A 57,671-nucleotide genomic window follows, 5' to 3' on the forward strand; every position below is an offset into this window, starting at 1 on the left:
TCTTCTTGTTCTTGACATAATTCTGCTAATTTAAGGTTTTTAATCCTATCTTAAATTCACACAAAAAGTTGTACGTTTTTTGGGGAGCAGCATAGAACGCCTGTTAATCTAAGAGAATAACCTTTTATTAATCATGCGATTAACCGGAAATTCAGTGTCCCGTTAAAAAAAATGTAAAATTAACCTTGAAGGTTGTTTTTTCAGCACAGTCAACTGTCCAAAGAAGAACTTGACTTAAAAAAAGTAGAAAAGCAAAGGAATTGTGCTAACTATTGTAGATAAATAATAAAAAAAACTACGTTATTTTTATTAGCTATGAAACAAGCAAGTACTTTCGATTATAAAAAAATTGAAACAAAAAAATGATGCACTATACTCAAAATTATCAATATAATAGGATAATATCTCCTACTTATATACTAATAACTATACTTATAAGAGCTAGATATTAAGCGTAGTTATATAAAAAAAAGCTCCAATTTTTTAAAATTGGAGCTTTTTTCAGTGAAAGAGATTTTAAAACTATTTCCCTTTTCTTCTTTTTCTTTCTTCTTTAATCATCGCTAATTCGCGGCTCGTTTGACCCGCTACTGAAGTATTTTCTTCTGCTCGACGAATCAAGTATGGCATCACATCTTTGACAGGGCCAAAAGGCAAATATTTAGCCACATTATAGCCGTTAGCTGCCAAATTATAGCTGATATTATCACTCATACCATACAATTGACCAAACCAAATTCGATCATCATTGGTTTTCATGCCTTTCGCCTGCATCAATTCCATCAATTTGTATGTACTTAATTCATTATGCGTTCCCGCAAAAATCGACATCAAATCTAAATGATCAACCATATAACGAACTGCGGCATCATAATTTTCATCTGTAGCTTCTTTTGAAGCGCAAATTGGTGATGGGTATCCTTTTTCTTCGGCACGAGCCATTTCTTTTTCCATGTAAGCACCACGGACTAATTTCATACCTATAAAGAATCCGTCATTTTTGGCTTGTTCATGCAATTTTTTCAAGTAATCCAATCGATCCCAACGATACATTTGCAACGTATTGAAAACAATTGCTTTTTCTTTGTTGTATTTGCGCATCATTTCAGTCACTAAATCATCTGCAGCATCTTGCATCCAACTTTCTTCACCATCAATCAAAAGAGCTACATTTTTAGAATGAGCATCTTTGCAAACCAAATCAAAACGCGCCACTACTCTATTCCATTCTGCTTGTTCTTCAAGAGTTAACACTTGTTTTTCTCCTAATTTCTCATACAATTCAAAACGACCAAAACCCGTTGGTTTAAAAACGGCAAAAGGAATAGCCAAACGTTCTTTTGCAAACTCAATTGTTTTTAGAGTCATTTCAAGCGCAGCATCAAATTGGTCTTCTTCCTCTTTTCCTTCTACAGAATAATCCAATACAGAAGAAACCCCTTTTGTATACATTTTATCCACTACAGATAGGCAATCTACTTCATTTACACCACCACAAAAGTGGTCAAAAACAGTAGCACGAATTAAGCCTTCAACAGGGAGATTGGCTTTCAAAGCAAAATTTGTAACTGCGGTTCCAATTCGAACTAAAGGCTGATTAGCAATCATTTTGAAAAGGAAATAAGCTCTATCTAATTCGGTATCACTTTTTAATGAAAAGGCAACTTGGGTATTATTGAATATTTTTTCCATTATTTGTTATAATTTTTGTACAAATATAGACAGAGTTTTGAATATTATTCCCCAAAAATTACCTTATTTTGCGGTTCCAATTAATCCATAAAGATGCAATCAATTCAAGCCAACAGTTACCCAATACATTTTAACGAAAAAGCATACGAAGCCTTAAATATTCATTTGAAAGAAAATAAGTATTCTAAAATTTTTATTATTGTTGACAGTAATACGAATGAATTTTGCATTCCAAAATTTCTCCCTTTTCTCGAAACTGAACTTACTATTGAAATCATTGAATTTGATGCCGGTGAAGTAAATAAAAATATTGAGACTTGCGTCCAAATTTGGAATGTACTCACTGAACTTGGTGCCGACAGAAAAAGCCTAATAATTAATTTGGGTGGCGGTGTTGTTACTGATTTAGGTGGTTTTGTTGCTTCAACATTCAAGCGAGGAATTGATTTTATTCACATTCCTACCACATTACTATCAATGGTTGATGCCTCTGTAGGCGGAAAAAATGGGGTCGATTTAGGAAATTTAAAAAACCAAATCGGTGTTATTAATGTGCCAAAAATGGTGCTTATCGACACTGAATATCTTGAAACGGTGCCACAAAATGAAATGCGTTCCGGTCTCGCTGAAATGCTCAAACACGGTTTAATATATGATAAGGACTATTGGGAGCAATTTTTAGATCTAAAATCCATTGATTTTGCTGATTTTGATTCCTTAATTTACCGTTCGGTCGAAATAAAGAATGAAATTGTTATCCAAGATCCAACAGAGAAAAATATTCGTAAGTCATTAAATTTTGGTCATACTTTAGGTCATGCCATTGAGAGCTATTTTTTGGAAAATGAAAATAAAACAACTTTGTTACATGGAGAAGCCATAGCCGTTGGGATGATCTTGGAAAGTTTCATCTCATTGCATAAAAAACTAATCAATAAAGAGGAATTCTCTGAGATAAAATCTGGCATAAAATCCATCTATAACGATATCATTTTTGAAGAAAAAGATATAGAGCCTATTTTAGAATTGTTGATACACGACAAAAAAAATGAGTTTGGAAACATACAGTTTGCTTTGATTGATGGTATCGGAAAAATAAAAATCAATCAATCGGTTGAAAATGAATTAATTCTTAAGGCGTTTCTGGATTATAAATCTTAATTATTTTTTATAAAAAGGATTGCATTGCGTATATAATATTTTTTACATTTGCCCCAATGAAAAAAAGTCAAAACAAACAAAATTATAGTTCTAATAAAACCCAAAAAAAGATGTCTTTTCTAAAGATATTAAAACGGTTTTATTCTATCAAAGGCAACTTTAGTTTTGATGTTTTCCAATATTTAAAAGCAGACCACGAAAAGCTTCAGATCGTTTATGCAAATATTCGGGTTTGAATTATCGGTTACTTTATTTTTACAATATTTTAATCTATAATTACGACATCTAATGAACACAAAATATTCTGATTTAATAAATCAAACCTACTATTTCCCTCAAGAAGAATTTACTTTAAACAAAGATAACCTGCAATTTCACAACATTGATTTGATGAAATTGGTTGAGCAATACGGCACGCCATTAAAATTCACTTATTTACCTCAAATTTCAAATAACATCAATAAAGCCAAAAGCTGGTTTCGTAAATCGATGGAAAAAAATAAATATGAGGCAAAATACTATTACTGTTATTGTACAAAGAGCTCTCATTTTGAGTATATTATGAACGAGGCTTTCAAAAATAATATTCATATTGAAACTTCCTCTGCTTTCGATATAAACATTGTTGAAAATTTATTGGCAAACGGAAAAATCAATAAAAGTACCTATGTGATTTGTAATGGTTTCAAAAGAGACCAATACATTGATAATATTGCGCGTCTTATCAATAATGGTCATAAAAACACGATTCCAATTATTGATAATTTTGAAGAGCTAGATCTACTGCAAGGACAGATAAAAAGCAAATTCAAAATTGGTATTCGTATTGCTGCCGAAGAAGAGCCAAAATTTGAATTTTACACGTCAAGATTAGGAATTGGTTACAAAAATATTGTTCCCTTCTATAAAAGAGAAATCAAAGAAAATAAAAAATTGGAACTGAAAATGTTACACTTTTTTATCAACACCGGTATAAATGACAATGCCTATTATTGGAATGAACTAGTAAAATGTATTAAAGTATACGTGGCATTAAAGAAAGAATGTCCTACTCTTGATGGATTAAATATTGGTGGCGGTTTTCCAATAAAAAACTCGCTGGCATTTGAGTATGATTATCAGTATATGATTGATGAAATTATCAATCAGATAAAAATTGCTTGTGATGAAGCTGAAGTAGATGTACCAAATATTTTTACCGAATTCGGTTCCTTTACAGTGGGAGAAAGCGGCGGTGCTATTTATCAAGTTTTATATCAGAAGCAACAAAATGATAGAGAAAAATGGAACATGATCGACTCCTCTTTTATTACCACTTTACCAGATACTTGGGCTATCAACAAACGTTTTATCATGTTAGCAGTCAATCGCTGGAATGAAACTTATGAAAGAGTACTACTAGGCGGAATGACCTGTGATAGCGATGATTATTACAACTCCGAGCAGAACATGAATGCTATTTACTTGCCAAAATACAACAAAGAGAAACCATTGTACATTGGTTTTTTTAACACCGGAGCCTATCAGGAAACTATAGGAGGATACGGAGGATTACACCATTGTTTGATTCCACAGCCCAAACATATATTAATAGATAGAGATGAAAACGGGATTTTAGCTACTGAAGTTTTCTCAGAGCAACAAACCTCAGAGGACGTTTTAAAAATATTAGGATACGACCGAAAATAAATTAACAAACATTCAGTTATTCAATTTAAAAAATCGTTAAATTTGAAATAATAATTTTAACGTAATGATTATTAGGTATTTAAATTAAAAAAAATGAGCAAAGGACCAATCAGTCAGTTTATTGAAAAGCACTACCTGCATTTCAACTCTGCATCTTTAGTTGACGCAGCTAAGGCATACGAAGAACAATTAGCCAATGGTGCAAAAATGATGGTGAGTATGGCCGGTGCTATGAGTACGGCCGAGATTGGAAAAATATTTTCTGAAATTATTCGTCAGGACAAAGTGCATATCATTTCTTGCACAGGTGCAAATCTAGAAGAAGACATCATGAATTTAGTTGCTCATTCTCATTATGAAAGAGTACCAAATTACCGTGATTTGACTCCACAAGATGAGTGGGATTTATTGGAAAGAGGTTTAAACCGCGTTACAGATACTTGTATTCCTGAGCATGAAGCATTTCGTCGTTTGCAAAAGCATATTTACAAAATCTGGAAAGATGCTGATGACAAAGGAGAAAGATATTTTCCACATGAATTCATGTACAAAATGTTACTATCCGGGGTTCTTGAGGAATATTACGAAATCGACTTAAAAGACAGTTGGATGTATGCAGCGGCCGAGAAAAATTTACCTATTATTGTACCAGGATGGGAAGATAGTACCATGGGAAATATATTCGCATCGTACGTAATAAAAGGAGATTTAAAAGCATCTACAATGAAATCAGGTATTGAATACATGGTTTTCTTATCAGATTGGTATCCAAAAAACAGTACTAATGGGGTAGGTTTTTTCCAAATTGGTGGAGGAATTGCAGGAGATTTTCCAATATGCGTGGTGCCAATGTTGTATCAAGATATGGAAATGCATGACATTCCTTTCTGGAGTTATTTCTGTCAAATTTCAGACTCAACAACCAGTTATGGTTCGTATTCTGGGGCGGTACCAAATGAAAAAATTACTTGGGGTAAGTTAGATATTAAAACTCCTAAGTTTATTATTGAGTCAGATGCTACCATTGTAGCACCTTTAATTTTCGCTTATTTATTAGACCTATAGAATTATTTTATGAAAAGAGTAATAGTTGATTACGCAAAACTTACCAATGAAATTTTAAATCTTTTGGTTGATAAATTTCCAGATGGTTATGATGATTCAAACATTATTAGTTTTAGAAACGCTAAAAATGAATTGATTGAAGCAGTTGAAGTACGAACTGAAGACACTATTTATTTAGTTAAAGTAAGTACTAAACTAGCTGATAGAATTGAAAATTATGATGAAGATGATGAAATCATGATTGATGAAGTTGTTGAGCCAATTAAAGGATTGGATTTAGACGATGATATAGAAGATGATGACGAGGACGAGGATGCTGTTGACAAACTAGATGCTGACTCAGGTGATGATGACGATGACGATGATGCGGATGAAAAAGATTTTTCAGACGAGGATGAAGACGAAGATGAGGATTAATTAATCCCATTTTTGAATATATTTATAAAAAGGAACTCCTACACGAGTTCCTTTTTTTATAACTTTAGACCTCTAAATATACGCCACAATGACTCAAGAAATTTTACACGCCAAACTAAAGGAGAACTTTGGTTTTGAAAAATTCAGACCCAATCAGGAAGAAATAATAAATTGTATTCTTTCTGGACAAGATACAGTAGCTATAATGCCAACTGGTGGAGGAAAATCAATTTGTTTTCAATTACCAGCTTTACTTTTTCCTGGAATTACAATCGTAATTTCCCCGTTAATAGCTTTGATGAAAGATCAAGTCGATGGCTTAAAAGCTAATGGAATTGAAGCCTGTTATATCAACAGCAGTCAAACCGAAGACGAACGTCAGTTTTATATCGAAAGCTTAAAATCGAATGAAATTAAATTGGTTTACATTGCTCCAGAAAGCTTATCTTTTCTGGACAATATTTTTAATAGTTTAACCATAAGTCTTATTGCTATTGATGAGGCACATTGCATTTCATCTTGGGGACATGATTTCCGACCCGCCTATACAAATCTTGGATACCTCAAAAACCGCTTCCCTTCTACTCCAATCTTAGCTTTAACTGCAACTGCTGATAAAGCTACACGTAAAGACATTAGCCAACAATTAAACTTAATAAATCCTAGAATATTTATTGCTTCTTTCGATAGAAAAAATCTAAGTTTAGAGGTTCGTCCCGCTTTGGACAGAGTAAAACAAATTATAGATTTTATTCAAGAAAAACCAACCGAATCCGGAATCGTATATTGCTTAAGCCGAAAAACAACCGAAGAATTGGCCGAAAAACTACAAAAAATTGGAATCAATGCAAAGGCCTATCATGCTGGCTTAGATAATAAAATCCGTTCCAAAACTCAAGATGAATTCATTAATGATGAATGTCAAGTCGTTTGCGCCACTATCGCTTTTGGAATGGGTATCGATAAATCAAATGTGCGTTGGGTGATTCACTATAATTTGCCTAAAAATATAGAAGGTTATTATCAGGAAATTGGTCGAGCCGGCCGAGATGGTTTACCCTCAGAAACCGTATTATTCGAAAGTTACGGCGATGTGATTCAATTGCAAAAATTTGCCTCACAAGGCTTAAATGCTGAAGTCCAACTAGCCAAACTAGAGCGTATGAAACAATATGCTGATGCTTTGAGCTGTCGCAGAAAGATATTGCTGTCCTATTTTGGCGAACTCGTTACAGAGAATTGTGGAAATTGTGATATCTGTAAAAATCCACCGCTATTTTTCGATGGAACCATCATTGCACAAAAAGCATTATCGGCAATTTTTCGTTTACAGGAAACGGAACCATTACCGGTGATAATTGACTTTTTGCGCGGATCCAAAAATGCTTATATTTATGAAAAAGAATACCAAAACCTAAAAACGTATGGTGTTGGAGTTGAACTCTCTTGGTATGATTGGAACCAATATTTAATCCAACTGATAAATCTTGGTTATTGTGAAATCGCTTTTCATAAACAAAATAAAATTCGACTTACTTCTTTAGCAAAAAAAGTATTATTTGAAGGCGAAAAAGTACAACTCACAACTATCCAAAAAATTAATATTGACAAGCAAGTTATAAAGGAAACAAAAAGTAAATCGGTTACGAATTCACTTTTTGAAACCTTACGAAAACTACGCTACGAAATTTCCAAAGAAGAATCCGTTCCAGCTTATGTAATTTTTAGTGATGCAGCTTTGCGCCAGATGGAAACCGAAAGACCGATGAGCGATCAAGAATTACTGGCAATTGACGGCGTTGGAAAAGCAAAACTAGAAAAATATGGCGATGCTTTTATCAATGCGATAATTGATTTTCAAAAATCTAAAGTTGTCAGAAAAAAGAAAGAAGCTACTACTTTCAAAGAAACATTGGAATTGTATAAAAATGGATTTTCTGTTGAAGAAATTGCTCAAAAAAGAAAATTAGGTCTTAGTACGATTATGTCTCATTTAGCTAAATTGTACGTTGATGGTGCTTATATAGATTTGGATTCTTTTATTTCAAAAGAAGAAGTTACGCAAATTGCCGAAGCGCAAATAAAACTGGAATCACCAAATGCCTTAAAACCCTATTTTGATTATTTTGAAGAAAAAATTGATTATGGAAAAATTCGGTTAGCCTTAGCAATATTAGAAAAAGAAAACGCAATAGTTTAGCAAGTATTATGATTCATTCCTTTCCTCCTTTTGTGAATTCACAAACAGAAATTTTGATTCTAGGAACTATGCCTGGCATTGCTTCATTGGAAAAACAAGAATATTATGCGCACAAAAGAAATCATTTTTGGAAAATAATGTACACGCTGTTGGATAATTTACCAATAGCTGGAGTTTTCGAAAAAAAAATACAATTACTCCAAGCGAATAAAATTGGACTTTGGGATGTTTTAGAAAATTGCGAAAGAAAAGGAAGCTTAGACATTCATATCAAAAATCAAAAAGCAAATGATTTTGAAACACTATTCTTAGAATTCCCCGGAATCACCACAATTATTTTTAATGGCAAAGAAAGTCATAAATACTTTCTGAAAAAATTTGGACAAATAAAAAGCATCACGTATTATGTGATGCCTTCTACTAGTCCTGCTAATACCATGTCTTTTGAAAACAAGCTAAAAATCTGGTCAGCCGGTTTTCAATAAACTATAAATACCTTTCTTGAAAAACTTTTTGATGGTGTTTTTGATGACCAATCATAATAAAACCAATTGCACGAACAGAAACAACTGCATTTGAAGCAGTTCCCATTCTCTTTAACTGCTCTTCGGACAAACTTTTGAAAAGAAACAAATTGGAATGTCTAACCGCTGAAAATTCAGTTAGTAAATCCTGAATACTTCTGCTGTTAGCACTCGTATTGTCAATATAATCATTTTCATCAAAACCGGGTAAAGGTGTTTGATCCTCTCTCGAAATTCGCAATGCCCGATAAGCAAAAATGCGTTCCGTATCAATTACATGCTGAATAATTTCTTTGATAGTCCATTTCCCTTCTGCATAGCGATAATCAAATTTGTCCATGGGAATGTTTTGTACAAAATGAATAAAATCGTGTAATGAAATTTCTAATTCATCCATTAATGTGACTTCTCCCAAAGCGTTTATGTAGGGAGTATAATAAGCGGCATATTCGTTTACAGGTAATTGTGTTGATTTCATTTTATGTTATTTAAGCTGAATTTCTACTAGCATTTGTGTTTCCAAAAAGAGAACGAGTCACTATTTTTTCATATACTTTTATTAAAGCTTCATCAGGTGATTTATCCTTGTTTAACTCGTTAATTCGTAACAAAGCATATTGTTGTATTGTTAACAATGGCAGTACAATACGCTCTCTTATTTGTATAGATGCTTTACCATCTGGGTAATTTTCCATAAGCTCTTTATGACCTGCAATTTTCAAAAGCAATCGTTTTGTTTCTAAAAATTCATCATAAATAATTTGCCAAAAATCTCCAAACTGCGGATCTTTTTTCATGTAAGCGGTCAAAGGAAAAAATGACTTAGCCAATGACATCATACTGTTTTCTAACAAGGTTTTGAAGAACAAAGAATGATCATATAAATCTTGAACTTTATTCCACTGATTAGTATCTTCAAAATGTTTAAGTGCCGTACCAACACCAAAAAATCCAGGTACATTTTGCTTCAACTGACTCCAAGAACCCACAAAAGGAATGGCTCTTAAATCAGCAAAATCTAGGTGTTCTGATTTACTCCTTTTCGATGGCCGACTTCCAATGTTCGTTTTGGCATAGTACTTTAGTGTACTCATTTGTTCTAAATAAGGAATGAATTTGGGATGATTCTTAAAACTTAAATATTTTTCATATCCTAAACCTGCCAATTGATCTAATATACTTTTTTCCTCTAAAGTCAATTCATTATCTCCTTTACCAAAAACTTGATTGGTCACACCAGCACTCAGTAAATTTTCCAAGTTATACCTGCAAGAATCTAATGTACCAAAGTTAGAACTAATAGTCTGCCCCTGCACTGTAACCTGAATTTCATTATTCTCAATCTTTGGTCCTAAAGAAGCATAAAACTTATGTGTTTTTCCACCCCCACGAGCTGGCGGACCACCACGACCATCAAAGAAAATAACCTTAATGCCATATTTCCTAGATATTTCTGTAAGTTCTTCTTTGGCTTTGTAAATACTCCAGTTTGCCATAAGGTAGCCTCCGTCCTTTGTACCATCAGAAAAACCAAGCATGATGGTTTGCTTATTATTTCTATTAATTAAATGTTGTGCATAAGCCGGATTAGTGTATAATTTTTCCATAATGGCATGCGCATTTTGCAAATCATCAACTGATTCAAAAAGAGGTATAATATCAACTGTAGGGTCCTCCCAATTACTCAAACGAAATAACGCAAAGGTTTCCATTACATTAAGCGCACTTTCATTATTACTAATGATATAGCGATTAGCACCAAATTCTCCGTTATTTTGTTGAATTGTTTTGATAGCTTGAACAGATTCAATAGTTAAGCGTGTCAATTCATTTTCAAAAACAGCGGGATCAAGATTCCCACTAGTATTTGACAAGACCTTAAATTTTTCTTCTTCGGTTAATTCAAAATAATTTTTCGGAAAAACAGATTCATCGGTTTTTAAATAATACGTGACGATGTCATTAAACACGGAATCATGTATTTTACTGTTTTGACGAATATCTAAAGAAGCAAAATGAAATCCAAATAAATTCACTTTTATCAAAAGCGCATCTAATTCGTCCAAATATAAGGATTGATGTTGATCAATAATGATCTGTTTTATTTTATTCAATTGTGATTTAAATTCATCTAAAGTGATAAAAATTTCCCCCTTTGAATAAAAAACAGATCTATAAAGTTTTTGTTCAAGCTGATTAACTAAAGTATCTACACCTGAGAAAGTTAATTTTCTTTTTAATCCTCTCATTTCAATATAATAACATTTCAAAATGGAAGTTCGCAAGCGCTCAGCTACATTTAAAGTAATCTCCGTTGTTACAAATGGATTCCCATCACGGTCTCCGCCAGGCCAAAAACCAAGCTTAATTAAAGGGTTCTTTATGGAGTTACCATCAAAAATATTTTTTTGAAGATAATGAACCATTTCACCAGAAGTTTCATAGAATACGTTTTCAAGGTACCAAATCAAGCTTACTGCTTCATCAAAAGGATTCGGTTTTTCATTTTTAATGAAAGGAGTTTTACCTAATTGCGCTAGCAATTGCTTGATATCTAATAAATTATTCTTACGGATTGCCTCTGTCAAATCATTGATAATCCCAAGAACTGCTCCAGGATAAAACTGTGTAGGATGAGCCGTTAAAACCGTTCTCACATTGAAATCTTCTAAGAAATCAACTAATTCCTCTTGTTTATTTTTTGCGTCAGACTTCTCTTTTATATCTCGAAGAGATCCTCTACCTTCCATATTGTTGACAATCGGAAAAGCAGCATCTTCGATAGCATCAAATAATACGATTTGGCGCTCTATATACTGAATAAAACGAAACATGATGTCAATTTTATCAGCCTCTGAGGCATCATGTAAATAACGTTGAGCAAAAAAATCAACTATTTCCTTTGGTGTTTCTTGTTTTTTGAAGCCTGTATCGCAACTATCTGTAAATAGAGGAAGTAAAGCTCCTGTATTATCTATAGAGTGAAACGGTAGCGTAATAAAAACACTATTGTAAATATTATATTTCGATAGAACGTCTTGATTGAAACGCTCAATTTTAGGTAGTGTGTACATAGTTATTCGGTTGTAGTTGGTTTAGTTAGTTCATTTTTCATAAAAAAAACCCCAAGAATTAACTTGAGGTTATATTTATTATATAGCGCATTCAAGACTAATTACATATTTTTGAAAATAGTATGCATCAAGCGCTTCTTGTCATTAATACTTTCTTCTAGAGATATCATAGTTTCAGTTCTATAAACACCATCTATATCATCAATCATAAAGATAACATCCTTTGCATGCTTCGTATCTTTAGCTCTGATTTTACAGAAGATATTGAATTTCCCTGTAGTAACAGAGGCTACTGTCACGTACGGAATTTCATTAATTCGCTCCAAAACGAATTTTGTTTGAGAAGTATTGTTTAGAAAAACACCTACATACGCAATAAATGAATATCCCAATTTATCGTAATCAAGCACTAATGAAGATCCCATTATAATACCTGCATCCTCCATTTTCTTAACTCTAACATGCACTGTACCTGCCGAAATTAATAATTTTTTTGCAATATCCGTAAATGGAACTCTTGTATTGTCTATCAACATATCTAAAATCTGGTGATCTACTTCATCTAAACGAAATTTACTCATAACTCTTAAATTAATATTATTAATTGCTTTAACAAAGTATAAAAATATACATAAAAACAACAAAATGACATATATATTATATTTTTATCATTCCGTTAACAACTTTTATGTTATTATCTAAATAAAAATCAGTTTTTTGGTTTAATTTAGGAATTGAATCAAAATCATCTTTATAAAGTGCTCCTTTAGCATCGTATTCAAAATGACCAAAATAATTCTCTAAATCGCCTATCTGAACAACGTAGGCATTAAAACAAATCTGATTTTCAATTAACTCTTCTTTGTATTGTGCTGCAAAATTGGTGATTATTTCGATACCATCATAATTTATTTTGATGTTTTTATACATAAAATCATAAAAAACGACTTTATTTTGAGGAATATTCAAATATTTGTTAATTCCGTTGCTAACTATAACGTTTTCGCTCAGTGCAGTGAAACTTAGAATCAATGCCATAAAAACGTATTTTCGAGTTATCTCTCTTTGATAGTCATTTTGAAAATGCCCTGCTTCAAACAACACCGTGGGTACTCCTAAATATTGAAAAGTATCCCCAATACAGTTGATATTAAACGAATCATCAAAACGACCAATTTGATTGGGTAAATACTGATGCAACGATTCATTTATACTAGCAATCAAATGAATAGCCTTCAATCGAGATTCATTAACTTCTCGTTCTTTATTGTATGAAGGGGCTAAAAAGGACAATGTAGCCGGTTTTCCCGTGTCGCTCACGCCAAAAATAGTACGCTGATCATGCAGGTTAAAGCAATAATCCGGTTTAAAAACCTCAAAAGTAGCTCTTAGGATCTTACTTTCTGGCTGCGTTAGCTCCTGCGAATCGCGATTTAAATCCACTTTATTGGCATTTTCTCTCGTATATAATGTAGCTCCATCAGGATTTAACATTGGAATACTGCAAAAAGTAAATGTAGTTAGTAATTGGTGCGCCAAGTCTGAACCGCTATGCAACACATTTATAAAATCAAATAAGGCTTTGGTAGTTGTACCTTCATTTCCATGCATTTGTGACCAAAGGAAAATTTTGGTTTTACCTTCTCCAATTTGATACGAATAAATCGACTTTCCTAAAACTGATTTTCCAATAATTTGCAGTTGATTATCGGTGTTTAATTTTTGCAATAACGGTTCCATCGAATCCAAAGTGATGTACCGACCGTGAAGAGATTCTTCTTTATATTGACTAAACAATAATTCTAAATTCATGCTGTTTTATTTGATTTACAAAAGTAAACATCTTTATATTTACAATTGTAAACAATCAAAAATGAAATAATATTATTAATGTAAACAGTATTCTAGTGTTAATCAGGACAAGCAATCGGTTCTAGATACACAAATGTTACCAATTATTTTAATGATACTTAAATAATACATTATCAATATTTTAATACATTATATATAATTAAAAACTTTAATAAAAAATGAGGAAATGAAATAAATTACACTTGTAATTTTGCTATTTCAAGCTGTTTTAATTACATTTGTAACTAGTTAATATTTAATTGTGATTTACAATGGTAAACATCGAGGATTTTATAAAAAGGTTAGAATTTATACTAGATTATTACAGCTTGAATGCCTCTTCTTTTGCCGATAAAATTGGGGTGCAGCGTTCGAGTTTATCCCACCTTCTTTCAGGCAGAAACAAACCCAGCTTGGATTTTATTCTTAAAATATTAGCCGTGTTTCCTGATGTTGATTTGTATTGGATTTTGAATGGAAAAGGAACCTTTCCCAAAAATTCGGAGCAGTTTGATAAAAAGGAAAATACGATTGAGCCAATGGTAAACTCTACTGCTCCAACTCCTCCTGCAACGGAGGCAATTCCAGAGAATTTATTTTCGGAAATAAATATCCCAGATCCGAGACCGTCCTTAGAAACAAAAAAAATAGAAAATCCAAACGGCAATAAAGAACCTGATTCTGGTACAATTGATAAAATCGTGATTTTTTATAAAAATGGGACCTTTAAAAGTTACATTCCTTAGTAGGTAAAATCCCAATGCAACTTTTATTTTATTCGAACAGGTAAAGGATGCTCCCGCAATTGCGCTCACACTTGGCTCAGCATCTTCAGTCGATAATATGAGGATTTGTTAATAGTAGTAGTTGTACGCTATAAGTGAGCCTTCCTTTTCGCCATTATATTAAACAATGATCTGCTCTGTAAAAACATTTCAAATTATGTAACCGTTTCTGTTGTCATGAACACAGTTCTGTAATTACTTTATTCACAAGTATCCCATAAGGTTACAAAATTAAATTGTATCGCTGTCTGTTGCAAATCAATGTTTTTAAAATAAGTAAAAATTCAATTAATTGGTTTTAACTTAAACTGATTTATTTTGACTCGTCTTTACACTGAGTAGCCCTTTTGTGGATTTTTACCTTTAACTCCTATGAAATGCTTTTTTAAAATGGCTATATCATTTTCAATTGCACCTGACGGCGACAAAGGATTCCCTAATTTAACTTCTTTTTTTCCAAAATCGAAAGCTATAGGTACAATGGGAACATTTGCTTTCAATGCGATGTAATAAAATCCCGTTTTTAGTTCGGTTACTTTTTTACGTGTTCCCTCTGGTGCAACGGCTAGTCTAAAAATTTCTTTTCGTTGGAAAATAGCCGCAATGGAATCGACTTTATTTAAACCTCCGGAGCGATCCAAAGGCTCTCCTCCCATGTACCTAAAATAAAATCCAAATGGGAAACGAAATAATTCCTTTTTACCAACCCAATTCATTTCTAATCCGGTAATTCCTCTGGTGAAAATACCCAAATAAAAATCATGTGCACTGGTGTGAGGCATTACCATCATAACACATTTTTTGATATCGGTATTAATGCTGCCCACTATTTTCCACCCCATGAGTCTGAAAAATATCCATTTATATAATCGTTTCTTCATTCTTTACTATTTAGCGTAAATTAAATAATTTAAATCTTATTTTTGGGTTAAACAGCGTACAATGATAAAAAAAATATTCAGTTATTTTATTCCCATAAAAATTTACGAGACTAAATCGGTATTGAGTAAATCTATTGAAGTCACTTGGGCCAATGGAGAATTAGTTTTAGACTCGGAAAACGCTAATTATTCTTATGGCAGTTTACAACGCATCTTGAGATTAGGATTAAAAAATATTGGATATGAAAAAATAGTCGCCATGAATCATATTCTTATTTTGGGAGTTGCTGGAGGAAGCGTAATAAAAACATTGGTGGAGGAAATTAAATATAAAGGAAAAATTACCGGAGTTGAAATAGATGCCGAGATCATAAAAATAGCCAATGCCTACTTTAAACTGGACCAAGTAAAAAACCTTGAAATTGTGATTGATGATGCTTTCGAATTTGTTTTAAAAACCCAAAATAAATATGATTTGATACTCATTGATGTTTTTCAAGATACAACAATGCCTAATTTTCTGTTTGAAGATTTTTTTATCAAGCGTACCTGCTTTCTGTTACAACGCAAAGGTTTCATTCTTTTCAATACGATGATTTTGAATGAAACGCAAAACATAAGAAACAAAAAATATGTCTCTGAATTTTACAACCCTCAGTTTCAAATTAAAACAATTCCGCGAGTTGAAATTCATAACGAGCTAATTTTAATCGAAAAATTGGAACCCTAAATAACTAGAAATAAATTATAATCCGATCTAGTAGCATTGCAGCACAATTATTTTGTACTCTTACATCGCCTATTTTAAATGCAAATTGAATGAAAAAAATTATAAAAAAATTGTTTTTAGGGAAACCATCTCAAGGTGCTCAGCCCCAATTCAATCCCCTTCAAAAACGGATTCAAAACATACAATCCATTTGGAACAACGACCATCAGGAAGACAATGGAATTGAAAAAATCGTCCGATTACTATTGGCTTCTTCGCAATTGTTTTTTCCTGGAATTTATATAAAGTATTGGGCTGGTAAAAAAGGTGTTGAATACCAAGATTTAGCCTTGGATTTTTATGTTTTGCTTAAAGTAATTTTTCCGATTTTAATTTTAATAAACCACTGGCAAAACCAACTATGGATCATTTGGATTCTTGTTTATGTTTTTTTAGAAACCGTTTTTTACATTCCAACATTAATTTTTGCCTCTGATTTATTCTCTAAACCACGATCGTACAAAAGGTCAATGCTGTTACTTTTTTTTAATTATCTAGAGATCGCCTTTGCTTATGCTGTATTTTATTCCGTCGACAATTACTTGAATAAGCCATTCTATCATTGGTTTGATGCAGTTTATTTCAGCATTGTAACTTCGTCTTCCATCGGTTATGGCGATTATTATCCAATTACGACAATCGGAAAATTTCTAGTAACTACACAAGCATTATTATTTCTGTTTTTTATTGTGCTTTTCTTGAATTTCTTTTCTACCAAAGTAAAAACCAAAGGCTATTTTGATCATGAAAACCAGAACTAAATTACACCATTTTTCTCGCTCTTTCTAAGTCTTCTGGGGTGTCAATTCCAATTCCTACATGAGTAGTTTCAACCATTTTGATGCGTTTGCCAAATTCCAAATAGCGCAATTGCTCTAGTTTTTCGGATGCTTCCAAGGATTGCATAGGTAACCTGTAGAAATCCAGTAACGCTTGTTTTCTAAACGCATAAATCCCGATGTGTTGCATGTAGCGAACACCTATATTTTTCTCCCTTGGATACGGAATTACCGAACGTGAAAAGTACAATGCAAATCCATTTTGATCCACCACTACTTTTACATTGTTGGGATTATTGATGTCATCTTCATTTGTAATTTCGCGCTTCAACGAAGCTAAATCCACTTTTTGATCCACATCATTTCTAAAAACTTCAATGACTTTTGCCAAAGGTTCCGCATCAATAAATGGTTCGTCCCCTTGAACATTAATCACAATATCAACGTCCAGATTTTCGACTGCTTCCGCAATTCGATCACTTCCTGATTCGTGTTCCTTGATACTTTTGATGGCTTTTCCTCCGTGAGAAACGATTTCGTCATAAATTAAATCCGAATCCGTTACCACAAAAACATCATCAAACAATTTAGTGTTTATCGCTGCTTCATAAGTTCTTAAAATCACGGTTTTGCCTCCCAAATCCTGCATTAATTTTGCTGGAAATCGTGTTGAGGCGTAACGTGCGGGAATGACTGCTATTATTTTCATGTTTATTTATTTTTTGTAGTAATCAATTTCGTCTCTCATTAATTGTTCAATTTCCTGCCACAATTCGGTCATTTGATTACCTCTTTCTACTTGCCCTATACTTTTCAATTCATTTGCATTTTGTTCTAAACTATTAGAATTAGACATTCTATTTAAAACAGTTTGATAATCGTTAGTAAAATCATTTACGATACGTTTATAATCATTTAATTTTGGGAGTAATTTATTACTTGCTACTAATTTTAATTTATTTAATTCCTGATTTACTATCATCATTGGCTGTAAGGATTTTTTAGTTGTCTCAAGTAAATCAGAATTAAATTTTAATAAAGCATTATTAATTCTAATTTCATCCCCAGTGAGCACCTCTTCCATAAATTCATTTCCAATTCCGTATGTCATTTGTGGATCAGTTCTCATGTTAAAGATTATTTCGTCCATTTGATTCATGAAGTTTGAATAAACATCAAATCTTTTTTCCAAAGCTTTATCAGATCTTTGATATTTTCTATTCAGTTTGAATTGTATAATTCCCCAAACCCAACCAAGCAGACCTAATCCAATTATTAAATAATCTTTTGTTTCCATATTTTTTGTTTAATCTTTCAATACCCCGAGTTTTTTGTCTTTACAAAATTATTATTTTTAGCAACTTCTTTTAAAACTTAAAATAATCGATTATATATTTTTAAGTTTATTGAAACAAGGTGGAAAACGGAATAACTTAAATGAAAATTTAGTTGTTTTCATAGTTAAAATATAAGATTTATTCTACATAATCTTCACCGATGTCATACTCAACGAACCACCCAATAATTTATCATTAAACAAACTTAATTCTTCTTGTTTTCCTTTTAGTCCCAAAGTGTAAATCAAAGGCAAATAATGTTCTGGCGTAGGAATGGCTAATTGAAAAGCCCTGCTTTGCTTTTCGAAATCAATCAACGGTTGGAAATTTCCGTCTGTTAAATACTCATTTATAGTTGCTCTGGCTTCTATCGCCCAATCATATCCATAATCGTCTTTATCAAAATCTTGAAAATCAACCATTCGTAAATTATGAATAATATTTCCGCTGCCTACAATTAAAATTCCTTTGTGGCTTAACGCACTTAATTTTTGAGCTAAATCAAAATGGTATTGGGCCGGTTTGGTATAATCAATACTCAACTGGATTACGGGAACATTAGCTTCGGGATATAAATGTTTAATCACACTCCAAGCTCCGTGATCTAAACCCCATTCTTCATCTAATTCTATGGCTGTTGGCAATAATAATTGCTGAGTTTCTATGGCTAATTCGGGACTTCCTTTGGCGGAATATTGAACATCAAATAAGGCTTTTGGAAAACCTCCAAAGTCGTGAATGGTTCTAGGCATTTCCATTGCGGTAACCTTTGTTCCATTAGTAAACCAATGCGCCGAAATACACAAAATGGCATTCGGTTGTGGTAAGGTTTTGGCTAAGTTCCGAAAACCAGTTACAAACTGATTTTCCTCAATCGCATTCATCGGACTTCCGTGTCCCAGGAATAAAACAGGCATTTTTTCGGTATTTGAAAAAGAACCTGATATTTTATGTAAGTCGTTTAGTGTGTTCATAGTTATTTTTTTACCGCAAATTCGCAAATTATATATTTTAACATTAAATAGAAAAATTTGCGAATTAGCGGTTATTTTTAAAATCATTCCACAAAATTCTCATCCTTAAACCCTATCAAATATAATTTATTTTTGGCTCTCGTCATTGCCGTATACAACCACCGGATATAATCTCTATTTATACCATCTGGCAAATAAGGCTGTTCTATAAAAACCGTATTCCATTGACCACCTTGTGACTTATGGCAGGTTATTGCATACGAAAATTTAACTTGTAAGCCATTAAAATATTCGTTGGCTTTTACTTTTTGAAACTGCTTGAATTTAGTTTCTCCTTCATAATCTTTCAATACTTCCTGATACAAGCGGTTCGATTCTTCGTATGTTAATGAAGGTGATTCGCTTTTTATGGTGTCCATTAATAATACCGTTTCAAACGGAATCTGATTGGGATAATCGATCATTCTAATTTTTACTTTGGCAAACTTAAAACCATACAATTCTTTGATGTTAAAAATTTCCAATACTTCAATAATATCACCATTGGCAATAAAACCAGCTTCATCCGAATCTTTTAACCAAAAATAATTATTCTTCACCACCATCAAGAAATCGCCTGTTGAGAGTTCGCTTTCTTTATCTAGAATTTTGGTCCGGATTTGCTCATTATATTGATTCGCTCTTTTATTCGAACGAACAATAAACGCGGTATCTTCGATGCTATAATTACTGTAAGCCGAATTAATGGCATCTTGAATATCATACCCATCCGTTAGTCGAACAATATCTTTAAATTTCTTAACATCAAATTTGAATTCATCGATAAAAGAATCTTTGAGCAATTCTCGAAGTTCTGTTGCATTGTGCAAAATTCCTGAATTCTCCTCCTGACGCATGACTTCGTCCAGTTCGATATGTTCCACTTCTTTATTATAGTTCATTCCCAAAGTACGAATGTCCAATGCAGGACTAATATCTAAATTCACCGGAGGCAACTGGGCAGTATCTCCCAATAAAATCATCTTACAATTGGTTCCTGAATACACATAAGAAATCAAATCATCCAGCAAAGAGCCATTTTCATACAACTTCGAATCGGAATTCGTGTCTGAAATCATAGAAGCTTCATCCACTATAAAAATAGTGTTCGTATGTTTATTTTGTTGCAACGTAAAAGAAACGCCACCTCCAGAGGATTTCTTAGGAAAGTATATTTTTTTGTGAATTGTAAAAGCAGGTTTGTTCGAATAATTAGCAATTACTTTTGCCGCGCGACCTGTTGGCGCGAGCAAAACATACTTTTTATTGATGTCCAGTAAACTATTGACTATGGTGGAAATCACCGTAGTTTTTCCTGTTCCAGCATATCCTTTTAAGACAAAAATGGTATTATTATCTGCTTCGGTTAAAAATATTGCTATTTTTTGAAAAAAAATATTCTGTTTATAAGTGGGTTGGAACGGGAATTTTTTTTGTAAAAGACTATAAAACGAGGAGGAATTCATCTGAGAATGGTTTAAATGCAAAGTAAGCATTTTCAAAATCAAAAATCAATTTTGATTTGAAATAGTAATTTACATGTATCTATTAATTGATCCTACTTTTTTTATTTTAAAAGCGAAATTAATATTTGCAATTGCTTTTTGCAATTGATATTGTTTTTTAAATTTGTAAGTTTGTCAACTCATTTAATTCTTTCTAATTTCTGAATCAGAGCTGAATTTTAAATCATATTATGTTAACACCAAATCCAAATATAACTGAAAAAGTCTACAAAAAACTTTCCATTCAAGTTTCCTTGACTGGTCTTTCTTTTTGTTGTTTCGATACGTTAAATAATACGGTCATTTCGTTTAACGATGTACATTTTGATCCTTTTCAAAAAGGAATAAAAATAGAAGATTTGTTTGCTACTGCTTTTCGGGACTATCCAGAATTAAAAGAGTCGTATGATGAAATTTTGGTAATTCACAGCAACAAGCTTTCTACGTTTGTGCCTGAAGCACTTTTTGACGACAACTTTCTAGGCAGTTATTTGCAATACAATACTAAAGTTTTTGAAACTGATTTTTTTGCTTTTGATGAAATTCCAAATTATCAGATGAATGCGGTGTACATTCCCTACGTAAATATCAACAATTTTTTTATTGACCAATTTGGTGCTTTCGACTACAAACACGCCAATAGTATTTTAGTTTCTAAGCTTTTATTATCCTCCAAAAACAAGGAGGACAAAAAAATGTTCGTACATATTAATAAAGGTCATTTTGAAATCATTGTGGTTCAGAACCAAAAATTTTTACTTTTCAATTCTTTCGATTACACTACGCCAGAAGATTTTATATATTACATTTTATTTACTGCTGAACAATTAAACTTAAATCCCGAAAATTTTCTACTAGAACTTATTGGGAATATAACCCCCGAAAGCGATTATTTCAAAATTGCTTACAAATACATTCGCAACGTTTCCCTTATCGATGTGGAAGATTTGCGATGGAACAATTATTTTTCTGAGGCCGAAAACAGAAATCATTTTATACTTTTCAACTCATGAGAATCATTTCAGGAAAATACAAAGGAAGACGCATTTTTCCACCAAAAGGATTACCCGTTCGTCCCACAACCGACATGTCTAAAGAAGCATTATTCAATGTTTTGAACAACCATTTCAGTTTTGAAGGCCTAAAAATATTAGATTTATTCGCAGGAACCGGAAATATCAGTTACGAGTTTGCTTCCCGCGGAAGTACGCCAATTACTTCAGTTGATGGTGATTTTGGTTGTGTAAAATTTATCAAGCAAGTCGCAGCCGAATATGATTTTAATATTGCTGCCACAAAAAGTGATGTTTTTACGTATTTAGAAAGATGCAAAACATCCTACGATATTATTTTTGCAGATCCACCTTATGCTTTGGACCAAAAAACTTTCGAAAAAATCATTCTTTTAGTTTTCGAAAAAGAATTGCTTAATGAAGAAGGAATGATGGTAATCGAGCATTCTAAATATACCAAGCTAGATTACATGATTCACTTTTCGTTCCAGAAAAGTTATGGAGGTTCTATTTTTAGTTTCTTCGAATTAGGGAATAACGAGGAGGAAGAAGCTGAGGAATCACTTGAAAACGACAGCGAAGAGGAATAATCCCATTTTATCTAATTAGGAAGTTGAAACACTTGACAATTTATCCAAAACCATTTGATATGTTGGTGTTTCAATTTCATACTTAGCGCCTTCATTCGCCACAAATTTAGTCAAAGAAGCTAATTCAATTTCTCGTCCTTTCATCAAATCCCGATGCATGGAGGAAGTAGCATCATGAGGTGTTTTTTCTAATTTTAGAATGGTTTGCATAACAATGTCAGCTGGTAAACTCAACCCTTTTACGGCAGCAATCATCGTAATTTCGTTTAATAAGGAAACATACACAGACCGACTCGATTGACTTTCTAAAATTTCGCCAATATTTTGATTCAAATACGAAGTAGCTGAAGCCAATGCCGAGATAAAAATGAATTTCTCCCAAACGGTTTCTTCGATGTTTTCCACCAAATAACTTTCCATTTTCGCATTTTCAAAAATAGATTGTAATTTATTTAATACAGTAAGGGGAGCAGTTGCTGATCCAAAAAATAGTTTTTCAAAAGGCCCCACTTTTCTGATCACTCCAGGCGATACAATCATCGATACAATGTAAACGCAGCCTTGTAAAACTTCATTCTCAGGAAATAAAGCACTAATGCGCTCTGGCGCATCAACACCATTATACAGCGGTAGAATTACTGTGTTTTTAGTAATACATTTTTTGATAGCAAGAAGGCTCTCTTCAATATCATAGGTTTTGGTGGCGCAAATAAGAAAATCAAGTTTTCCAATTATTACTGGGTCATTAGAAACTACAGTTGGAAAAACGATTGACTCCTTTTCTTCAGTAGTAATTTTGAGTCCGTTCTTCGCAATTATTTTTTGAGTTTCACCCCTTGCAATAAATACAATTTCGATCGTATCTGATTCAAAATAAGCTTTTGCTAGTAACCCGCCAAAATAGCCTCCTACTCCACCCATACCTAAAATTCCGATTCTTGTTCGCATACCTATTTTACTGTTTCAGATTTTATCAAAAGTACAAAATCTTTAACATAAACTTCTAAACTGTTGTATCGAAAGAATAAATCAAAATGGTAACTTTGCGTTTTGCAAAAAATTATGTTAGACAAAGACAATACCATTGAAGTTCAAGGCGCTCGCGTTCACAACTTAAAAAATATAGATATTTCGATTCCTCGTGAAAAACTGGTTGTGATTACTGGGCTTTCTGGTTCTGGAAAATCATCATTAGCTTTTGATACAATATATGCCGAAGGGCAACGCCGTTATGTAGAAACCTTTTCTGCTTATGCGCGTCAATTTTTGGGTGGTTTAGAACGTCCTGATGTAGATAAAATTGATGGACTTTCGCCTGTAATTGCTATTGAACAAAAAACGACTAGCAAGAGCCCACGTTCCACCGTGGGAACCATTACTGAAATTTACGATTTCCTTCGTTTGTTGTACGCTCGTGGCGCTGATGCGTACAGTTACAATACAGGCGAGAAAATGGTTTCTTATTCTGATGAGCAAATCAAAGATTTAATAATTCAAGATTTTACAGGTAAAAGAATCAATATTTTAGCACCAGTAATCCGCGCTCGAAAAGGACATTATGCTGAACTTTTTCAACAAATTGCCAAGCAAGGTTTTCTTAAAGTTCGGGTGAATGGCGACGTGCTGGATATTACTTTGGGAATGAAACTAGACCGTTATAAAACTCATGACATCGAAATCGTTGTGGACAGAATGGTGATTGAAGATACTGCTGATAATGAAAAACGATTAATAGAAAGCATCAATACTGCTATGAATCAAGGGGAGAATGTATTGATGGTTTTAGATCAAGATTCAAATGAAGTGCGCTTTTTTAGTCGGAATTTAATGTGTCCTACAACTGGAATTTCGTATCAAAATCCTGAACCTAATTTATTTTCTTTTAACTCTCCAAAAGGCGCTTGTGATCATTGCAACGGTTTAGGAACCGTAAACGAAATCAATCCAAAAAAGATTATTCCAAACCCTAAATTATCCATAAAAGCGGGCGGTTTTGCTCCTTTAGGCGAATATAAATCCTCCTGGATTTTTAAGCAATTGGAAATCATAGGCGAAAAATATGGTTTTAAATTGACGGATGCAGTAAACACCATTCCGGACGAAGCTATGGAAATGATTTTGAATGGCGGAAAAGAAAAATTCACCATCAACTCTAAAGATTTAGGCGTTGCCCGAGAATACAAAATTGATTTTGAAGGTATTTCGCATTTCATCAAAAATCAACATGACGAAAGCGGTTCGACAAGTATTAAACGTTGGGCAAAAGAATTTATGGACGAAATAAAATGTCCCGTTTGTGAAGGCTCCCGTTTGAAAAAAGAAGCACAGTTCTTTAAAATCAATGAAAAAAACATTACCGAATTGTGCGATATGGACATTTCGGATTTGACCGCTTGGTTTAATGATTTAGATAGTCATTTGTCTGATAAACAAAAGCGTATCGCTACTGAAGTAATCAAAGAGATTAAGGACAGATTGAACTTTTTGATGAATGTAGGTTTAGATTATCTGGCTTTAAGCCGAAGTTCCAAATCACTTTCGGGTGGTGAAGCACAACGCATTCGTTTGGCTACTCAAATTGGTTCACAGTTGGTTGGAGTTTTGTATATTCTGGATGAACCAAGCATTGGTTTACACCAAAGAGACAATGAAAAACTGATTCATTCGCTGGAGCAATTGCGCGATATAGGAAACTCTGTAATTGTGGTAGAACACGATAAAGACATGATTGAACGTGCCGATTATGTGATTGATATTGGTCCAAAAGCCGGAAAATATGGCGGCGAGATTATTAGTAAAGGAACGCCTGCTGAAATCTTGAAACACCATACCATTACAGCGATGTACATGAATGGCGAGATGAAAATTAAAGTTCCAAAAAAACGTAGAGAAGGAAATGGAAAATTCCTAAAACTGACTGGAGCAACAGGAAACAACTTAAAAAATGTTTCAATAGAATTGCCGTTGGGCAAAATGATTTGCGTAACGGGAGTTTCTGGAAGTGGAAAATCTACTTTGATTAATGAAACGCTATATCCGATATTAAACGCTTTCTATTTTAATGGAGTCAAAAAGCCAAAACCCTATAAAAAAATAGAAGGCTTGGAACATATCGATAAAGTAATTGATATCGACCAAAGCCCAATTGGTAGAACGCCACGGAGTAATCCAGCAACCTACACCGAAGTTTTTACCGAAATAAGAAATCTCTTTACGATGACTTCCGAAAGTATGATTCGGGGATATAAAGCGGGTCGATTTAGTTTTAATGTAAAAGGCGGCCGTTGTGAAACCTGCGAAGGTTCTGGTGTGCGAACTATTGAAATGAACTTTCTGCCAGACGTTTATGTAGAATGTGAAACCTGTCAAGGAAAACGTTTTAACAGAGAAACACTGGAAATTCGATACAAAGGAAAATCCATTTCAGATGTACTAAATATGACGGTGGACGAAGCAGTTCCGTTTTTTGAAATGATTCCAAAGATTTACCGAAAAGTAAAAACCATCCAAGATGTAGGTTTAGGTTATATTACACTTGGACAACAAAGTACGACACTTTCCGGTGGTGAAGCACAACGCATTAAACTGGCGGGAGAGTTGTCTAAAAAAGATACTGGAAATACCTTTTATATTCTGGACGAACCCACCACTGGCTTGCATTTTGAAGATATCAGAGTGTTAATGGAAGTGATTAATAAACTGGTAGATAAAGGAAATACCATATTGATTATCGAACACAATATGGATGTTATTAAACTAGCGGATTATATTATTGACATTGGTCCTGAAGGAGGAAAAGGCGGTGGCCAATTGGTTGCCAAAGGAACTCCCGAAGAAATAATAAAAAATAAAAAAAGTTATACCGCTCAGTTTTTGAAAAAGGAGTTACAATAGCTTTTTATAAAATTAGTGCACTTAATTGGATTTATACCAACATACAATTAAGTGCAAATTTTTAAAATATACACAACTATTCAGCTTTTCCTCTTTTCACAACTGCAACTACCTGCGATCTCCTTCTGCAACATGACCCATTGCTAAAAAGCACCTTAAGCAATCAATTATCTCTTTTTTTCTGGTTAAACTACTATTTAGTGCTCTTTTGAGTATCAAATAGGGACTGTTTCTATTTTCTCATAGCTAATTTCTATATTTATTTTTGTTTTGTACTGCTAAAGTCCAAGTATGCTTGCGATTGCGTGAGTGATGGAAGCGGCATCCTTTCCTTTTTTCTTTAAAAAAGGAAAGATACAGCGTACAGCACGACCCAGCCGAAGTTTACGGAGGCTGGGGCATGCCCAAAAGTAAACGCAAAGTGAGCAAATACTACATTGTAATTTATATTTTGAAATTGTATAATCTTTAAAAATTATCATAATATTAGTAGATAGGAGTTGCAAAAAAATGTAATTTGGCACTTTGAATTACTACTTTACAACACTTGTTTATAGAACTTATGGATAAAATAAAAATACTTTGGGTGGATGACGAAATCGACCTTTTGAAACCACATATATTATTTTTGGAGAAAAAAAATTACGAGGTAACTACTTGCAATAATGGACTTGATGCCATTACTATTTTTGAGGAAAACAATTTTGATATTGTGTTCTTGGACGAAAATATGCCTGGAATGAGCGGTTTAGAAACGTTATCAGAGATGAAGGAGAAAAAATCTTCGGTTCCTATGATAATGATCACTAAAAGTGAGGAAGAATATATTATGGAGGAAGCCATAGGTTCTAAAATTGCTGATTATTTGATCAAACCCGTGAACCCGAACCAAATTTTGTTGAGTTTGAAGAAAAATCTGGATCATTCCCGACTCATTTCGCAAAAAACAACTTTGGATTATCAAAAGGAATTTAGAAAAATCACCATGGAAATGGCGATGGTGAATTCGTATGAAGACTGGATCGAATTGTATAAGAAATTAATTTTTTGGGAACTGGAATTAGAGAATATCAATGATCAGAGTATGGTTCACATTTTGGAATCTCAAAAAACCGAAGCTAATTCCCAATTTGGTAAATTCATTGAGCGTAATTACGAGGATTGGTTTGCACCAAAAGCAGAAAAGCCCATTCAATCGCATACTTTATTCAAAGAATTAGTCGTTCCTGAACTCAAGAAAAAAGACAAACCAATTTTATTTGTAGTAATTGATAACTTGCGCTATGACCAATGGAAGACCTTTGAAAGTGTGGTGGGCAATTACTACAAGCTGGAAAAAGAAGTGCCTTACTACTCTATTCTTCCTACGGCGACACAATATGCGAGAAACGCTATTTTCTCTGGTTTGACCCCGTTGGAAATGGAAAAACAGTTTCCGCAATATTGGAAAAATGATCCAGAAGAAGGCGGAAAGAATCTTTTTGAAGCAGAATTTTTAACAGCTCAATTGAAACGATTGGGCCTCAATATTAAAGAGGATTATTTTAAAATAACAAATCTTGCCGGTGGTAAAAAGCTAGTCGAAGGATTTAAAGCATTGAAAAATAATGACTTAGTGACTGTTGTATACAATTTTGTAGATATGCTTTCCCATGCAAAAACAGAGATGGATGTCGTAAAAGAACTAGCCTCAGACGATAAAGCCTATCGATCACTTACCCTGAGCTGGTTTAAAAATTCCCCTTTGCTAGAAATTATCCAACAAGCGCAAAAAATGGGATTCAAATTGATTTTGACTACCGATCATGGGACTATCAATGTTAAAAACCCATCCAAAGTCGTGGGTGATAAAAACACCAGCTTGAATTTACGTTATAAAACAGGCCGCAGTTTAACCTACGAACACAAAGATGTGTATGCGGTTAAAGAACCAAAAAATATTGGATTACCTACTATAAATATGAGTAGTTCTTATATTTTTGCAAAAAATGATTTGTTTTTAGCCTACGTTAACAACTATAATCATTACGTGAGTTATTATAAAAATACCTATCAGCATGGGGGAATTTCATTAGAGGAAATGATTATCCCGTTTTTAGTTTTTAACCCGAAATAGAAAAAAGCAGTCCGTATCCGTTTTCAGTTTTTGGTGCCTCCCAGAACTTTAAACTCTAAATAATTTTAAAAGCATGAATATCATTTTTTCTATCGACCAACTCGAGGAAGTTGCTCAGCAAATTATAGCCAGTAATCCTAAAAAAGTAATCCTTTTTCATGGAGAAATGGGCGTTGGAAAAACGACTTTAATCAAGCAGTTGTGCAAAACGCTTGGGGTAACCGGAGCAACAAGCAGTCCAACCTTTTCTTTAGTTAATGAATACGAAACGGATGTAAATCAACTCATTTATCATTTTGATTTTTATAGACTGAATGATGAAGTAGAAGCATTAGATATGGGGATTGATGATTACTTGTATTCCGGGAATTGGTGTTTTATTGAATGGGCAGAAAAGATTCCAAATTTGATTCCTGAGGCACATTCAGTACTTACCATTTCATCGCTTGCTGATGGAAAACGTTATTTACAATTAAGTTAAAAAGAGCCTCATGAATGTAGAAAACAAAGTTGTAATTATTCCATTTTCAGTAGATTTAAAAGAGCCAATAAAAACATTAAATCTGGAATGGCTGAAAAAATATTTTAGGGTCGAACCCAAAGATGAAATTGTACTTTCAGATCCTCAAGGCCAAATTATAGACAAAGGTGGAATGATTTTTTATGCCCAATATAATGAGATTATTGTAGGCACTGTTTCTTTGATAAAAATTGACAATACGACTTTTGAATTGAGCAAAATGGCGGTTCAAGATGGTGTACAAGGTTTGGGCATCGGAAAAAAATTAATACTTCACTGCCTTGCTATTGCTAAAGAAAAAGGAATGGAGAAACTAATTTTATATTCGAATAGGAAATTACTACCAGCCATTCATTTATACGAGAAATACGGTTTTTTAGAAGTGCCATTGGAAGGTGGTGTTTATGAAAGAGCCGACATAAAAATGGAACGAACCATCCACCACTAATTTTATCAGGTACTAATGCGTTTACCAAAAATGCGATAAGTGCCTTTTATAAAACTTTTTGCGTAAATTGTACCCTTAATTTAACAACATCAATGTCAATAACTATAACACCATTCACAAAACAACAACTATTACCGCAGGAGGAAAAATTGGAGATTGCAAGACAAAAAAGCGAACTCTTTATTGGTATTCCAAAGGAAACGAGTCACCAAGAACGCCGTATTTGCCTTACTCCTGATGCGGTAAACTCGCTTACTTATCATGGACATCGGGTGATGATAGAAGCAGGAGCGGGATTGAGTTCTAGTTATACTGATAAGGAATACAGTGATGCGGGTGCTGAAATGACTAATGACGCTAAAAAGGTATTTGGTTGTCCAATGATTTTGAAAGTAGAACCTGCAACTCTTGCAGAAATCGCCATGATGAATCCACAGACTATTCTTTTGTCAGCCATTCAGTTAAAAACCCGAAAAAAAACCTATTTTGAGGCTTTAAGCAAAAAGAAAATTACTGCATTAGCTTTTGAATATATTAAGGATGAAGACGGAACCTATCCTGCTGTTAAATCATTAAGCGAAATTGCTGGAACTGCCTCCATACTAATTGCAGCCGAGCTAATGATTACCAATGAATTTGGAAAAGGGTTATTATTTGGTAATATTACTGGTGTCCCTCCTACAGATGTGGTAATTCTAGGAGCAGGAACTGTAGGTGAATTTGCTGCCAAAACGGCTATTGGATTAGGAGCTTCTGTAAAAGTTTTTGACAATTCCATCACTAAATTGCGAAGACTACAAAACAATTTAAACCAAAGAATTTTTACTTCAACCATTCAACCAAAAGCATTACTAAAAGCACTCAGAAGGTGTGACGTCGCTATAGGTGCCATGCGTGGCAAGGATCGTTGTCCTGTAATAGTAACAGAAACGATGGTCGAGCACATGAAAAACGGAGCCGTAATTGTAGATGTGAGTATTGATACCGGCGGTTGTTTTGAAACTTCAGAAGTGACTTCGCATGAAAAACCAACCTTCATCAAAAACAATGTGTTGCATTACTGCGTGCCCAATATTCCTTCCCGATATTCTAAAACTGCTTCGTTGTCCATAAGCAATATTATTTCCCCTTACTTAATGAAAATTGCAGAGGATGGCGGTATAGAAAGTGCCATCCGTTGTGATAAAGGATTAAAAAATGGGGTCTATATGTACCACGGAATCTTGACAAATAGTGCCATCGGTGATTGGTTCGATTTACCGTATAACGATATCAATTTAATTGTTTTTTAAGAAAACTTTCAGTTACCTTTGCTAAAAATATAATTCATGAAGTTTATACACCGTTTTGCCTATTATTTGGTAGGTTTAGTAATAGGACTTTTCTTTGTTGCTTTGGTTTTTAGTGGCAAAGATACCCGTTGTAATTATTTTCCAAACGCTAGAGTACTAAATGATTTGAGGAATAAACCCTTTTACTATTCCGATCAAGCTTCTTTGATTTTAGCTGAAAAATGGATTGACACTGCCGATATAAAGAATACATTACAATTTGGAGATATCGATTTTGATAAAAGTAACGTTGTCCTAAAAAAAGGAAAACTGTACGTCATTGAAGGTAAAACAATTAAGAATCAAGAGGTGACTTTAAAAGTAATTAATTATGCTGACAAAGCCATTTTAGAAGAAATCATCAAAAAGTAAATCCAGAAATCAGTCCTAATTATAAGCTGATTTTTCTAGTACTCCCCCTGAGAATTTGGGCGTGCCCCTGCGTAAAAACTTCGGGTCCTGCTGTCCGCTCCCGCTTTTTTTTCGAGGCAAAAAAGCCTCTCAAAAAAGAGCTCCACTGCCATCACTCACGCAGAACAATACACAAGGAGACGTAATTTTTAAACTAAACATAGAGGCTAAGCATTTTTCTGATTTAGTTTTCAAATTAAAATCTGTAACATTAAATCCGTACCTCTAAATAGGTCTTGAAAATTAATGCAATTTTCAGCAAAATATCTTTTTTAGTCGATAAAGCAACAGGAACTAAAAGCACAAAGTTTTAGGCTCTTGTGGTGACTACTGAAAATTATTCTACTGAAATCCAATCAATTAATGCTTTATTATGCTGTTTTAAATAAGCATTTGTTTTACTAAAATGCTTATTACCAAACCATTTTCCTTGATTCGCACTCAATGGCGATGGATGTCCGGACTCCAAAACTAAATGTTTATTTCGGTCTATTCTAAGTCCTTTTTTATGGGCAAAATTCCCCCATAACAAGAAAACAACTTGTTCGGTTTCCTCAGAAATTTTCTGGATAACAGCGTCAGTAAAAAGATTCCATTTTAAATGTTTATGACTGTTTGCTGTGTCTTCCCTAACTGTTAGCGAAGCATTCAACAATAAAACTCCTTGTTTTGCCCAAGATTCCAAATTTCCAGAACTGGGCAGGAAAATTGTTCCATAATCATCGCTTAATTCTCTAAAAATATTACGTAAAGAAGGTGGAATTCGGACATCATTATTTACCGAAAAGCACAAACCATTGGCTTCGCCTTTTCCATGATAAGGATCCTGACCAATGATGACCACTTTTAAATCATTAAAATTACAATAATTAAAAGCGGAAAAAATCAAGTCTTGAGGAGGATAACAGGTATAATTTTTATATTCTTCACCCACAGATTCCATTAAATCATAAAAATAAGGCTGCTGGATTTCATCTGACAAAATATTTTGCCATTCGGGATTAAGATTGATTTGCATAAATAATTATTATTTTACAAAGATACACAGAGTAATAAAAGAGATGCGTGGTAATTACATTTTTTAATTCCTAAAAAACGATCCTAAACATTCATTAATTCTTTGTGAATGACTGTTAAATAGTCTTAACTATTAACTATTTTTGTCTAAAAAAGAATTTACAGATAAATGATATCCATCACCGAAAAAACATTACAAGATTTACAATTCCCAACTGTTCTAGAAACGATTTCGGCAATTTGTAATACCGATATTGGCAAACAGAAAGCGCTTGAAATAACACCCTTTAAAGATAAAGAAACCTTGATGCAAGCCTTAATGCAAACATCAGAATATGTTTCCTCTTTTCAAAACAACAATGCAATCCCCAATCATGGTTTCGATGCTATTACGCACGAAATTAGATTTCTCGCCATTGAGGATAGTTTCCTTGAAGTGGGAAGCTTTAGAAAAATAGCTACTTTGTCCTCGACGGTCAATTTCCTATTGACCTATTTCAAAAAATTTGAAGATTATTATCCAAATTTAAATGCTAGAGCTTTACAGGTTGAATTTACCAAAGACATAATTGTCATGGTAGATGAAATTGTTGATAAATATGGCGAAATAAAAGACAATGCCTCTCCAGATTTGTTGAACATTCGTCGCAGTATGAATGCGGTGCGAGGAAAAGTCAATCAGAGTTTTGGAACCGCCTTAGCGCAATACAATGCCTTAGGATATCTAGATGATATCAAAGAGAGTTTTGTTCAAAACCGCAGAGTATTGGCGGTATTAGCAATGTATCGACGCAAAGTAAAAGGATCGATTTTAGGCAGCTCTAAAACAGGAAGTATTGCTTATATCGAACCTGAAGCCACACTGAATTATTCCAGAGAACTTAGCAATTTAGAATATGAAGAAAAAGAGGAAATTACAAGAATTTTAAAACAATTATCAAATTATATACGCCCCTATTTACCGTTGCTAATCAAATACCAAGACTTCTTGAGTGATGTTGATGTAATTGCTGCCAAAGCTAAATATGCAAATCGAATCAATGGAATTTTACCTGCAATTACAGAGAACAGAAGGTTGTATTTTAGAGAGGCGTTCCACCCTATTTTACTTTTGAACAACAAGCTAAAAAATGAAATCACACATCCACAAACGATTGAATTGAGCCAGGAAAACAGAATCATTGTAATTTCTGGTCCTAATGCTGGTGGAAAAACCATATCGTTAAAAACCGTGGGATTATTACAATTGATGTTACAATCTGGTATGTTAATTCCAGTTCATGAACGCAGTGAAACATTCTTATTCGATCGAATACTTACAGATATTGGAGACAATCAATCTATTGAAAATCATCTAAGTACATACAGTTACCGATTAAAGAATATGAACTACTTTTTAAAGAAGTGTAACAAAAAAACCATGTTCCTAATTGATGAGTTTGGTACCGGTTCTGATCCTGAATTGGGTGGTGCATTGGCCGAAATTTTCTTGGAAGAATTCTACCATCGGGAAGCTTTCGGGATTATTACAACGCATTATTCAAATTTAAAAATATTAGCTAATGAACTGCCTTTTGCTACCAACGCCAACATGCTCTTTGATGAAAAGTCATTAGAACCTATGTACAAATTAGCTTTGGGACAAGCGGGAAGTTCATTTACATTTGAAGTAGCCTTAAAAAATGGAATTCCATTCGGATTGATAAATCGAGCCAAAAAGAAGATTGAAGTTGGAAAAGTACGTTTCGATAAAACAATTGCCACGCTACAAAAAGAACGTTCAAAAATGGAGAAAACTTCTCAAACGCTAAAAGAGGAAGAAACTAAAGCGCGCGAAGAAGGCAAGAAAATGGAAACCATAAATGTAAAAATTAAACAAAAACTCGAAAGCTATCAGGAATTGTATGATAGTAATCAGAAAACGATTTATATAGGTACTAAAATAGAGGATATTGCAGAGAAATATTTCAACAATAAGAACAAGAAGGAATTACTTGGCGAATTTTTAAAAATAATTGAAATAGAAAATTCAAAACGCAAAAAAGCTTCAACTAAAGAGAGCAAAGCATTAATAGAAAAGAAGAAAGAAGTCATTCAAGAAGTGACTATTCAAGTTGAAGAAATTAGAAAAGAGAAGAAGGAAAAGAAACTAAAAGTAGTGGTTGAAAAACCTAAACACATTCTAAAAGTAGGTGATCGCGTGCGCATGTTTGATGGAAAAGCAGTAGGAACCCTTGATGCGATAGAGAAAAATAAAGCAACGGTAAACTATGGCGTATTCACTTCAAAAGTAAGTCTTGAAGCGCTGGAGTTTGTTGAGGCTGGTAAAAGTAAATAAGGCACCCTAGGAACGAATCAATCGCACTAACAAGAGTTATGATAGGAGTAATTAGAATAGAAATCCAATTTCTTGTATACTTCAACTTAAAATATATGGATAAATTACCTAAACATAAAAAAATAATCCTGTTTGATGGCCTGTGCAATTTGTGTGATACAGCGGTGCAATTTATAATTAAGCATGACCAAAAAGATATTTTTAGATTTGTATCCTTGCAATCTGATTTAGGACAAGAAATTACTAAACATTTAGGAATTGACACTCATAAAACAGACAGTATTATTTTGTATCAGCCTGGTTTTGCCTATTATTATAAGTCGGAAGCTGCACTGGAAATTGCTAAAAATTTAGGTGGAATATTTTATTTTGCCAATCTCTTTTCTATATTACCGGTATCATTTAACAACTATATTTATGATTATATTGCAAAAAACCGTTACAAATGGTATGGTAAAAAGGACCACTGCATGATTCCCACCAAGGAGTTGCAAGCCAAATTTTTAGAATAAACGACCGAGCATGATATTTATCATGACTTTTATTTATTATCAATACTATATTTGGCCCAACTTAAAATAAATAAATAAATCATGAAAGACACTACACTTTTTTCTTGGGATAACGGAACTTTTATAATGGTTGTCGTATTCGGTTTAGTAATCGTTGGAATCGTTTCTGCCGTTTTTATTATGATGAATTCTGATAAAAAAATAAAAAAATAGCAAAAAAAAGAGGATGACCAATTTTGGACATCCTCTTGCTATTATTACGCTAGGCAGAAGAAATTAACTTCTAATTAGTTTTCTATATTTCAATCGTTTTGGAGTTAAATCCCCACCTAAACGTTTCTTTTTATTTTCCTCATATTCAGAGAAACCACCCTCAAAATAATACACTTCTGAGTTGCCTTCAAAAGCTAGAATGTGCGTACAAATTCTGTCTAAAAACCATCTATCGTGAGAAATTACTACTGCGCAACCTGCAAAATTTTCTAAACCCTCTTCCAAAGCACGAAGCGTATTGATATCCAAATCATTCGTTGGCTCATCCAGTAACAAAACGTTTCCTTCCTCTTTTAATGTCATGGCAAGATGTAAACGGTTTCTTTCTCCACCTGAAAGCATCGAAACTTTCTTGTTTTGCTCTCCACCACCAAAATTAAATCTTGATAAATAAGCTCTTGAATTCACTTGCTTTCCACCCATCATAATCAATTCTTGACCGTCAGCGAAGTTTTCCCAAATTGATTTTTCAGGATTAATATTTGAATGTGCTTGATCAACATAAGCAATCTTTACAGTATCCCCAATTAAGAACTCACCTGAATCTGGTTTTTCTTCTCCCATGATCATTTTGAAAATAGTTGATTTACCCGCACCATTTGGCCCAATAATTCCAACAATTCCTGCTTGTGGTAATGTAAAGTTTAAATTATCATAAAGTAATTTTTCTCCAAATGCTTTAGACACATTCTTAGCCTCAATTACATTTGTTCCTAAACGTGGACCATTTGGAATGTAAATTTCCAGATTTTCATCCAATTGTTTTTGGTCTTCATTCAATAATTTATCGTAGTTCTGTAAACGCGCTTTTTGCTTCGTCTGACGACCTTTGGCACCTTGACGAACCCAATCCAACTCTCGTTCTAAATTTTTTCTTCGTTTGGAAGCTGTTTTTTCTTCTAGTGCCATACGGCTTGATTTTTGGTCCAACCAAGAAGAATAATTCCCTTTCCAAGGAATTCCTTCTCCTCTATCTAGTTCTAAAATCCAACCTGCCACATTGTCCAAGAAATATCTATCGTGTGTTACTGCAATTACAGTTCCGGCATATTGTGCTAAATGTTGTTCTAACCAAAGTACACTTTCCGCATCCAAGTGATTGGTAGGTTCATCTAGAAGCAAAACATCCGGTTGTTGCAATAACAAACGACATAAAGCTACACGACGACGTTCTCCTCCAGATAAATTCTTAATTGGAGTATCACCTTCAGGAGTACGCAAGGCATCCATGGCGATTTCTAATTTAGTGTCAATTTCCCATGCACCTAATGCATCAATTTTATCTTGTAAAAGCGCTTGACGATCCATCAACTGCTCCATTTTATCGGCATTTTCATAGACTTCCGGCAAGCCAAAACTATCATTGATTTTATTGAATTCGTCTAAAACAGCCATTGTCTCAGCCACTCCTTCTCTTACAATTTCAATCACCGTTTTGCTATCATCTAAAATAGGTTCCTGTTCTAAATAACCAACAGTGTAACCTGGTGCAAAAACTACATCACCTTGATAATTTTTATCAACACCAGCAATTATCTTTAATAAAGAAGATTTTCCAGATCCATTTAAACCCAAAATACCAATTTTAGCTCCATAAAAGAAACTCAAATAAATATTTTTAAGTACTGGTTTATCTGCTCCTTGATAAGTTTTACTCAATTTGGACATTGAGAAGATTACTTTTTTATCGTCTGCCATTTTTTTTAATTTAAAATTTAAAATTCAACATTTGAAATGACTATTATAGTCTGCCCTTGAGCGAACTGAAAACCCATGCGTTAGCTAAAAAACCAACTCCTACGGCAGCAAAGCCCCAACCTGCAACGTCATCGTACCTAAAAGCACCTAAGCCAATAAGTAATAAACCCATGATAATCATTATAAGCGTGGCCCAACCTAGGATCGTATTTTTATTCATTGCCATATTTATGGAATTTCGTTTTTAATTCCCATTCTGAAACCTCATAAAGGGTTTGCAAATATCGGGATTTTTTACCCTTTAATTAAATATTTTATAAAGCATTTCTCTTAATAAATCGGATTGCGACAAAGCATTGGCACCAACACCTTTACTTTTGACATCAATATCACGCAGAGCTGTTACAATTTGACTTACTTTTTTCATCGGATAATTCTTCAAAGCCACATCATATTCTTTTAAAAAGAATGGATTTACGCCTATTACCGCTGCTACATTTTTTGGATTTCTGTCCTTCAAACCGTGATACTTCAGCAATTGGATAAAAAAACCAAAAACTAAACTAGTCGTCACCACCATTGGATTATCTTTTGGATTCTGGGCAAAATTTTCAGCAATGGTATAAGCTTTTAATTGGTTGCGTTCACCGAGTGCTTTTCGCAATTCAAATACATTGAAGTCTTTGCTGAATCCTATATTTTCCTCAATATCCTTTGGACTTATCGTGCTTCCAACTGGCAAAATAATTTGTAATTTTTCGAGTTCATTATTTATTTTGCTCAAGTCTGTTCCCAAGAATTCTACTAACATGGCTGTAGCTTTGGGTTCAATAGCATATTTTTTACCAGCGAGGACACGTTTTATCCAGTCCCCAACTTGATTTTCATATAATTTTTTGCTTTCATACACCACGCCTGACTTAGCCAATAATTTGGTCAATTTTTTTCGCTTGTCCAACGTCTTGTATTTATAACAAAAAACCAAAACCGTTGTTGCCATTGGGTTTTCGGCATAGCTTTCCAGTTTGTCAATGGTTCGAATCAAATCTTGTGCTTCCTTAACAATTACAACTTGACGTTCTGCCATCATAGGATAGCGTTTAGCGGTAGAAATAATATCTTCGATTGTGACATCTCTGCCGTACAAAACCGTTTGATTGAATCCTTTTTCCTCTTCCGTAAGCACTTTCCCTTCAATATAGTCTGATAATTTATCGATGTAATATGGCTCTTCACCCATCAAAAAATAAAGCGGTTTAATGTTGCCCCCTTTTATATCATTTACAATTTTTAGTACTTCGTCCATTTTTATGTTTTGTGTGAAGTTTACCGTTTAAAGTTTGTTGAATCACATGAGACTTTAAACTTGAAACTTTCAACTAAATAACTATTTTTGCTTCATGCAGCAATTAAATTTTTCTACTTATCATTTTCGTTTCAAAAATAGCGAAAATAAAGTCTCTATTTTTGATGAAATCAGGAAAAAATTTATCATTCTTACACCCGAAGAATGGGTTCGCCAGCACGTAGTTCAGTTTTTATTAGAAGAAAAAAAATATCCAAAATCATTAATTAATGTAGAAAAGGTTTTAAAAGTGAATGGCTTACGCAAAAGATACGATGTAGTCGTTTTTAATTCAGATGGGTCTATTTTTATTTTAATCGAATGTAAAGCACCCGAAATTAAAATTGCGCAAGCGACTTTCGACCAAATTGCGCGCTATAATATGACAATGAAAGCCCAATATTTGATGGTGACTAATGGATTGAATCATTACTTTTGCCAAATGGATTTCGAAAATGAAAAATATCAATTTCTTACCGAATTACCAATTTATCAAATCCGGTAATCAAAATTAAAAGATGAAAATAGCTGTTGTAATACTGAATTGGAATGGAATTTTATTGTTAGAAAAATTTTTGCCTTCCCTATTGAAATATTCTGCTGAAGCCACAATTTATGTCGCTGATAATGCATCGACAGATGATTCTATCTCCTTTGTCAAAGCTTTTTTTCCTGCGGTACAAATAGTAAAAAATGATAGCAATTTAGGATTTGCAGATGGCTACAATCAAGCTTTAAAATACATCGACGCGGAAATATATGCCTTAGTCAACTCTGATATTGAAGTAACCGAGAATTGGTTGCAACCCATTATTAAAACGTTTGAAAGTGAACCAAATACGGCGATCATTCAGCCTAAAATATTAGATTTTAAACGCAAAGATTATTTTGAATATGCAGGAGCTGCAGGAGGATTCATAGATCAATACGGCTATCCGTATTGCCGTGGTCGTATTTTTGATGCTTTAGAGAAAGATATTGGACAGTATGATGATCATTGCGAGATATTTTGGGCTTCAGGAGCTTGTTTTTTTATTAGAAGCCAAGTGTACAAAGACCTCAATGGTTTTGATGGAGAATTTTTTGCACATCAAGAAGAAATTGATTTGTGCTGGCGTGCCTTTAATCAAGGAAATAAAATAAAATACAATTCGGAATCCGTGGTCTATCATATAGGTGGAGCAACTTTACAACAGGGGAATCCAAAAAAGACTTTTTTGAATTTTAGAAATTCCTTGTTGATGTTGACTAAAAATCTTCCTAAAGAACAATTGTATAAAATTCTTTTGGGTCGAATGCTTTTGGATGGAATTGCAGGAATCCAATTTTTAGCACAAGGAAAACCCAAGCATTTTTTGGCAGTACTGAAGGCTCACTGGTCCTTTTATGGCCTTTTTATGGCCTATTATAAAAGAAGAAATAAATTTCAACAAACAGAATACTATAATGTAAAAAGCATCGTTTACCTCTATTTTATTAGAAAAATTATAGTTTTTAACGATTTATTTAGAATTAAATAAAATATAAAAGGCTAAATTTGTCTTTCACAATATAAACTAAATTTTAACAATTTATGAAAAAAATCGTAATTGCCTTATCAGTAATGGCCCTTTTAACTTCTTGTGTTTCTAAAAAGAAATACACGGACTTAGAAGCTAGAAACAAAGAGACACAAGATTTATTAAATACTGCGACTGTAAAATTAAATTCTTGCTTAGAAGAAAAAGCAGGTCTTGCAGCAACTGCCGCTACTTTAAAAGAACAAAATCAAGGTTTAATCAGTGTTTCCAAAGACATGACTGTTTTGTCAACTAAGGGTGCTCAAAATATTGAAAAAGCTTTAGAATCTATTAAAGAGAAAGATTTGAAAATAAGCAGAATGCAAGATGCGTTAACTAAAAAAGATAGCGTGACATTAGCATTAGTGACAAGTTTAAAAAGTTCAGTAGGAATTTCTGATCCAGATATTGAAATAAATGTTGAAAAAGGAGTTGTTTTTATCTCTATTGCTGACAAATTATTATTTAAAAGCGGAAGTTACGAAGTAACAGATAGAGCTAAAATGGTTTTGGCTAAAGTTGCCAAAGTGGTTAACGACAAACCTGATTTTGAATGTATGGTTGAAGGTCATACGGACAATGTTCCTTACAATGGAACAGGTGTACTGTTAGACAATTGGGATTTAAGCGTGAAACGTTCTACTTCTATTATCCGTGTATTAACAAATCAATTAGGTGTTAAACCAGAGCAATTAATTGCTGCAGGAAGAAGTTCTTACATTCCTTTAGTTGCCAATGATTCTGCTGAAAACAGATCTCGCAACAGAAGAACTCGTATTGTAGTTTTACCAAAAATTGATCAATTTTACGAAATGATTGAAAAAGAAATGAAAAAACAAAGACCATAATTTCATTCCAATATCAAAAAATAAGCGCCTCAAATTAGAGGCGTTTTTTTTTGCTTTATTTCTATTCTAAAACATTGACAAAAATTGACTTTAGATCGAAACAAAAAAAGCAGGCCAATTGGCCTGCCTTTATGTATCCTCAATTTTTCTTTAACAACCAATTAAATATAATTAAGAATAACATGCTATTACTTTGTAATTAAAAAATATAATTTATCCGCAAATATAAAAATATATAATAAATCAGCAAATATTTTGCCAAAAATTTAAATTTTACAAAATATCTATACTTCCTTTTCCTTCTCTTACTACAATTGGTTCATCACCCGATAAATCAATAATAGTAGAACCTACATTATCACCATAACCGCCATCGATAACTAGGTCTACAAGGTTTTGCCATTTTTCGAAAATCAGTTCTGGATCAGTGGTGTATTCTATCACATCATCATCATCATGAATTGAGGTAGAAACAATAGGATTCCCAAGAAACTTGACAATCTCTAAAGCAATCGCATTATCAGGAACCCTGATTCCGACAGTCGTTTTCTTTTTGAATTCCTTAGGTAAGTTATTATTTCCCGGTAAAATAAAGGTATAGGGTCCTGGTAAAGCTCTTTTTAAGATTTTAAAAGTAGCCGTGTCAATTTGTCTCACATAATCAGAGATGTTACTTAAATCATGGCAAACGAAGGAAAAATTAGCTTTATCAAGCTTTACTCCTTTTATCTTTGCAATGCGTTCCAAAGCTTTCGTATTGGTAATATCACAACCCAACCCGTAAACGGTATCTGTAGGGTAAATCACTAATCCTCCATCTTGTAAAACCTTAACTACTTTGGCTATTGCCGCTTCGTTGGGTTTATCTGGGTATATTTTTATAAATTGAGCCATTTTATTTAGTTTAAAATTAAGGGTTTGCAGTTTAATGAATTCATGATAGAAACCTAAACCTGCACCCTAAAACACGTTTTTATCCAATAATATCTAGTTTTGCAAATCGCAATAGTAATTTTTTTATACCGCCTACATCAAATTTGATTTCAGCTTTTTTATCCGCGCCTATTCCTTCCAGATTTATAACTTCCCCTTTTCCAAAGCGTTCGTGCATGACAATATTTCCTGCTGCCAGTTTATTATCAAATAAATTTGCCGCTCCTGAAGCCAAATTATTGGAAACCGGCTTTAATTTTCGAATATTTATATCTGATTTAGGTTCTGTATCCGTGTTGTATTTAGGTGGTGTTCCCCCTATTGGTTTTGCCAGACGCAATTTAGATTTATCTACATCACCAAAAATATCACTATCAATCATCGGTTTATAGCGGTAATTGTTTTCAGGAGGCGTCATATATTCTAGATATTGACTATCGATTTCCTCGATAAAACGAGAAGGTTCACTATCGGTCAACTTTCCCCAACGGTATCGTGATTGTGCATAGGTCAAATATGCCTGATGTTCCGCGCGGGTCAAAGCCACATAGAACAAACGCCGTTCTTCCTCAAGTTCACTTCTGGTACTCATACTCATGGCACTTGGAAACAAATCCTCTTCCATTCCAACGACAAAAACATGCGGAAACTCTAATCCTTTTGCCAAGTGGATGGTCATTAACGCCACACGATCTTCATCGCTAGTATCTTTATCTAAATCAGTTGCTAGAGCTACATCCTCCATAAATTCAGACAAAGCGCCACGAGCACCATCTATTTCTTTTTGGCCATCGGTGAAATCTTTTATCCCGTTTAATAACTCCTCAATATTTTGAATTTTAGCCATTCCTTCCGGAGTTGCATCTTTCTTTAATTCTTGTATCAATCCCGTTTTTTTAGCAACATGATCAGCCAGATAAAACGCATCCTGATTCTCATTTATAGCCTGAAAACTCTGAATCATCGTAACAAAATCTAGTAGTTTTTGCTTGGTTCCAGAATTCAATTTTAAATCAATACGTTCTATATTTTGCATTACTTCAAAGATGGAACGTTTGTAATGATTGGCGGCAATGGTTAATTTTTCTATAGTAGTATTCCCAATTCCACGGGCTGGATAATTGATTACCCGCACTAAAGCTTCCTCATCTTTTGGATTAATAACCAATCGAAGATAACACAAAACATCCTTCACTTCTTTTCTTTGATAAAAGGAAAGTCCTCCATAAATTCGGTACGGAATATCTCTTTTTCTCAAAGCATCTTCCATAGCACGGGATTGTGCATTGGTACGGTACAAAATAGCAAAAGCGCCATTAGGCAACTGATTTTGCATTTTTTGTTCCCAAATGGTACTCGCCACAAAACGGCCTTCTTCATTGTCCGTTAAACTGCGATGCACTTTTATCTTTGGACCAAAATCATTAGCTGTCCAAACGATTTTATCGAGTTTAACTTTATTTTTATCAATAATGGTGTTTGCTGCTTCCACAATATTTTTTGTGGAACGGTAATTCTGTTCCAATCGAAAGGTTTTTACACCTTCATAATCTTTTTGGAAGTTCAAAATATTATTAATATTGGCTCCACGAAAAGCATAAATACTTTGCGCGTCATCACCTACCACACAAATATTTTGAAATTTATCTGATAATGCGCGAACGATTAAATACTGAGAATGATTCGTATCTTGGTACTCATCTACTAATATGTATCGGAAACGGTTTTGATATTTAGCTAGAACTTCAGGAAAACGAGTGAGTAATTCATTTGTTTTCAATAACAAATCATCAAAATCCATGGCTCCTGCTTTGAAACATCGGTCGACATAATTTTGATAAATTTCTCCCATTCGAGGTTTTTTAGACATCGCATCCGCTTCTTGTAAATCCGGATCATTAAAGTAGGCTTTTACCGTAATCAAACTATTCTTAAAGTTAGAAATCCTACTTAAAACCTGTTTGGGTTTATACACATCTCTATCCAATTGCATCTCTTTGATAATTCCAGAGATGGCACGCAGTGAGTCTTGAGAATCGTATATGGTAAAGTTGGAAGGATATCCTAAATGGTCTGCTTCGGAACGTAGAATTCGTGCAAAAACAGAGTGAAAAGTTCCCATCCAAAGGTTTTTAGCCTCACCTGCACCTACAATGTCAGAGATCCGCTTTTTCATTTCTCGGGCTGCCTTGTTGGTAAAAGTCAGGGACAATATACTGAATGCATCGATTCCCTGATGCATCAAATAAGCAATTCTTATAGTCAACACCCGCGTTTTACCAGAACCTGCTCCTGCAATAATTATCATAGGACCGTCTTTTTGTAAAACCGGTTCGCGTTGTGCTTCGTTAAGTTGGTCGATATATTTATGCATGGAAATTTTTAAATTATATTATGCAAAAATAGCGATTTTGAATGAGGTTTTAAGTACCAAAAAAGAACAATCCGCGAATTCATTTTGCTGCTAATTATTATAAGAGATTCTGAATTTATTATTTAAAAAATACATCGTAGGCAAAACGGACTAAAGTACCAATTACTACCACCAAAAAGAACACTCGTATAAAACTATTTCCTTTATTTATAGCTAATTTCGCACCCATCCATCCACCAAAAGCGTTACTCGCAGCCATAGGTATTGCTATTGCCCAAATAATTTTTCCTTTTAAAATAAACAAACAAATAGAACCAAAATTTGTGGCAAGATTGACCATTTTAGCATTTGCAGAAGCATGTAAAAAATCAAATCCCATGATAGCGATAAATGCAACCACAAGAAAACTACCTGTTCCAGGACCTATAAATCCATCGTACAAACCCACTATAAAACTAATACCAATTGCATTAAAAATTTGTGTTCTTGGAGAATGATTTTTTTCAATTTGTTGACCAAAATTTTTCTTGGCATAAGTATAAATCACCAAAAAAGATAGCACTACTAATAATAATGGTTTCATGAAATCATTACTCACATACGTCAATAAAGTAGAACCCAAAAATGCTGATGGAAATGCCAAAAGCATCATAACAGACAATAATTTCCAGTTCATGTCCACCTTTTTTAGATATTGATACGCTGCAAAGGAAGTACCACTGAACGCAGGAACTTTTAAGGTTCCAATAACTGTAGCAACGGGAAGATTTGGCATCAAAATTAATCCCATAGGAGTTTGTATCAATCCACCACCACCAACAATTGCATCAATAAATCCTGCAGCAAAGGCGCCTAAACAAAGTAAAACAAGTACATAAGTCTCCATTGAGGTATTTTATTTTAAAAAGTAGCGTTACTAGCGACAAAAATACTATTCGGTTTGATTAATTGCTATTAAATAGAAATTGATTTTTAATCAAAAAAGTATATTTTTGTTCAAAATTTTTACATCAAAATGGACTCAACAAAAATCATAGAAATTCTAGCTTATACAATACCTTCGCTAATAACCGGTAGCGTTGCCTATTTTTTATTTGACTCTTATTTTAAAGATCAGCAAAATACCAGACGCTGGTTATTACAAAAGGAAGCTCAGAAAGAAGCTTTACCGCTGCGTTTGCAAGCATACGAACGCATGGCTTTGTATTTAGAACGCATCAATCTTACCAAATTATTGATCCGCATAACTCCTCTTTCCCAAGATAAGAATGATTATGAGAATCTTATAATGGCGCAAATAGAGCAAGAATTTGAACATAATTCGACACAACAAATTTACATGTCAGATGAATGCTGGACCATAATTGTAACTGCAAAAAATGCGACAATCCAAATGATACGTGCTGCAAATAGAAGTGACCGTGTGGATTCTGCTGATAAGTTACGTGAAGTTCTATTGAATGATTTAATGGAAAAACAATCTCCAAGCAATGCAGCTTTGGCTTATATCAAAAACGAAGTGGGACAATTGTGGTAAGCAATCCATTCTGCAAATTGAGATTTATTAAAGCATTTGTTACTCATTCTCAAAATCATTCTACTTTTTAAGAATGCAATACCTTTATAATTCTGGAGAAGAGATCAATTCTGCCTTGCATTTTTATTTTCCACAGTTGGGATATTCCTACCTGTCCAAAAAATAAATTCACGAATAGACAAACTAGATTATTGTCTACTTTTATCATATAATTGACGCCCTAATTCAGCTAAGAAAGGAAGACTTACACTTTCATATTCATAAATGTCATCGTTAAAAACACCATCTTTATTTGCTAAAATAGTCGCAGACAGCATAAATTCAACCTTGTTTTCTTGGTCAAGAATATAAGCACAATCAATCATGGTGCCATACGCAGTGCCCACTTTATTGTAAATTTTTATATTCGACGGAATGTTTGCCGTTGTATCTCCAAACATAAAAAATTTACAATAACCATCATAATAGGTAATCGGATCAAAGCCTGCATTTTTAGGTAGGTTTTGCATTGAAAATAGAATAAATGCTCTGTCTTTCTCTGTTATTTTAAAACGTTCTTCTTCTTTGAAAGCTTGAGGAAATACAATCCGTTTTAGTGTATTGTGTAAGGTTTCTAATGGGTAGTAATTATTTTTAGAAAAGTCGAAAGGTGTATTTACTAATTTATCCTCCATATCACGATAACCCACTCCTTTTTTGATACCAAGGAGCGCTAAAGGAACGGGACTTTCATTGAGTTTTGAAGGAAAAACTTCGATCGTTTGGTCGTCTTTGTAGATTGTCGTTGATTTTACTAAAGGGTTTCTCGAGTCTGGAGCTGAAAGACGGTGGCTTAATCTAAAAGGAAACAGCCCTTTTTCTTTCATCTTTTGGTTTACAAAATCAAAACCAATGAATTCAAGTAAATTTGTACTGGCTACATTATCGCTCACAGCAAAAACTTTTGAAATTTCTTCAGAAAATTTTATTTTATCTGTGTTCCCTTCTATCGTATATGAGGTATTAATAGAAGTATTAGGGATTGTATTCAATTTTTCCAAAGCCAAAACTGCAATAGGAAATTTTACTGTGCTCGCTGGATAAAAGTAAGTTTTAGCGTTTAAATGATACGTGTAATCCTTAAATGAAATTGCTCCCTTTTTATCTCTTACAATCTGAGTGTAGATAATTTGAAGCTCATATTGCTTTGGATTTTCCATCACCCTTTTTATGTTAGGATTATCGGAGGCCAATGTCTTTTTTAACAGGTCATTTTGCATACTACAACTAAATGTCGATAGTACTAAAAAAGCAAAAATATATTTTTTTATAACCATCTTATTTTTCTTATTTGAATTGATATTCTTGCGCTATAAATAAGATTCTGCGTGCTATTAGCTGCTAAATTAAATACTTTTACTTCAAATAGAGCAACACCATTACTATTTTAAAATACTATGTAAACCTCTTTATATCCTTTCTATCCGTTATTTTAAATTTTAGCAGCGCCGCTTTAAATTACATGCACCACTGCGAGGAAATAGCTTCAAAAAACATAGCTATTCTTTTAGCAAACGCTGTAACTGAAATTGTTCTGCTTCATTTAAGTCAGGAACTATTTTTTCCAAAGCAAATCTCATTTCTGGATTTTTTAATAATTTTCTAATGGTATCTCTTCCAAATTTAGAAAATTGCCACATGTGATGTGTAGTTGCATTTACAAGATTTTTCAAAACAATATCATTAATTATTTTGAAAGCAAGCAATTTATCCAAAGCATTTTGTCTGGTATTCGCCTCGTAATTTATAGATGAATACTCTATTAATTCATTGACCAATGTTTCTTTCTCTCTAGTATAATTAGGTGTTGATAAAGCGAGTGTTAACCACAAAGTCTTTAAATTATAATCATTAAAACCCATCCAAGTTTTGGATTGATCTAAATATTTAAAACGCTTTTCTGGAAAATTATTCCATAAATTATATAACGCCAGTTCTTGTGTTTGATATGATTTGTCCTCTAATAAAGTTTCATAATGCACTCTGAAACTTTCAGGAATTTCATTTACTGTTCCCGCAATTGTTTGACGTAATTGCACATTTTTAGTTTCTAAAGCTAAAATAAAAAAACTCTCTTTATCTTCCCATTTTTCATTTTTTAATTGATTTAGAATCGCTTCTTTCACCGAAAAATAAACGTCAGATTCCATTATTTTTTTAAAAAAATCCTTTTTATCTAACAACGGTTTATTTTTTAATTTTTCTACCGCAAACAAGACCTGAATTGATTTGTTTTTTAACAATAAAATATTAGCTTGTTGGGTATTAAAAACAGTAGTTTCAAGCCATACTTTACTAAAATTATCCAAATCATAATTTGATACTTTCTTAATTTCAGTAAAAAAATCATTGGTATTCACACTCTGAAACGCATGTTTTTTCAAATAGTTTTTGACCGCTTTTTTAAACGCCTTATCGCCTATTTCCTCGTGTAAACTAAATAAAGCCCAAGCACCTTTTTGATAAAATGTCAATGAACTTGCTTTTGCATTCAGAACAGGAATCGGGTCCGTACGAGAGGCAAATTTTAATTGTTGTGCCGACTCATATAATTTGGAATAGAAATAATCTTCACCATAGATTTCTTTTTCGGCAAGCAGTGCATAATACGTAGCAAAACCCTCCTGCAACCAATGGTGTTTACTATTTTCGGAAGTGACTAAATTTCCAAACCATTGGTGTGCTAATTCATGTGCATTGACATTGGTGTAGCTTCTGTCTTCAAATCCTGTTGAATTGACTACAAAACGCGTGTTGAAAAGCGTTGCTGATGTATTTTCCATTCCAGCATATAGAAAATCTCGAACAGGTGCTTGTTTGTATATTTCCCAAGGATACTTCACTCCTATTTCATTTTCTAAAAAATCAAACATTCTTTTTGAATCACGATAGGTTGGTTCAAATTTAGTTGCATCTTTTGGTTCCAAATACATTTCTAAATGAATTCCCGACTTTGATTTTTGTACATTTTTTTCAAATTTTCCAATGGCAAGCATCAATAAATAAGAACTCATTGGTTTTTGCATACGGTAGTTCCAAACGGAAAGTCCATTCAATTCCGACTTAAATTGCAACGTACCATTTGAAATTACCTGATAGTCTTTATCAAATACGATGTTCATATTAAAAACTACTTTTTCATTCACATCATCAAAACTTGGAAACCAATGACTCGTATATTTCCCTTGTCCTTGTGTCCAAATTTGTACATTATCATTTGCTTCTGAACCAATGAAATACATTGTTTGTTTTGGCTTTGCCAAATACTGAAAAGTCAAGTTGTTTTTTCCCTTTTCAAAGGAGAAAATAAGTTGTAATTGCTTTTGGGTATTTTTAAAATCGATTGGTTTTCCGTTCAGCATAACATCAAAAAATTCCATGTTTTGTGCATCAATTTTAATAGTATCTATGGATTGTAACACTTCAAAATTATATCTGACATCTCCTGACACAGTTTTTTCAATTGGATTTATTGCAATTCTACCCAAAACCGATTTAAAATCAACAAATTGGGTTTGTTGGGCAAATGTGAATGTGGAAATAAAAAGGAATAGGTATTTCATTACTAACATATTTAATGATGCGATTTCCAAAGTTACAAAGGTTTCCCCAACTAATCCGGCTAATTTTGTAAGTTTACCTCCAGAAAACTATAAGTCAAACTACATTGAAAAAGAAAGCACTATTTAATTGGAGCAGTGGAAAAGATTCTGCGCTGGCCTTATATAAAACCTTACAAAATCCAGAAATTGAAATCTCTTGTTTATTAACCAGTGTAAACCAACAGCATCAACGTGTTTCTATGCATGGAGTTAGAGTTGAATTATTACAACAACAAGCCCAAAGCATTGGATTACCGCTTGAAATCATGCAAATTCCTGAAATGCCAACTATGGAAGCCTACGAAGATGTGATGCGAAAAACATTGGCAAAACTAAAAAATCATGGTGTCACTCATTCTATTTTTGGAGATATTTTTCTGGAAGATTTGCGTAAATACCGTGAAGATAAATTAGCCGAAATAGGTTTCGAAGGCATTTTTCCACTTTGGAAAACCCCAACCCACGAAATCATTCAGGAATTTATACGTTTAGGTTTTAAAACAATTGTGGTTTGTGTGAACGAACGCCATTTGGATAAAAGCTTCGTAGGTCGCGTTATCGATGAGGATTTCCTAAATGATTTACCAGAAAATGTAGATGTTTGTGGCGAAAATGGCGAATTCCACACCTTCACTTTTGACGGTCCCATTTTCTCCAAACCTATCAAATTTGAAATTGGAGAAGTTGTGTATCGAAAATATGAAAAACCAGAAAAAGAAGATTCATCCGATACTGCTTGTGATACAAGTGCATCCGATGTGTTTGATTTTGGGTTTTGGTATTGTGATTTGGTTAGTAAATGATTTAAAAAAAACTCCGAAATCAATAAGACAACGGAGTTCTATTTGTAAAGAATAGTAAAATATACTAATCTAAACTTGGTACAGAAAAAGTATCTAAAACACTTTTTTCACTCATAAGTGCTTCAATTTCATTTGATTTTCTTGGTGCTTCCGATGATAAATTTACCGGTCCATTTGTTGTAATTAAAATATCATCTTCAATTCGTACCGCAATTCCCCACCATTTTTTATCACAATCACTACCTATTGGAATGTAAATTCCAGGCTCTACGGTCACGACCATATCTGCTTCAAAAACAGTATACAAACCCGGATCGTGAACATCTAAACCAATATGATGCGAAGTTCCGTGAGGAAAATATTTTCTGGATTCTTGTTCCGTTTTAACAATTCCTAGTTTCACTAAGCCAACACTGATTATTTTGCGTGCAACAACATCCGGCGCATTAAAACTATTCCCCACTTTTGCAGCAGCAATACCAGCTTCTTGAGCGTCGTAAACTAAATCATAAATTTGTTTTTGCTCCGTAGAAAATTTTCCGTTAGCTGGAATGGTTCGGGTTACATCAGCAGTGTAGCCATGATATTCAGCTCCTAAATCCATTAAAACTAACTCGTTTTCGACTTTCATTTTGCTGTTTTCAATATAATGCAATACGCAACCGTTATTTCCTGCGCCCACGATTGATGGATAACCCTCAAACTCACTGCCGTACTTTTTGTATACAAATTCATGAATTCCCTGTATTTCCGTTTCCGACATTCCGGGATGCATCGCTTTCATGATTTCACGTTGTCCCATTGCCGAAATCCGAACCGCTTTAGTCAATAAAACCAACTCTTCTTTGGATTTTTTCTCGCGCAGACTCGCCATAAATGTCAAAATCGATTTGGTATTTATTGTAGCCTTTTTTGAAGTGACACTTTTTTTAGTGTTCATTTCGTTTTGCACATTCAAATCCATTTGTGGTCTCTCTTTTTCGCTGTAGCCAATTTGAGATTTAAAAGCACTAATTAATTTATATAAATCGGCTTTTTCATTTTTCGAATTTCGAGTGTCTTCTTCAAATTCCTTAAAGAAAACAGTATCAAAATTTGCATAATCAATCCCCGAATTTAAAAACGCCGCTCCATTCAAAGCATTATCAAAACCCAACTCTTTTTTGGCGCCCTCCGTTCCTAAGCGGACTCCTGTCCATTGCTCTGCTCTTGGATTTTTTTCCTGAACATAGAGCAATTCATTGAATGACTTTCCGTCTGTATTGGTTTTATTATTCGAAAAAACAACTAGCACTGAATTAGGTTCTTTGTATCCTGTTAAATAATAAAAATCCGGATCTTGATGGTAGATAAAATCCACATCATTGGCTCGGTTCCGAATAGGATTACTAAAAAATACCGCCACACTATTCTGAGGCATTTTGGCACGCAAGGCTTCTCTGCGTTCTTTATGGAATTGAGCCGACAAATAATCGTTTGGATTTCCGTTTTGCGCTATGGAGACACAAACAAAAAAGACAGTAAAAACAAAAGAAAGTTTTAAATTCATAGCGCTACATTTTAGGGTTTTGCAAAATAAATAAAAGATTTTGATAGCATTAATTAGTACGTAAATATAATTTTTTTGTGCGTACCAACTATTTTTTTATTGAAAGACTGATTCTTCTATTCGATTGAAAATAGAAAAAGAGCACCAGAAGTTTTTACAACTTCTGAATACTCTTTGACAAAAGTGCTTCATAATCCTAAAATTAACCAAATCTAAACCTTATGAAAATGTTTTAATAAGCACTTATAATTTACTTTTTAACTAAAATTATAAAACAGTATTTGACTTCGGTTATATATATTTTATAGATGCTACTTCTTGCAATAGGTTGCGTCAAATTTTAACTATTTTTTTCTAAAGCTAAAATAGAGTCTTAAAAATCTTTGTTTAAACTCCAAAAAAATACCGCTAATTCGCAAATTTAAGATGGATTATACCATTTATAATTTGCAAATTAGTGGTTGAACCGGACTAGAAGTCTTATTATCGTTCTTCGTACATTTTCAGCAATTGTGTCACTGTATTCCAATTTCGGATTGTTGCAATAACATTCAGTTTTTTCTCGATGTATTTTTGATCAAATCTGGTCTTTCCGGCGCCAACAGCATATTTTATAAAGATTTTGTTACCATCAATACTTGCTTCATCTGGTTTGAATTGGCTAATTTTCAAATCATTCATACTCGTACTTTGCAACGTGGTCGAAATAAAAGCCACATACAACTTCTTTGTATCAATATCTTTTTCCTTCAAAAATGAATTCTTTTTGAAACAAGCTTCTAAATCCTCTTTTTTAATAACAACAACAGGCACTTCATATCCAAAAATCTTAAAAATTTCCTGTTTTATTTTGAATCCAACGGCAGCTCCATTTTCTTCTTCGGTATCCACAAAAACATTTCCGGATTGAATATACGTTTGCACATTTTGAAAACCAATGGTTTCCAAAGTCGTTTTTAGGGCTTCCATTTTTATCATACTGTGACCAGAAACGTTGATGCCACGAAGTAATGCGAGATGAGTTGTCATTTGTTGAAATTTTATTTTTTGCGAAGGTATTGTGTTTAAAAAGATAAATACATATTTTATTATCAGTTCTTCTCAACTTAGTAATACTCATTTTAGGGTGATTATTCGAATATTTTAATAATTAAGACCAAAACTAAAATAGCAAAAATTAGTACTATTACAGGAAATAATACATTTAATATTGCTTTACCAATAGATAATTGCTGTACTTCAGCTATTCCAATTATGCACAATACAAGCGACCAAATTCCCAGTCCCGACTCTACAAAAAGCAGTAGATACAAAATCACACTTTTAGTTGAAGCTAAATTGTATAAATCAGAATCTGATTGGAATAATTGATTTCCATATAACGCAAGCTGCGGAATCAGAAGTATTAAAATGAAAATAGAAGGAAAAAAAGCATAAGCTAAAACTCTTACTATAGATTGTGTATTTCCCTTTCCATTCAACCAAGCGCCAGTCCAGCTAATAAGCGCAGCATATAGATATTAGGAAATCCAGCCAAAAATACCACCAAAAATAACACAGACAGCGATGGTATTCCAAAGGGAAAAGTTATTTCCCATATTTTTCGTTGATGCTCTATCAAAAGTTCTTACAATACCAGCTAGAAATAATAAAATATACAAATGTTTCTCATATTTGTATTCATTTATAAATTGAAAAGCTGTTCGTGGAGCGATCATTAATTTTAGGAACAGCTCTTTCTCAGCGATTTTAATTCTTTCCGGTGGTTGTTCTGTTTCATTCATAGTATTATTGTCATTTTTTAATTGATTATTTGTTCAGGCGCTGGAATAATCAAAAATAATATACTTCTTTCTTATTATAAAAGTACATCAGCAGCAGTTTATTTGTTAAAATTAGTCTCAAGATTACATTTGTAATATATAGAGCTCATTGAACTGTTATATCAAAAAATAATTAGCTACTATCTTGTTTATAACACCTTACACTTGATAATACTACATTCTAATAATTTTCGCACTTTATAATAAGTGTAAAAATTATCCACGACAATGCCTATTATTTTTTATCTTGGATTAATTTTGATTTTTCGTGGTTTCCAAATATAGTACTAATAAGTTTAAATTTTTATGTTACAATACTTTCCCAAAATTATTCCTAAATAAACGCACCTGTTTCCATTTTCCTGTAATCGCTTAAAAAAAATAAAAAAAAGCCTCCAACAAAACATTGTTTTGGTGGAGGCTTTCACTACTAAAATGCAACGTGAATTAGTAACAAATTGCAGTAGTTTAAAAATATTATTTAAAGTCTAGTACAAATTCCTCTTTAGGTGTTCTCACTTTTTTCATTGGAGCAATCCAATCGTTTGGTGTATCGGCGTAGCCTACATACATTAGCGAAACACTTTTTAAACCTAATTTATCTAGTGCTAAGATTTCGTCAACCACGCTGTTATCAAAACCTTCCACTGGTGTGCTGTCTACTTTTAGTTCAGCGGCTTGCGCCAAAGAAAGTCCAAGAGCAATGTAGGTTTGTCTGGCAATGTGTGCGAAGTTTTCTTCAGCAGGTTGTGCGAGATATATTTTCTTAAGCATATCCGTATAGCTATTAAAACGCCCTTGTGGTAAACCGCGCTCTGCTGTAGTGTAATCGTATACTTTATCAATGCGCTCAGCCGTGTAACGATCCCATCCAGCAAAAATCAAAACATGAGAACAATCTCTCATGCACTCTGGATTCAGTGCTCCTTTAACCAGTTTTTCTTTTAGTTCTTGGTTTTCAACAACAAGCACTTGAAAAGGTTGTAATCCTGAAGAAGTAGGTGCCAAACGTGCCGCTTCTACAATTTTATCAATATCTTCTTTGCTTACTTTTTTGGTAGCATCGTATGCTTTTACAGCGTGTCTCCAGTTTAAATCTTCTAGTAAAGCCATTGTATATTTCTATTTTTTAATAAGTCAATTAGTTGTTTGAAACGGTTAGCGTAACTAACATATTTCCTCTCGTCGCATTAGAATAAGGACACACTTGATGCGCTTTTTCTATTAAATCTTGCGCTACGTCTAGTGTTACTCCGGGAATAATTGCATGCAAAGCGGCTTCCAAACCAAAACCTCCTGCGTCATTTTGTCCAATGCTTACACTTGCGGTTACGGTTGTTTCACCGGTTTGGATGTTTTCTTTTTTTATTACCAAGTTCAAGGCGCTATCAAAACAAGCCGAATAACCTGCAGCGAAAAGCATTTCTGGGTTGGCATAATCATCATTGGCTCCGCCTAACGCTTTTGGATATCGTACTTCTAATGCTACAATTCCGTTTTCGCTTTTTACTTGTCCGTTTCTACCGCCTGTTGCAGTAGCTTGTGTGGTATACAATGTTTTCATCTTTATTTTTTTGCTATTTTAGTAATTATGTTTTTTAATAGTAACAAATCCTCCGCAGAAACATTCATAGCTTCCATTAACTGTTGCGGAATACAAGCTGCTTTTTCTTTTAGTGCTACCCCTTTTTCAGTCAATGAAATGTTGACGATTCTTTCATCAACAGTGCTTCTGATTCGGGTTACAAACGCCTTTGTTTCCATTCGTTTTAATAATGGCGTGAGCGTTCCACTATCTAATTTTAGTTTGTCACCAAGCTGATTAACGGTTTGCTCTTTGTATTCCCATAAAACAAGCATCACTAAATACTGCGGATAAGTCAACTCAAGCGCCTCCAACAATGGACGGTATTGATTGATGATCTCCTTTGCGAAGGCGTAAACGGGAAAACAAACTTGCTCGCTGATGTGTAGTTGGTCTTTCATGGTTTGTTTATTATGGTACAAAGATAGTTTTAATTATATTGTGTACAATTTAATTGATTACAATTAATATAAATTTAACTCGTGATGGTTTTTATTTCATGGCTATTTTTTCAACATATAAGACAGGTAAGCTTTTTTTTTCGGAAAGATTCACTGATAAAAAATAAGATTCACTAAGCTGCTATTTAAACATATAAGGCATATAAGTGCATGTAAGTTTTAAACTCAGACAAATACAGCAACGGTTGTCGTTCCAAAGGAATCGCTACTAATTGAGTTTGGTTTCTTTTAAACATTTAAGACATGTAAGTTTTTCTTTCGTAAAGTCTCAGAGAGAAAGAAATAAGATTTACGAATCTGGTTTTTAACATATAAGTCATGTAAGTAAGTATCAGTTTTAAGCTTAAACAAATGAAGCAACGTTTATCATTCCTGATGAATCGATGGCAGTGCCTCTCCTTAAAAATAGAGTCCTTATATCCAAAAGTTCTTTCGAGTTCTAAACGTTTTTAGCCTTGATAGCAGTGGAAAGCCTTTGCGAGGTGAAAACCATTTTTTTCTGGTTAAGGCAGAGCGACCGCAGGAAGCTCCTGCCCTAACCTAGAAAAAAGGTTTGAACCTGCAAAGCTTGAAACGGATAGCGAGAATAGCTACTAAGGAAAAAATATTTCATGGTAGCTGAAATGACATACGTTATTTTGACTCTATTGCTATTGCCAATACCTAATTTTTTGATCCTTTGTGATTTTCTATTTTGCAAACAAAAAACTATCTTCGTACTTTGCAAGAAAGAAGAATTTTGACTTTAAAGGTGTGGTTCTTTTTGCAGTTTTCCAAATAATTTAAAATGTCTGTTAACAACCTCCTCCTTACTCCTATAGAATATTTAAAAGGCGTTGGTCCCAATCGGGGCGAATTGCTGCGTAAAGAATTGGGAATTTACAAGTATGTGGATTTAGTGAATTTTTTCCCCAACAGATACATTGACCGAACGCGGTATTACAAGATTAACGAACTGCAAAACAACAGTGCCGAGGTTCAAATAATCGGTAAAATCATCAACATTAAAACGGTTGAATTTGGCAGAAATCAAAAGCGTTTGGTCGCAACTTTTGTGGATGATACGGGTCAAATGGAACTCGTTTGGTTTCAAGGTCACAAATGGATTCGAGAGAGCTTAAAGCTCAATGAAATTTGTGTGATTTTTGGGAAATGCACCTCTTTTGGAAGTACATTCAATATGGCGCATCCGGAAATTGAGTTGATGAGCGAGCATGAAAAAAGCTTGCGTTCCGCCATGCAACCGGTATATCCTTCGACAGAAACCTTGACGAATCGAGGGATTTCAAATCGAGTGATTAATAAAATGATGCAGCAATTGTTTCTTGAAACACAAGCGTTGTTTACGGAAACATTACCGGATTATTTAATCAACGAGTTGAAACTGATTCCTAAAAAAGCGGCTTTATTCAATATTCATTTTCCAAAAAGCACCGAAGTTTTGGCGAAAGCTAAATTCCGATTAATATTTGAAGAATTGTTCTTTATTCAGTTGCAATTAATCACAAAAAATCTCATTAGGAAACACAAAATAAAAGGACACCCATTTTCTATTGTCGGTAACTATTTTAATGATTTTTACCAAAATCACTTGCCTTTTCAGTTGACCAATGCTCAAAAAAGAGTAATCAAAGAAATACGAACGGACATGGGAAGCAACGCCCAAATGAACCGTTTGCTGCAGGGTGACGTAGGTTCCGGAAAAACCATTGTGGCTTTTATGAGCATGCTTTTGGCACTTGATAATGGATTTCAGGCGTGCTTGATGGCGCCCACGGAAATCTTGGCAAATCAGCATTTTATTGGCTTATCAGAATTAGCCGAGACTTTAAATATAAATATCCGAATCCTAACGGGTTCTACTAAAATAGCACAACGCCGAATTATCCATGAAGAATTGGAAAACGGTACGTTACATATCCTTATCGGAACGCATGCTTTACTAGAAGATAAAGTAAAATTCAAGAATTTAGGACTAGCCGTAATTGATGAGCAACACCGTTTTGGCGTAGAACAACGCTCTAAATTGTGGAAGAAAAATGTGATTCCGCCACACGTTTTGGTAATGACCGCCACGCCTATTCCACGAACATTAGCAATGAGTTTGTATGGCGATTTAGACATTTCAGTAATCGATGAATTGCCTCCAGGACGTAAACCAATTCAGACCGTACATCGTTTTGACAGTAACAGATTAAAAGTTTGGAAATTCCTTCGGGACGAAATTGCTTTGGGACGCCAAATTTATATTGTATATCCGTTAATTCAGGAATCAGAAAAAATGGATTTCAAAGATTTGATGGACGGTTA

Annotated in this window: 52 protein-coding genes and 1 pseudogene (1 of these 53 running past the window's edge); 26 read left to right on the top strand and 27 right to left on the bottom strand. The window is 33.6% G+C overall.

Annotated features, from left to right (window positions below; translation table 11 throughout):
- Positions 1-522 precede the first annotated feature (522 nt).
- Positions 523-1,692, bottom strand: coding sequence for a proline dehydrogenase family protein (locus BUC11_RS07950; protein WP_073353123.1), 1,170 nt, complete (start codon positions 1,690-1,692; stop codon positions 523-525).
- A 93-nt stretch (positions 1,693-1,785) separates the two neighbouring features.
- Here BUC11_RS07950 and aroB point away from each other — a divergent pair, with 93 nt between their 5' ends.
- The 6 genes from aroB (at position 1,786) to BUC11_RS07985 (ending at position 8,709) form a co-directional block, all read left to right on the top strand.
- Complete coding sequence (gene aroB, locus BUC11_RS07955; RefSeq protein WP_073353124.1) at positions 1,786-2,853, top strand: 3-dehydroquinate synthase; 1,068 nt, start codon at positions 1,786-1,788, stop codon at positions 2,851-2,853.
- Between the two features lie 288 nt (positions 2,854-3,141).
- Positions 3,142-4,542, top strand: a complete 1,401-nt coding sequence (locus tag BUC11_RS07965; RefSeq protein ID WP_073353126.1) for a type III PLP-dependent enzyme domain-containing protein — start codon at positions 3,142-3,144, stop codon at positions 4,540-4,542.
- 93 nt (positions 4,543-4,635) lie between these two features.
- The gene (locus tag BUC11_RS07970) at positions 4,636-5,607 is read left to right on the top strand and encodes a deoxyhypusine synthase family protein (RefSeq protein ID WP_073353127.1); all 972 of its coding nucleotides are present in this window, start codon (positions 4,636-4,638) and stop codon (positions 5,605-5,607) included.
- Between the two features lie 9 nt (positions 5,608-5,616).
- Positions 5,617-6,024, top strand: coding sequence for a DNA primase (locus BUC11_RS07975; protein WP_073353128.1), 408 nt, complete (start codon positions 5,617-5,619; stop codon positions 6,022-6,024).
- Positions 6,025-6,112: 88 nt separating this feature from the next.
- Positions 6,113-8,224: a DNA helicase RecQ gene (gene recQ / locus BUC11_RS07980; RefSeq protein WP_073353129.1), complete on the top strand. Its 2,112-nt coding sequence runs from the start codon at positions 6,113-6,115 to the stop codon at positions 8,222-8,224.
- 8 nt (positions 8,225-8,232) lie between these two features.
- A complete protein-coding gene (locus BUC11_RS07985; protein WP_073353130.1) occupies positions 8,233-8,709 on the top strand; it encodes a DNA-deoxyinosine glycosylase in 477 nt (158 codons plus the stop codon).
- Between the two features lies 1 nt (position 8,710).
- On the opposite strand, the gene BUC11_RS07990 is transcribed toward BUC11_RS07985, so the two are convergent.
- From BUC11_RS07990 to BUC11_RS08005, 4 genes are all read right to left on the bottom strand, one after another.
- A complete protein-coding gene (locus tag BUC11_RS07990; protein WP_073353131.1) occupies positions 8,711-9,226 on the bottom strand; it encodes a DinB family protein in 516 nt (171 codons plus the stop codon).
- Positions 9,227-9,236: 10 nt separating this feature from the next.
- Positions 9,237-11,822: a phosphoenolpyruvate carboxylase gene (locus BUC11_RS07995; protein ID WP_073353132.1), complete on the bottom strand. Its 2,586-nt coding sequence runs from the start codon at positions 11,820-11,822 to the stop codon at positions 9,237-9,239.
- 101 nt (positions 11,823-11,923) lie between these two features.
- A complete protein-coding gene (locus BUC11_RS08000) occupies positions 11,924-12,403 on the bottom strand; it encodes an Lrp/AsnC family transcriptional regulator (RefSeq protein ID WP_066082003.1) in 480 nt (159 codons plus the stop codon).
- A gap of 76 nt (positions 12,404-12,479) precedes the next feature.
- Positions 12,480-13,634 carry a M14 family metallopeptidase gene (locus BUC11_RS08005; protein WP_073353133.1) on the bottom strand — a complete coding sequence of 385 codons (1,155 nt, stop codon included), beginning with the start codon at positions 13,632-13,634 and terminating at the stop codon, positions 12,480-12,482.
- Between the two features lie 311 nt (positions 13,635-13,945).
- Here BUC11_RS08005 and BUC11_RS08010 point away from each other — a divergent pair, with 311 nt between their 5' ends.
- Positions 13,946-14,419, top strand: coding sequence for a helix-turn-helix domain-containing protein (locus tag BUC11_RS08010; RefSeq protein ID WP_073353134.1), 474 nt, complete (start codon positions 13,946-13,948; stop codon positions 14,417-14,419).
- 368 nt (positions 14,420-14,787) lie between these two features.
- Here the strand turns inward: BUC11_RS08010 and BUC11_RS08015 are convergent, their stop codons facing one another.
- Positions 14,788-15,339 (bottom strand): 1-acyl-sn-glycerol-3-phosphate acyltransferase, encoded by a 552-nt coding sequence (locus BUC11_RS08015; protein WP_073353136.1) that lies wholly within the window; start codon positions 15,337-15,339, stop codon positions 14,788-14,790.
- Positions 15,340-15,400: 61 nt separating this feature from the next.
- Here BUC11_RS08015 and BUC11_RS08020 point away from each other — a divergent pair, with 61 nt between their 5' ends.
- On the top strand, positions 15,401-16,069 hold the full coding sequence (locus tag BUC11_RS08020; RefSeq protein ID WP_073353138.1) for a spermidine synthase: 669 nt from the start codon (positions 15,401-15,403) through the stop codon (positions 16,067-16,069).
- A gap of 89 nt (positions 16,070-16,158) precedes the next feature.
- Positions 16,159-16,869, top strand: a complete 711-nt coding sequence (locus BUC11_RS08025) for a potassium channel family protein (RefSeq protein WP_073353140.1) — start codon at positions 16,159-16,161, stop codon at positions 16,867-16,869.
- 1 nt (position 16,870) lies between these two features.
- Here BUC11_RS08025 and kdsB read toward each other — a convergent pair whose 3' ends face one another.
- The 4 genes from kdsB to BUC11_RS08045 all read right to left on the bottom strand — a co-directional run bounded on the left by kdsB (position 16,871) and on the right by BUC11_RS08045 (position 20,703).
- A complete protein-coding gene (gene kdsB / locus BUC11_RS08030) occupies positions 16,871-17,596 on the bottom strand; it encodes a 3-deoxy-manno-octulosonate cytidylyltransferase (RefSeq protein WP_073353142.1) in 726 nt (241 codons plus the stop codon).
- A gap of 6 nt (positions 17,597-17,602) precedes the next feature.
- A complete protein-coding gene (locus BUC11_RS08035; RefSeq protein WP_073353143.1) occupies positions 17,603-18,184 on the bottom strand; it encodes a hypothetical protein in 582 nt (193 codons plus the stop codon).
- Between the two features lie 183 nt (positions 18,185-18,367).
- Complete coding sequence (ygiD, locus tag BUC11_RS08040; protein WP_073353226.1) at positions 18,368-19,198, bottom strand: 4,5-DOPA-extradiol-dioxygenase; 831 nt, start codon at positions 19,196-19,198, stop codon at positions 18,368-18,370.
- Positions 19,199-19,281: 83 nt separating this feature from the next.
- The gene (locus tag BUC11_RS08045) at positions 19,282-20,703 is read right to left on the bottom strand and encodes an ATP-dependent DNA helicase (RefSeq protein ID WP_073353145.1); all 1,422 of its coding nucleotides are present in this window, start codon (positions 20,701-20,703) and stop codon (positions 19,282-19,284) included.
- Positions 20,704-20,933: 230 nt separating this feature from the next.
- On the opposite strand from BUC11_RS08045, the gene BUC11_RS08050 reads away from it, so the two are divergent.
- Complete coding sequence (locus tag BUC11_RS08050; RefSeq protein ID WP_073353146.1) at positions 20,934-21,755, top strand: DUF3822 family protein; 822 nt, start codon at positions 20,934-20,936, stop codon at positions 21,753-21,755.
- Positions 21,752-22,345 carry an RsmD family RNA methyltransferase gene (locus BUC11_RS08055; protein ID WP_073353148.1) on the top strand — a complete coding sequence of 198 codons (594 nt, stop codon included), beginning with the start codon at positions 21,752-21,754 and terminating at the stop codon, positions 22,343-22,345. The genes BUC11_RS08050 and BUC11_RS08055 overlap by 4 nt, the downstream gene beginning before the upstream one ends.
- A gap of 15 nt (positions 22,346-22,360) precedes the next feature.
- On the opposite strand, the gene BUC11_RS08060 is transcribed toward BUC11_RS08055, so the two are convergent.
- Positions 22,361-23,293: a ketopantoate reductase family protein gene (locus tag BUC11_RS08060; RefSeq protein ID WP_073353149.1), complete on the bottom strand. Its 933-nt coding sequence runs from the start codon at positions 23,291-23,293 to the stop codon at positions 22,361-22,363.
- A gap of 114 nt (positions 23,294-23,407) precedes the next feature.
- Between BUC11_RS08060 and uvrA the strand changes: the two genes are divergently transcribed.
- The 6 genes from uvrA to BUC11_RS08090 all read left to right on the top strand — a co-directional run bounded on the left by uvrA (position 23,408) and on the right by BUC11_RS08090 (position 31,026).
- Positions 23,408-26,239, top strand: a complete 2,832-nt coding sequence (uvrA, locus tag BUC11_RS08065; RefSeq protein WP_073353152.1) for an excinuclease ABC subunit UvrA — start codon at positions 23,408-23,410, stop codon at positions 26,237-26,239.
- 562 nt (positions 26,240-26,801) lie between these two features.
- Positions 26,802-28,355 carry a T9SS response regulator signal transducer PorX gene (gene porX / locus BUC11_RS08070; protein ID WP_073353153.1) on the top strand — a complete coding sequence of 518 codons (1,554 nt, stop codon included), beginning with the start codon at positions 26,802-26,804 and terminating at the stop codon, positions 28,353-28,355.
- A gap of 73 nt (positions 28,356-28,428) precedes the next feature.
- On the top strand, positions 28,429-28,836 hold the full coding sequence (tsaE, locus tag BUC11_RS08075) for a tRNA (adenosine(37)-N6)-threonylcarbamoyltransferase complex ATPase subunit type 1 TsaE (RefSeq protein WP_073353155.1): 408 nt from the start codon (positions 28,429-28,431) through the stop codon (positions 28,834-28,836).
- A 10-nt stretch (positions 28,837-28,846) separates the two neighbouring features.
- A complete protein-coding gene (locus BUC11_RS08080) occupies positions 28,847-29,323 on the top strand; it encodes a GNAT family N-acetyltransferase (protein WP_073353156.1) in 477 nt (158 codons plus the stop codon).
- Positions 29,324-29,415: 92 nt separating this feature from the next.
- Positions 29,416-30,615 (top strand): alanine dehydrogenase, encoded by a 1,200-nt coding sequence (locus tag BUC11_RS08085; protein WP_066081973.1) that lies wholly within the window; start codon positions 29,416-29,418, stop codon positions 30,613-30,615.
- 36 nt (positions 30,616-30,651) lie between these two features.
- Complete coding sequence (locus BUC11_RS08090) at positions 30,652-31,026, top strand: DUF4258 domain-containing protein (protein ID WP_073353158.1); 375 nt, start codon at positions 30,652-30,654, stop codon at positions 31,024-31,026.
- A gap of 376 nt (positions 31,027-31,402) precedes the next feature.
- Here the strand turns inward: BUC11_RS08090 and ung are convergent, their stop codons facing one another.
- Complete coding sequence (gene ung / locus BUC11_RS08095) at positions 31,403-32,083, bottom strand: uracil-DNA glycosylase (RefSeq protein WP_073353159.1); 681 nt, start codon at positions 32,081-32,083, stop codon at positions 31,403-31,405.
- Between the two features lie 168 nt (positions 32,084-32,251).
- On the opposite strand from ung, the gene BUC11_RS08100 reads away from it, so the two are divergent.
- The 3 genes from BUC11_RS08100 (at position 32,252) to BUC11_RS17265 (ending at position 35,145) form a co-directional block, all read left to right on the top strand.
- Positions 32,252-34,420, top strand: coding sequence for an endonuclease MutS2 (locus BUC11_RS08100; RefSeq protein WP_073353161.1), 2,169 nt, complete (start codon positions 32,252-32,254; stop codon positions 34,418-34,420).
- Positions 34,421-34,515: 95 nt separating this feature from the next.
- Positions 34,516-34,932 (top strand): thiol-disulfide oxidoreductase DCC family protein, encoded by a 417-nt coding sequence (locus BUC11_RS08105; RefSeq protein WP_073353163.1) that lies wholly within the window; start codon positions 34,516-34,518, stop codon positions 34,930-34,932.
- Positions 34,933-35,013: 81 nt separating this feature from the next.
- Positions 35,014-35,145: a hypothetical protein gene (locus BUC11_RS17265; protein WP_255546366.1), complete on the top strand. Its 132-nt coding sequence runs from the start codon at positions 35,014-35,016 to the stop codon at positions 35,143-35,145.
- Between the two features lie 63 nt (positions 35,146-35,208).
- Here BUC11_RS17265 and ettA read toward each other — a convergent pair whose 3' ends face one another.
- The 3 genes from ettA to holA all read right to left on the bottom strand — a co-directional run bounded on the left by ettA (position 35,209) and on the right by holA (position 38,209).
- Positions 35,209-36,903: an energy-dependent translational throttle protein EttA gene (gene ettA, locus BUC11_RS08110; protein ID WP_073353164.1), complete on the bottom strand. Its 1,695-nt coding sequence runs from the start codon at positions 36,901-36,903 to the stop codon at positions 35,209-35,211.
- A gap of 43 nt (positions 36,904-36,946) precedes the next feature.
- The gene (locus tag BUC11_RS08115) at positions 36,947-37,129 is read right to left on the bottom strand and encodes a CAL67264 family membrane protein (RefSeq protein ID WP_073353166.1); all 183 of its coding nucleotides are present in this window, start codon (positions 37,127-37,129) and stop codon (positions 36,947-36,949) included.
- 75 nt (positions 37,130-37,204) lie between these two features.
- Positions 37,205-38,209 carry a DNA polymerase III subunit delta gene (holA, locus tag BUC11_RS08120; protein WP_073353167.1) on the bottom strand — a complete coding sequence of 335 codons (1,005 nt, stop codon included), beginning with the start codon at positions 38,207-38,209 and terminating at the stop codon, positions 37,205-37,207.
- A gap of 94 nt (positions 38,210-38,303) precedes the next feature.
- On the opposite strand from holA, the gene BUC11_RS08125 reads away from it, so the two are divergent.
- The 3 genes from BUC11_RS08125 to BUC11_RS08135 are packed head-to-tail and all read left to right on the top strand — an operon-like array spanning position 38,304 to position 40,655.
- Positions 38,304-38,753, top strand: coding sequence for a type I restriction enzyme HsdR N-terminal domain-containing protein (locus BUC11_RS08125; RefSeq protein ID WP_073353169.1), 450 nt, complete (start codon positions 38,304-38,306; stop codon positions 38,751-38,753).
- Between the two features lie 13 nt (positions 38,754-38,766).
- On the top strand, positions 38,767-39,768 hold the full coding sequence (locus tag BUC11_RS08130) for a glycosyltransferase family 2 protein (protein ID WP_073353170.1): 1,002 nt from the start codon (positions 38,767-38,769) through the stop codon (positions 39,766-39,768).
- Between the two features lie 53 nt (positions 39,769-39,821).
- Positions 39,822-40,655: an OmpA/MotB family protein gene (locus tag BUC11_RS08135; RefSeq protein ID WP_073353173.1), complete on the top strand. Its 834-nt coding sequence runs from the start codon at positions 39,822-39,824 to the stop codon at positions 40,653-40,655.
- A gap of 273 nt (positions 40,656-40,928) precedes the next feature.
- Here the strand turns inward: BUC11_RS08135 and BUC11_RS08140 are convergent, their stop codons facing one another.
- From BUC11_RS08140 to BUC11_RS08150, 3 genes are all read right to left on the bottom strand, one after another.
- Complete coding sequence (locus BUC11_RS08140; protein ID WP_073353175.1) at positions 40,929-41,549, bottom strand: L-threonylcarbamoyladenylate synthase; 621 nt, start codon at positions 41,547-41,549, stop codon at positions 40,929-40,931.
- Between the two features lie 79 nt (positions 41,550-41,628).
- Positions 41,629-43,962, bottom strand: coding sequence for an ATP-dependent helicase (locus BUC11_RS08145; RefSeq protein ID WP_073353176.1), 2,334 nt, complete (start codon positions 43,960-43,962; stop codon positions 41,629-41,631).
- A 118-nt stretch (positions 43,963-44,080) separates the two neighbouring features.
- On the bottom strand, positions 44,081-44,848 hold the full coding sequence (locus BUC11_RS08150) for a sulfite exporter TauE/SafE family protein (protein WP_073353178.1): 768 nt from the start codon (positions 44,846-44,848) through the stop codon (positions 44,081-44,083).
- A 129-nt stretch (positions 44,849-44,977) separates the two neighbouring features.
- On the opposite strand from BUC11_RS08150, the gene BUC11_RS08155 reads away from it, so the two are divergent.
- Positions 44,978-45,499, top strand: a complete 522-nt coding sequence (locus tag BUC11_RS08155) for a DUF7935 family protein (protein WP_073353179.1) — start codon at positions 44,978-44,980, stop codon at positions 45,497-45,499.
- Positions 45,500-45,687: 188 nt separating this feature from the next.
- On the opposite strand, the gene BUC11_RS08160 is transcribed toward BUC11_RS08155, so the two are convergent.
- Positions 45,688-46,698 (bottom strand): serine hydrolase, encoded by a 1,011-nt coding sequence (locus BUC11_RS08160; RefSeq protein WP_245793819.1) that lies wholly within the window; start codon positions 46,696-46,698, stop codon positions 45,688-45,690.
- 339 nt (positions 46,699-47,037) lie between these two features.
- Positions 47,038-49,101 carry a M1 family metallopeptidase gene (locus tag BUC11_RS08165; RefSeq protein ID WP_073353228.1) on the bottom strand — a complete coding sequence of 688 codons (2,064 nt, stop codon included), beginning with the start codon at positions 49,099-49,101 and terminating at the stop codon, positions 47,038-47,040.
- 104 nt (positions 49,102-49,205) lie between these two features.
- Here BUC11_RS08165 and BUC11_RS08170 point away from each other — a divergent pair, with 104 nt between their 5' ends.
- Positions 49,206-49,943: a Dph6-related ATP pyrophosphatase gene (locus BUC11_RS08170; protein ID WP_073353184.1), complete on the top strand. Its 738-nt coding sequence runs from the start codon at positions 49,206-49,208 to the stop codon at positions 49,941-49,943.
- A 64-nt stretch (positions 49,944-50,007) separates the two neighbouring features.
- On the opposite strand, the gene BUC11_RS08175 is transcribed toward BUC11_RS08170, so the two are convergent.
- From BUC11_RS08175 to BUC11_RS08205, 7 genes and pseudogenes are all read right to left on the bottom strand, one after another.
- Positions 50,008-51,492: an aminopeptidase P N-terminal domain-containing protein gene (locus BUC11_RS08175; protein ID WP_073353185.1), complete on the bottom strand. Its 1,485-nt coding sequence runs from the start codon at positions 51,490-51,492 to the stop codon at positions 50,008-50,010.
- A 483-nt stretch (positions 51,493-51,975) separates the two neighbouring features.
- Positions 51,976-52,521 carry a DUF1697 domain-containing protein gene (locus BUC11_RS08180; protein ID WP_073353187.1) on the bottom strand — a complete coding sequence of 182 codons (546 nt, stop codon included), beginning with the start codon at positions 52,519-52,521 and terminating at the stop codon, positions 51,976-51,978.
- Between the two features lie 101 nt (positions 52,522-52,622).
- A pseudogene (locus BUC11_RS17360) lies at positions 52,623-53,000 on the bottom strand (YIP1 family protein); the annotation flags it as partial.
- 12 nt (positions 53,001-53,012) lie between these two features.
- Positions 53,013-53,276 (bottom strand): hypothetical protein, encoded by a 264-nt coding sequence (locus BUC11_RS08190; protein WP_073353190.1) that lies wholly within the window; start codon positions 53,274-53,276, stop codon positions 53,013-53,015.
- A gap of 516 nt (positions 53,277-53,792) precedes the next feature.
- Positions 53,793-54,428 (bottom strand): NAD(P)H-dependent oxidoreductase, encoded by a 636-nt coding sequence (locus tag BUC11_RS08195; RefSeq protein WP_073353192.1) that lies wholly within the window; start codon positions 54,426-54,428, stop codon positions 53,793-53,795.
- Between the two features lie 28 nt (positions 54,429-54,456).
- On the bottom strand, positions 54,457-54,879 hold the full coding sequence (locus BUC11_RS08200; protein ID WP_073353194.1) for an organic hydroperoxide resistance protein: 423 nt from the start codon (positions 54,877-54,879) through the stop codon (positions 54,457-54,459).
- Between the two features lie 2 nt (positions 54,880-54,881).
- A complete protein-coding gene (locus BUC11_RS08205) occupies positions 54,882-55,301 on the bottom strand; it encodes a MarR family winged helix-turn-helix transcriptional regulator (RefSeq protein ID WP_073353196.1) in 420 nt (139 codons plus the stop codon).
- Positions 55,302-56,148: 847 nt separating this feature from the next.
- Here BUC11_RS08205 and recG point away from each other — a divergent pair.
- Positions 56,149-57,671, top strand: partial view of an ATP-dependent DNA helicase RecG gene (recG, locus tag BUC11_RS08210; protein ID WP_073353198.1) — the 5' portion only. 589 nt of this gene lie beyond the right edge of the window; the window shows 1,523 of its 2,112 coding nt (coding positions 1-1,523); it begins with the start codon at positions 56,149-56,151; its stop codon lies beyond the right edge, outside the window.

Origin of the sequence: Flavobacterium xanthum, from assembly GCF_900142695.1 — a bacterium.
In the GTDB taxonomy this organism is placed as follows: domain Bacteria; phylum Bacteroidota; class Bacteroidia; order Flavobacteriales; family Flavobacteriaceae; genus Flavobacterium; species Flavobacterium xanthum.

Bases quoted from the DNA above. Each gene is read 5' to 3' on its own strand.
- BUC11_RS08145 (WP_073353176.1), bottom strand. From the start codon at position 43,962: ATGCATAAATATATCGACCAACTTAACGAAGCACAACGCGAACCGGTT.
- BUC11_RS07970 (WP_073353127.1), top strand. From the start codon at position 4,636: ATGAGCAAAGGACCAATCAGTCAGTTTATTGAAAAGCACTACCTGCAT.
- ung (WP_073353159.1), bottom strand. From the start codon at position 32,083: ATGCAAATCAATCTTAATCCCGAATGGCAAAATATTTTGTCAGATGAA.
- BUC11_RS08200 (WP_073353194.1), bottom strand. From the start codon at position 54,879: ATGAAAACATTGTATACCACACAAGCTACTGCAACAGGCGGTAGAAAC.
- BUC11_RS08050 (WP_073353146.1), top strand. From the start codon at position 20,934: ATGTTAACACCAAATCCAAATATAACTGAAAAAGTCTACAAAAAACTT.
- BUC11_RS08090 (WP_073353158.1), top strand. From the start codon at position 30,652: ATGAAGTTTATACACCGTTTTGCCTATTATTTGGTAGGTTTAGTAATA.
- ettA (WP_073353164.1), bottom strand. From the start codon at position 36,903: ATGGCAGACGATAAAAAAGTAATCTTCTCAATGTCCAAATTGAGTAAA.
- BUC11_RS08195 (WP_073353192.1), bottom strand. From the start codon at position 54,428: ATGGCTTTACTAGAAGATTTAAACTGGAGACACGCTGTAAAAGCATAC.
- BUC11_RS08135 (WP_073353173.1), top strand. From the start codon at position 39,822: ATGAAAAAAATCGTAATTGCCTTATCAGTAATGGCCCTTTTAACTTCT.
- holA (WP_073353167.1), bottom strand. From the start codon at position 38,209: ATGGACGAAGTACTAAAAATTGTAAATGATATAAAAGGGGGCAACATT.
- BUC11_RS08100 (WP_073353161.1), top strand. From the start codon at position 32,252: ATGATATCCATCACCGAAAAAACATTACAAGATTTACAATTCCCAACT.
- BUC11_RS17265 (WP_255546366.1), top strand. From the start codon at position 35,014: ATGAAAGACACTACACTTTTTTCTTGGGATAACGGAACTTTTATAATG.
- aroB (WP_073353124.1), top strand. From the start codon at position 1,786: ATGCAATCAATTCAAGCCAACAGTTACCCAATACATTTTAACGAAAAA.
- BUC11_RS08165 (WP_073353228.1), bottom strand. From the start codon at position 49,101: ATGAAATACCTATTCCTTTTTATTTCCACATTCACATTTGCCCAACAA.
- BUC11_RS07975 (WP_073353128.1), top strand. From the start codon at position 5,617: ATGAAAAGAGTAATAGTTGATTACGCAAAACTTACCAATGAAATTTTA.
- BUC11_RS08115 (WP_073353166.1), bottom strand. From the start codon at position 37,129: ATGGCAATGAATAAAAATACGATCCTAGGTTGGGCCACGCTTATAATG.
- BUC11_RS08015 (WP_073353136.1), bottom strand. From the start codon at position 15,339: ATGAAGAAACGATTATATAAATGGATATTTTTCAGACTCATGGGGTGG.
- BUC11_RS07990 (WP_073353131.1), bottom strand. From the start codon at position 9,226: ATGAAATCAACACAATTACCTGTAAACGAATATGCCGCTTATTATACT.
- BUC11_RS08080 (WP_073353156.1), top strand. From the start codon at position 28,847: ATGAATGTAGAAAACAAAGTTGTAATTATTCCATTTTCAGTAGATTTA.
- BUC11_RS07950 (WP_073353123.1), bottom strand. From the start codon at position 1,692: ATGGAAAAAATATTCAATAATACCCAAGTTGCCTTTTCATTAAAAAGT.
- BUC11_RS08150 (WP_073353178.1), bottom strand. From the start codon at position 44,848: ATGGAGACTTATGTACTTGTTTTACTTTGTTTAGGCGCCTTTGCTGCA.
- BUC11_RS08055 (WP_073353148.1), top strand. From the start codon at position 21,752: ATGAGAATCATTTCAGGAAAATACAAAGGAAGACGCATTTTTCCACCA.
- kdsB (WP_073353142.1), bottom strand. From the start codon at position 17,596: ATGAAAATAATAGCAGTCATTCCCGCACGTTACGCCTCAACACGATTT.
- BUC11_RS08020 (WP_073353138.1), top strand. From the start codon at position 15,401: ATGATAAAAAAAATATTCAGTTATTTTATTCCCATAAAAATTTACGAG.
- BUC11_RS08190 (WP_073353190.1), bottom strand. From the start codon at position 53,276: ATGAATGAAACAGAACAACCACCGGAAAGAATTAAAATCGCTGAGAAA.
- BUC11_RS08035 (WP_073353143.1), bottom strand. From the start codon at position 18,184: ATGGAAACAAAAGATTATTTAATAATTGGATTAGGTCTGCTTGGTTGG.
- BUC11_RS08105 (WP_073353163.1), top strand. From the start codon at position 34,516: ATGGATAAATTACCTAAACATAAAAAAATAATCCTGTTTGATGGCCTG.
- uvrA (WP_073353152.1), top strand. From the start codon at position 23,408: ATGTTAGACAAAGACAATACCATTGAAGTTCAAGGCGCTCGCGTTCAC.
- BUC11_RS08180 (WP_073353187.1), bottom strand. From the start codon at position 52,521: ATGACAACTCATCTCGCATTACTTCGTGGCATCAACGTTTCTGGTCAC.
- BUC11_RS07995 (WP_073353132.1), bottom strand. From the start codon at position 11,822: ATGTACACACTACCTAAAATTGAGCGTTTCAATCAAGACGTTCTATCG.
- BUC11_RS08025 (WP_073353140.1), top strand. From the start codon at position 16,159: ATGAAAAAAATTATAAAAAAATTGTTTTTAGGGAAACCATCTCAAGGT.
- ygiD (WP_073353226.1), bottom strand. From the start codon at position 19,198: ATGAACACACTAAACGACTTACATAAAATATCAGGTTCTTTTTCAAAT.
- BUC11_RS08085 (WP_066081973.1), top strand. From the start codon at position 29,416: ATGTCAATAACTATAACACCATTCACAAAACAACAACTATTACCGCAG.
- tsaE (WP_073353155.1), top strand. From the start codon at position 28,429: ATGAATATCATTTTTTCTATCGACCAACTCGAGGAAGTTGCTCAGCAA.
- BUC11_RS08155 (WP_073353179.1), top strand. From the start codon at position 44,978: ATGGACTCAACAAAAATCATAGAAATTCTAGCTTATACAATACCTTCG.
- BUC11_RS07985 (WP_073353130.1), top strand. From the start codon at position 8,233: ATGATTCATTCCTTTCCTCCTTTTGTGAATTCACAAACAGAAATTTTG.
- BUC11_RS08140 (WP_073353175.1), bottom strand. From the start codon at position 41,549: ATGGCTCAATTTATAAAAATATACCCAGATAAACCCAACGAAGCGGCA.
- recQ (WP_073353129.1), top strand. From the start codon at position 6,113: ATGACTCAAGAAATTTTACACGCCAAACTAAAGGAGAACTTTGGTTTT.
- BUC11_RS08005 (WP_073353133.1), bottom strand. From the start codon at position 13,634: ATGAATTTAGAATTATTGTTTAGTCAATATAAAGAAGAATCTCTTCAC.
- BUC11_RS08175 (WP_073353185.1), bottom strand. From the start codon at position 51,492: ATGAATTTAAAACTTTCTTTTGTTTTTACTGTCTTTTTTGTTTGTGTC.
- BUC11_RS08010 (WP_073353134.1), top strand. From the start codon at position 13,946: ATGGTAAACATCGAGGATTTTATAAAAAGGTTAGAATTTATACTAGAT.
- BUC11_RS08205 (WP_073353196.1), bottom strand. From the start codon at position 55,301: ATGAAAGACCAACTACACATCAGCGAGCAAGTTTGTTTTCCCGTTTAC.
- BUC11_RS08045 (WP_073353145.1), bottom strand. From the start codon at position 20,703: ATGAATTCCTCCTCGTTTTATAGTCTTTTACAAAAAAAATTCCCGTTC.
- BUC11_RS08060 (WP_073353149.1), bottom strand. From the start codon at position 23,293: ATGCGAACAAGAATCGGAATTTTAGGTATGGGTGGAGTAGGAGGCTAT.
- BUC11_RS08130 (WP_073353170.1), top strand. From the start codon at position 38,767: ATGAAAATAGCTGTTGTAATACTGAATTGGAATGGAATTTTATTGTTA.
- BUC11_RS08160 (WP_245793819.1), bottom strand. From the start codon at position 46,698: ATGGAAAATCCAAAGCAATATGAGCTTCAAATTATCTACACTCAGATT.
- BUC11_RS08125 (WP_073353169.1), top strand. From the start codon at position 38,304: ATGCAGCAATTAAATTTTTCTACTTATCATTTTCGTTTCAAAAATAGC.
- BUC11_RS08000 (WP_066082003.1), bottom strand. From the start codon at position 12,403: ATGAGTAAATTTCGTTTAGATGAAGTAGATCACCAGATTTTAGATATG.
- porX (WP_073353153.1), top strand. From the start codon at position 26,802: ATGGATAAAATAAAAATACTTTGGGTGGATGACGAAATCGACCTTTTG.
- BUC11_RS07965 (WP_073353126.1), top strand. From the start codon at position 3,142: ATGAACACAAAATATTCTGATTTAATAAATCAAACCTACTATTTCCCT.